This window comes from Bacillus cereus group sp. BfR-BA-01356 (assembly GCF_022663635.1).
Lineage (GTDB): Bacteria > Bacillota > Bacilli > Bacillales > Bacillaceae_G > Bacillus_A > Bacillus_A cereus.
On the sequence record NZ_JAKUFX010000044.1, the window covers coordinates 1 to 40588 of the forward strand.

The following is a 40588-nucleotide window of genomic DNA, read 5'->3' on the forward strand; positions in this document are numbered from 1 at the left end:
TTTACATAAAATACTGGTCTAGTTTCGTGATGTCTTTTTTAAGCAATTTGTCCTTTGATAACTTCAAAAGATATTATTTTTCAGTTGACATACTACCGCAGGTCTTTTCAAAATACAATTTTATAACTTTTAGTATACATAACATTATACATGTTCCCTGCTAAATAAGCTGAATTTTCACTCTCAATTGAGTATAAAAGAGTGGTTATTTTCAAATAAATTTGGGCATGTTGTTTCTATAGCATATATGGAAAGGACACAATGTAGATGGAGGCAATACAATCAATTGAGGAAAAAGGTGTAGCAACAGCTATATTTCAATTTATATTCCCGTTTTCTTTTAAAACTGGATATGAACAAAATATGTTCCCTTTCTTACAAAAAAACGATTTTCGTCCTTTTCGGCTCGATCATCTCGATGATGAAAATACATATTATGGGGAGTTTAAAGTTTCACATCAAAATATGGAAGCATACTATCTTTCATTTACCAATAAAATTCTCTTTCCTCACTCAGAGCATCAAAAGGGCTTGCAACGTTATTCAAAGGACCTTAACTTAACTGGACATTTAACAACAAACCTTATTTCAATCCCATTCAAGATACACTCTATTGATGTAACACTTTGTCCTTATGAACTTGGCTTCTTAACAATTCGAACAGAAGTAAACACTGCTCTAAACATGACTTTATCTGAAGCAATCGAATTCGCTGCTCGCTTCCGTGTACTTGAAACTAAAAATGATACAAATGAGACTATTTGTATTGAATGTAACGGAAAAAAGTATTCCCAAGTGGAAAAATTCATTTTTGGTTATTTATTTCATGGTGTAACTGATTTCTTTGAAAAGAAGAGATTAAGAAGTTCATACTTTCAAACCTTCCCTTTCTTCGAAGACCAAAGAATGTACGTCCAAACTTTATTGTCACTAAAAGAAGGTATGGAACTTAATGAAGTGGATGTTTATCGTACTTCTAGTCTTTCCGGATTAACAAGTGATGGTAAGCCATATGTGAGTGCAAATAACCTTCCTTACATTCATGACTATTTAAAAAAACACGCTTACCAGAGATGGGCTCCAAATCGTTATTTCATAATGGAAGAACATATTTTTACATGTGTAACAAGTGAAGGAGAACGCGAAATCGCTAAACTTGCTAGTCAAATGTACGGGGAATTTTATTACGCTTTATTATTAAACCTATTCCATAAAATTGTTTTATTAAAAATGGCGAACGCCTATGCTGAGCTAAATATTGAACAAGATACTAATGAAATAGAGAAATTAATTTATTCGATCAATTCGTTCACTGCTAATTATTTTTCTTTAGAATTAGTATCCCAATCACAGAGTGAAGATATTTTCTTCCGCTTAAGAAAACTTTTTAATATTGAGGTTCTATACTCGAACGCGAAACAAAATCTTGATAGTTTGTTTAAATATCAAGAAAATGTCGCTTCTAAAAAAGATAGCCTTTTATTATTAATTTTAACGCTCTACTCTGTAGTGGGCCAAATGTTAGGGTTTACTATGATTGACCTTTTAAGAAACACCGATTCAAACAAAATATCGTCACCTCTTGAATTTTTCGCTCTATTAATTGCGATTAGCGGCATTGTCATTTCACTTATTTTAGGAGCCCAAAGTTTATACCAATGGGGTCTACAACATAAACGAAGAAAAGCTTGGGTAAAACAAACTGTACTTTCTGCCGTTAAAGAGAAAGAAGATAAAAATTAAAGAAGATTATTTTCAAATTCTTGGCCCGCTGCAGTAAGTGAATTTTTATCAGCGATTTTCCCATTATATCGGCGCAACTCGAAATATATCAGCGATTTTTTTAATATATCGACTTACCGACAAATAACAGGACCGGATAATAAAAAAAGGGTGCTCCAAAATTAAACTTGGAGTACCCCTTTTATTATACGAATTCAGTTTACTTCCCTGCTTCGATTTGCTCTAATGCAGCAGCTACTTGCTCTTCCGTTAATTCATGTTGTATTACGTAGCGGTTACGTGGACTTACACGACATTCATGAGAACATGCACGTAAATATTTCGCTTCGTTTTCTTCAGAACATAAAATTTTCTTATTACATTCTGGATTTGAACAGTTTACATAGCGCTCACAAGGTTCACCTGTAAAGTGGTCTTTACCAACGATAACATGTTCTTTTTGGTTTACTGGTACAGCAATACGCTCATCGAACACGTAACATTGTCCATCCCAAAGCTCACCTTGTACCTCTGGGTCTTTTCCGTACGTTACAATTCCGCCGTGAAGCTGACTTACATCTTCATAGCCTTCACGAACTAACCAACCAGAAAACTTCTCACAACGAATTCCGCCTGTACAATAAGTTAAAATCTTTTTACCTTCAAGTACTTCTTTATTTTCACGAATCCAATCTGGTAATTCACGGAATGATTCGATATCAGGTTTAATCGCACCTTTGAAGTGACCTAAATCAAACTCATAATCATTTCGTGCATCAATGATAACTGTATCTTCTTGTTTCATTGCTTCATAAAAATCTTTTGGTTCTAAATACTTGCCAGTTATTTCGTGTGGGTTAATGTCATCTTCTAGACGAAGTGTAACTAACTCTGGACGAGGACGCACGTGCATTTTCTTGAATGCATGACCATCAGCTTCATCTATTTTAAATACAATACCGTCAAAACGTGGATCATTGTTCATTGCTTCCATGTATTTCTCTGTTTGTTCTACAGTTCCTGAACAAGTTCCGTTAATACCTTCTTTCGCTACAAGAATTCTTCCTTTTAATTCAAGTGAATTACAAAATTCTAAATGCTCTGCCGCGAATTCTTCTGGGTTTTCAATTGTTGTGTACATGTAATATAGTAATACTCTGTATGGTTTTGTAGTTGCCAATGTATTTCTACCACCTATCTAATTTTTAAAATCATGTATAAGTTAACGTTCATATCAAAACATATATAATAAGAAAATGAATCCCATTTTCTTTTCTTTATACTATTTTCTATCAGTTAACAAAAATAAAAAACAAGATTACACATCAAAACACTATGGTTATGTTGTAATCCCAATATATTATATATCATACAAATGCAATTCCATCAATTAATATGCTGGATTATCGGCTTTATGTTCACATAAATTTCAAAATTGACCCTTTAATTTATTATGTTTCCCCACGTCATCACACCATAAACTCCCAATTTATTTTACGTTATCACACCATCCATTGCATAAAGGCATATAATTTGCATTAAGGAAACTTTCGTGTTCAAATGAAATTATCATATAACATATTGAAATGTATTGAAATAATGAGTAAGAATAAATACAATAATTTCATCAAGTTAACATTTTAAAGGGGAAAACTACTATGAATAAAGATATAACAAAAGATGAACATCTCCCTTCTGAAAGTACAACTGTACAATCAGCTCATTTAGCTTTAAGTGGAGAAACAAAAGGCTGGAAAAGACTGTTACCATTTTTAGGGCCCGCTTTTATCGCGTCCGTTGCTTATATTGATCCTGGCAACTTTGCTACAAATATCGCAGCTGGTTCACAATATGGATATTTACTATTATGGGTTATACTCGCTTCTAACTTAATGGCTGTATTAATCCAAACTTTATCGGCTAAATTAGGAATTGCTACAGGAAACAATTTACCCGAAATAGCTCGTGAAAACTTTCCAAAGCCTGTGTCTATCGGCTTATGGATACAAGGTGAACTAGTTATTATGGCTACAGATTTAGCGGAATTTATTGGAGCTGCATTGGGGCTTTACTTACTATTTGGAATCCCCATGCTACCTGCCGCTTTAATTACAGCAGCCGGATCATTTATTATCCTTGAATTTCAACGTAGAGGATTTCGTCCACTAGAAGCTATTATTACAGGAATGATTTTCATTGTAGTAATTGCTTTTGGGATTCAAGTTTTTTATGCAAAACCAGAATTAAGTCCCCTTCTTTCAGGACTATTTATTCCAAAATTCCAAGGTGTAGACAGTATATTACTTGCAGCAGGGATTTTAGGTGCGACAGTTATGCCGCATGCAATATACTTGCATTCTGCATTAACACAACGCCGTGTGGTCGGAACAACTGACGAACAAAAGAAAAAGATTTTTCGTTTCGAATTTATCGATATTATTATTGCAATGGTTATTGCTGGAGCAATTAATGCAAGTACGTTAATTGTAGCAGCTGCACTATTTTTTAAAAATGGCTTGCACGTTGAAGATTTAGATGTTGCTTACACTCAATTTACCAATTTAGTAGGTCCTGTATCGGCTGCATTATTTGGGATTGGACTTTTATCAGCAGGACTATCTAGCTCTTCTGTCGGTACAATGTCGGGTGATATTATTATGCAAGGTTTCATTCGCATGCATATTCCGTTATATTTACGCCGATTTATTACAATGATTCCACCACTAGTAATTATCGCTTTAGGTGTAAATCCAACATACGCTCTAGTCATGAGCCAAGTCGTCTTATCATTCGGTATTGCATTTGCATTAGTGCCACTTATTATGTTTACAAGTAATAAAAAGATTATGGGTGCACTCGTTAACCACCGCATAACAACATTTATCGCATGGATAATTGCTGCTCTCGTTATCGTTTTAAATATCTTCTTACTGTATCAAACATTTGTAGGGTAATGAAAAAGGGTATTCCAATTTTAATTTGGAATACCCTTTTTGGATGAAATGATTTTCTTCTAGTTACCACTTATGTATGCCCCTCTTTCCGGCATCATCACACCATTTTCAGTTCGAAAGTAAAGTGGCAATCCTTCCGCAAAAAACATACTTACTTTGGACGGATCTTGCCTTTGATGATGAATATGTAAATGCGGCTCACTTGAACTTCCTGAGTTACCAACTTGCGCAAGAATATCCCCTTCATTTACACGTTGCCCTTCTTTTACTTTAATTGAGCCTTTCTTTAAATGACCAAGGAACAAAAATGTGCCCGTTTCATCTAGTCGTAAATAAATATGATTACCAGCCATTGACTGAAAATTATCCGATCCCGGAACTAAATCTTGTTCATTATTATTAATTGATACAACCGTCCCAGAAGCTGGCGCCATTACTTTTGCTCCATATATTCCGTAATCCTCTAACTTACTACTTTTCACTTCAGCAGGTGGAATGAGAATATCATATGCCCACCTTTCATTTGGTTTTATAACGTGATAGTTCGTTTCTAACCGATCACCACCCCAACCGATTAATGCTCGTTCCTTCAAAGGAAAACGAACTACTACTTTAGGACTCATAGATTGTATATCTGCTGGGTAAGCAATTCTACCTATATTAGCAAACCAACCGAAAGGCCAAGCTCCAATTATAGAAAACAGAATGATTAAAAATAGCGTTCTATCTATCCGCTTTCTAAAAATGCCTTTCCAAAAAAATATTATTATTGATCCTATTAAGAGAAAAACGGAAATTACACTAAAAGCCTGTATACTCCACCAAACAAAGACTGATGTAACACCATTAGCTACATAAACTAAGATCCAACTTATAATTAAAAAAGAAACTATAATTACTAATAAAAATTTCTTCCACATGTCGCATCCCTACTCTCATATCCTTTTTCTCAATGATACAAAGTAAAAATTACGACATATAAAAGAAATACTTACGACTTTCTTACTTTTTTATACTGCGGTAATTTCACAGTAAAAACTGTTTCTTTATCATTACTACGTACAGTGATATCCCCTTGATGGAGCTCGGCTATACTTTTTGAAATTGCAAGTCCTATTCCTTTACCGCCCGTATGAGAACTACGTGATTTTTCACTACGATAAAACTTCTCAAAAATGTAAGGAAGGTCCTCTTTCGGAATGCATTGTCCAAAATTTTTAATTTCTACTTCAACATTCATTGTTTTATTGAAAATTTCAATTGCAATTCCCTTTCCATCTCTCCCGTACATAATACTATTACCTATTACATTTTCAAATAGTCTCACTATAAGTGTCACATCAACTTCTACATGTAGCACTTCATCACTTTTAATATAAAAGCTCATATTGGCATCATCTAATTGTGGTACAAAGTCAATCATGATTTGTTCAATTAATGCTTTCATATCTACTTCATCTTTATGTAATTCAATCTCTCTATAATTTATTTGACAGTATTCTAATAAATCATCTACTTGATTTTTTAATTCATAACTTTTTCGCTTTAATATACTTACATACTGTTCACATTCTTCTCCATTCGAATGAAGTTTATTTCCTAACAGGTCCGCATAACCGATTAAAGATGTTACTGGCGTTCGTAAGTCATGAGAAATATTACTAATCATTTCATTTTTCATTTCCTGTGATTTTTTTTCATTCTCGATAGACTCTTTTAAACTTTTCGCCATTCTATTAACATTTGCCGCTAGTTCACCAATCTCGTCATTTTTCAAAATAGGTATATGTATTTCAAAATTACCGTCACTTATTTCCTTCACGTTCTTGTTAATTTGAGACAACCTTTTCATCAGTGTTTTTGTCATTAATGCAAAGTATGTTGTAGTAAAAATCAAAAAAACTATAAAATATAAAAATGAATATTTTTCCTCTAAAACATTAACCTGACTATATATATTTCCAACCAAAATTTGAAACACTATTATACTTACAGTCGCTAACAAGATGCTACATATGAATGCGATAAAAAACTTAGCTCTAATGCCTTGTAATGATTTAATCTTCAATTTTATATCCGACTCCCCAAACATTTTGTATAAACTTCGGTTCTTTTGGATTCTCTTCAATTTTATTTCTCAATCTTGCAATATGAACCATTACTGTATTATTACTTTCATAGGCTCTTTCGTTCCAAACGCTCTCATATATTTCTTCAATTGTGAACACACGATTCCTTGCAGCTGCCATTAAGTGTAAAATATCATATTCAGTTTTCGTAAGATTGATTCTCTCTCCATATAACATTACTGTTCTCGACACTTCATCTATTTCTAAACCTCTAATATTTATTTTCTTTTCCATTACTTGGGGAGCATTTTGATTGAAATATGTATACCTTCTTAATTGAGCTTTCACTCTTGCTATAAATTCAATTGTACTGAACGGCTTCACAATATAATCATCTGCCCCAGTACTAAATCCAATTACCTTATCTACATCCGATGATTTCGCGCTTAAAAACATAATTGGTAAACTATGTTTCTCTCTAATCCTTCTACAAAGTTCTATACCATCCATTTGAGGCATCATAATATCCAAAATAGCAAGTTGAATACTGTTATTATTTATTATTTCTAAAGCCTCTTCTCCGTTATGAGCACTAAAAACTTTAAAACCTTCTTGTTTTAAATTCACATTAATAAATTGAATAATATCTTTATCGTCATCTACAATTAATATCGAATTTTTTTCCATTTCCAAACCTCTTTTTTGAAATATATTCCACATCTAAGTTTATCATAAATCAAATCTACCCTTACACCTTGAATAATCTTTATTTTCAGATTAAATTATATAATAACAAATACATTCTATTTTCATGTGAAAAGGAGCGAAAATATGTTTCCTTTATTAAAAACTGAAAGACTTATTTTAAGAGAACTTACCGAAGAAGATGCACCGCGTATACTACAATGCTTTTCTAATACTAATGTACTGCGCTATTATGGCCAAAAACCGTTACAAGATGTTGATCAAGTGAAACAAATCATTCATAACTTTAAGTTGAGTTACAATGCAAGAAGCGGTATAAAATGGGGAATCGAATTAAAAGACAAGAAAGAACTCATCGGTACCATTGGTTTTCACGATTGGTCTTCTGAGCATAAACGAGCCAATATAAGTTATGCCTTTTTGCCTGAACACTGGGGAAAAGGATATGCGACTGAAGCTGTTTCTGAGGTTATATCATACGGTTTCCATACGATTCATTTAAAGCGGATTGGAGCAATTGTATTTCTTGAAAATGAAGCTTCCAATAAAGTACTATTAAAATTAGGTTTTGAAAAAGAAGGCGTTCTAAAAAATTATATGTATCAAGATGATATCCCATATGATACGAATTTTTACGCTTTATTAAAATCAGTTTAATAGAATTTATGTGTAAAAAACCTTACTTTTAAAAAGTAAGGTTTTTTGTATTTATTCATTAGCAATATAAGCATTCTTATAAGTATAAATACCACCAAATTGATGCTTTTCAATTCCTTTTACATAATCCTTTTGTACATATGCTGAGCCAATATGATAAAGCGGCGCCACCGCAGCATCTTCTAATAATACCTGCTCGGCTTCTCGCAACGCTTCCCATCGTTTTTCCGTATCTAGTACAAAATCCGTTTTCGCTTTCTTTATTAATTCATCGTAACGAACATTAGAATAATTCATTTTATTATTCGGATTCCCTGTCGTAAATAACTCTAAATAACTAATTGGGTCTTTATAGTCAGGTCCCCAATTTGCCATAGTTATATCGTAATCACCTATTTGTTCTAACTGTAATTTTTGCTTAAATGGCTGTTGTTTAATTTGTATCGCGAGTCCTTGCAAATTCTTCTCTAAATCACCTTTTATATATTCTGCCATACGTATTGCGTTATCTTGTTCGAACGTTAAGAACCCTAGGTTTACTTGTTCTACCCCAAGCTCTTTTTTCGCTTCTTCCCAAAGTTTTTTCGCATTTTGCAAATCATATGAGGAAATATCTCCATTTTCTTTTCTAAAATCTTTACCAGTCACTTCATTTACATGACCAACTGGTACAAGTCCACTTGCAGGTTTTGCTCCGTTATTAATAAAGTGAGCAACGAAATCATCTTTATTTAACGCTAATGAAATAGATTGACGCACCTTTTTATTTGCTAACGCGTTATTTTTTTCATTAAAACGAAGCATAGCAATTCCAGGATCACTCGACATATGTAATTCCTTATTCCCTTTATACTTGTCTACAACTTGCGAATTAATAGGTACTCGATCCAAATCTCCGGCTTCATATAAATTTACAGCTGTCATTGTATCCTTTAGGATATGAAAGTTTATTTCATCTAATTTCACTTTCTTTCGATCCCAATATGTAGTATTTTTCTTTAATTGAAACTCTTGTTCATGCTTCCATTTTTCTAATACAAATGGACCGTTATATATGAGATTACTAGGTTCCAATGCATAATTGTTTCCTTGTTCTTTCAAAAATGATTCATGCTGTGGTAAGTATATAGGTAGTGCTAACAACTGTAAAAAATACGGAACTGGCTGTTCGAGTTCAACTTCTAACGTATAATTATTTATCGCTTTAACCCCAAGTGCATCAAGAGGCATTGTTCCCTTATTGATCTCTTTCGCATTTTTTACATAAAAGAGCATGGACGCATATTGAGAGGCTGTTTCAGGGTTAATTGCACGTTTCCAAGCAAATATAAAATCATTTGCTGTTACATTATCCCCATTTGACCATTTTGCATCTTTACGCAAGTCAAATGTATATTTCTTACCATCTTCACTTCTTTTAAACGATTTTGCTATGGCTGGAGTAGGCTGATCTTGATCGTTTAATACATATAACCCTTCAAATATATTCTGCATAATGTGTGCTGATGTACCATCTGTTGTTTTCACAGTGTCCAGAGAAGGAATTTCTTCTGATACTGTTACATTTAACACTTGTTTTTTAACCTCTATGTCACTTTTATCCGCTTTATTATTACAAGCTGTTAATAATAAAGATGTAACAAGTGTCATTACCATTAAATGGCTCTTTTTTCGCTTCATGAGTTGTTCTCCTTAAATATAAAATATTATAAAGCGTAATATATTATAGCAGAAATACTAACAGAAAGATGCGACATTCTTTTGAATATTTATTCGTTCAAGAAAAAAGCTATCCTTTTAAAAGGATAGCTTTTTCAACTGCCACATAATTATCTATCTTTGCAGACCTCGTTTATAACGACTTGCTTCAAATATAATACGCTCTTCATCTAACGTTTTACATTCGCCATTCCAAACGACACGTTTTCCATTAATAATTACATCGCTTATATCTTTTCCACTAGCAGCATATACAAGGTGTGATAACACTTCATCCGCTGGTTGTAAATGCGGCTTATTAGACGGGTCAATCGTAATAAAATCAGCACACTTACCAGCTTCTAGTGACCCTGTTTGTTTCATCCCGATTACTTCAGCAGCCCCTTTAGTCGCAAGTGTAAGAGCTGTTTCAACTGGTAATGCTGTTGCATCTTGGTGAATACCTTTTTGTAATAAAGTCGCTATGCGCATTTCTTCAAACATGTCTAAATTATTGTTAGATGCAACACTATCTGTTGCAATTCCTACTTTTATTCCTGCTTCTAGCATCGCTTTTACATTCGCTATACCAGAACCTAGTTTTAAATTACTATTTGGGTTATGTGCTACTCGAACATCATGTTCTGCCAAAAATGCACGCTCATCATCATTTAATACTACACCGTGTGCAATAACTGTTGGGCGTTTAAACAATCCGCAGCTCGCTGCATATTCTACTGGACGTTTTCCGTACTGTGCTTCAATATCACGTACTTCACGCTCTGTTTCAGAAAGGTGGATATGAACCATTGTTTGATTCTCTACTGCAATCCGTGCGCACTCTTCTAACAATTCTGTACTACATGTATATGGACTATGTGGTGCAACCATCGTAGTTAACATGCCACTTTCGTTATAGTAACGCTTCACATATTTCTCAGCTTCTTCAATCGCTTTCTTTTCATCGTCTTTCGTTCCGAAGCTAAATAAAGTCCTTGAAACAGCAGCTCGCATCCCGCTCCTTGATACCGTTTCCATAATTGCGTCTTGATCTACTCCAATTGGATTAAACATGTCAGAGAATGATGTTGTACCACTTTTCACCATCTCAAGTAATCCTAATTCCGTACTAGCGACCGCAATTTGGGGAGTAAATTGACTTTCCAGTGGCCAAATTCTCGTCTCAAGCCACGGCTGTAATAACATATCATCGCCAATACCTCTTAGGAGACTCATTACAACGTGTGTATGTGTATTTACAAGCCCTGGTAAAACCCACTTTCCTTTCATGTCAATTACTTCATCTACTTCAAAATCATTAGCGAATTCTCCGCTCTTTACATCTATAATTTGATCATTTTCTACAATGATATATCCATTTTCTATCACTTCGTTTTGTTCATTCATCGTTACAATTGTAGCGTTTTCAAAAGTATTTCCCCTTTCAACTCTATGAAGTTCCCTTTAATAAGTTACCACCATTATAGTAACTTATTAAAGATTAAGAGTCAAAAGATAATTTTAATTCTTTCGTTATTTTTCCCTTCAAAATGCTATATTGTTTTTCATTTGTATCTGCAAATGCTTCTTCCCGATTTGACTTTTCATCCATATAATTCAATTTCCCATTGAATTGAGTCTCTGTAAAATCAAATCTCTGCCCATCTATAAAGTTATAAAAGTGCCATACCTCTCTTACTTTTGTCTTTTTAATTTCTCCTCCATATATGTCTTGAACGACAAGAGCTGTAACACCACATTGTCCCTTTGCTGGGTTTTCAATTATCCACTTTGAACTTGTTTCAATCGACCACGATTTTATTAGTGCTTCATATATTCTTTTTTCCTTTACATCATCCATTCTAATCTTCCCCTACTATTAATAGTTTTACACATCATATTTCAAAAGAGGCAGTACACGACCCTTAAAGACAGTTGATGGTGTCTCTCCTATTAACTGTGCTCCCATTTTCAAGTAATATCCTTTTGCATTCGGATCACTATCAATCGTAAAACTTTTTAATCCTAGTTCATTGGCTTTTTCTATTACATACTCCCAAAGTATTTTCCCGTAACCTTTTCCTTTGTAATCAGGATGAATGTACAAGAAATCGAGAGCTTTATCATTACGTAAAAATGAGAAAAAACCAATCTTCGCATTATCGTTTTCTAAAACATATACAAAATTATTTTTTATGTATTCTTCTGTAATTGTTAAATCTTCCTTACAAGCAAGTATGAATTCTTCACTATAATCCCACGTTGCTTTTGATTGTAGTGCGAGTTCACTTAATTCATTTGCTTCACTTAATAACGCTTCTCTTATCTTCATGATTCTTTTTCCTCACCTTCGATATGTAAACTACTAAATTGATTCGGAAAGCACTTCAAAAAACCTTTTATTTTCATAAATTAGAGATTATTTTTATAAATCTTTATTATAACCAGTACAATTTTCAACAATTTTTTTAAAGAAAAAGAACGCCATCCCTAAAAGTTGGCGTTCTCTTTTTCTAAAATTTAATCTTCAAACTCACTCATTCATTTTACTATTTTGTACGATACAAACCTATACAGTTTCTACTACCGCTTCAAGCATTGTTCCATTTTTAGCATAATTCGTATGCCAAGAAAAAGCTTTTTCTAAAATATGAGGAGTTTGTCCACCTCTTGTTTTTGCTTCTTCGTAATAAGCACGTAGTTGATCACGATACATTGGATGTGCGCAATTCTCAATAATAAGTTCCACTCTTTCTCTTGGCGCAAGTCCCCTTAAGTCGGCATACCCCTGTTCAGTGACGATAACATCTACATCATGTTCAGTATGGTCTACATGAGAAACGAAAGGAACAATACTTGAAATGTTACCACCTTTCGCAATCGATTTAGTAACAAAGATAGCTAAGCGTGCATTTCTTGCAAAATCACCAGACCCACCAATACCATTCATCATTTTTGTACCTAAAACGTGAGTAGAGTTAACATTTCCGTATATATCTAATTCTAATGCAGTATTAATTGAGATTAATCCAAGGCGACGAATGATTTCAGGATGATTGGAAATCTCTTGCGGACGCATCATTAATTTGTCACGATATTTTTCAAAGTTAGAAAATACTTGTTGCATTTTCTCTTCAGAAAGCGTGATAGAACAACAAGAAGCAAAATTGACTTTTCCAGCATCCATAAGTTCAAAAACTGCATCTTGTAAAACCTCGGAATATACTTCTAAATCTTCAAATTCTGAATCTAACATTCCATGCAATACGGCGTTAGCCACTGAACCAATTCCTGATTGTAACGGCGCTAAACGATTTGTTAATCGGCCTACTTTAACTTCTTCTCGAAGGAATTCTATTAAATGCTGTGCCATAATAACAGTTTCTTCATCCGGAGGAACAATTGTCGATGGCGAATCCAATTGATTCGTAAACACAATTCCCTTTACTTTTTCAGGATCAATTGGAATACCGATTGTTCCAATTCGGTCATCTGTTTTCACAAGCGGAATTGGAAGCCTCTCCCCTTGTTTACCTGGTTCATATAGATCATGTAGCCCCTCTAATTGCGCGGATTGAGCCATATTCATTTCAATAATAATAGACTTAGCATTTAAGGAAAACGCTAAGGAATTTCCAATTGAAGTGGTTGGAATAATCATTCCGTCCTCTGTAATCGCAACCGCTTCCAAAATAGCGAAATCTATATCCAGAACGTCAGCGCGGAGTAACTCTGCTGTATGAGACAAGTGTTGATCCACAAATAAAAAGTCTCCGTTATTAATTCCTTTTCGCATAGTCGCGTCAGCTTGGAAAGGTAATCTTTTCCCTAAAATTCCTGCCTCAGCAAATAATTTGTCTACATCCGAGCCTAAAGAAGCCCCAGTATAAACATTTACTTTAAAAGATTCATCATTCTTAACTCGGTTTACAAGCGCAAATGGGACTGCTTTTACATCACCTGCACGTGTAAACCCACTTAAGCCTAAAGTCATTCCACTTTGAATCCAGGAGGCTGCTTCTTCAGGTGTAACTACCCGATCTTTTAGACGTTGATCTCTGATTCTATCTAAATTATTCTCCATATGTAATCCCTCTCTCATTGAATATTCATAATTATTTTACACATTAACACTATCAAAATAGGGATTTTAGTATACAATGCCGAAAATTCAGACAGAACAGCAAATCTAGGTTCTAAAGCAGAAAAATTTAGAATCCTAGAAGCTTACGGAAATAACTAGCGTATGATTGACTAACTGGTACTCTCTCACCATTATCCATCGAAAGTACAAAAGTAGAATGGGTATCAGGATAAATCGCTTTAATATGATTAACATTTACAATAAACGAACGGTGACATCTAATAAATGAATCTTTCGGAAGCAAGTATTCGAATTCTTGCAGAGAGTATTTATGTGTTCCTGATAACTCTTCTGAATTCACGTACGTCTTTTTATCTTTAGCCTCTAAATACATAACCTTTGAAAAAGGAACCGGAATCCAGCCGTCTGTTGTTTTTAAAGTAACGACTGACTTTCCATCCGTTAAAGCTGGATAAATTGCCGTTACGCACCCTTCAAGCTTTCCATTGTTTGAAAATGGTACAGCCATTCCATGATAAGGAATACCAAAAACATCCCGATTCATAAACTCAGATGTTTTTTGATTCATCACCATCGCTTTATGAGCAATCGTTCCTTCCTTTATAGGATCCCCGACACTAATCTTTAAATCAATTCGTTTACTTGGCCGATAGTAAATATATTCTTTCGTATTCGAAACAGCAATGGAAATTTCATCTGAAAATAATTCCCCAACAACATCTAGTAATAAACCTAATGTTCTATCTTCCATTCTATTAACACCTCATTCACTATTATACTACTATTATGAACGAGCATCTGTTGCTTTATAAAAAGTTTGATTTTAGGTTACTTTTAAAATTAGTTTTATTCACTATTACTTCGTTACTACAAAAAACCTCACTTCAGAAAAGTGAGGTTTCCTCTCATACAATATTTCTTTATTTTTTGAACGACTATAGAATAAGATTTATTTTTTATTAAGTAAAGTGAATTTAAGAATTTATTGCCCCTATTTCTGTATAATAAATAATCCCAAATTACAAACAGTTTGGGATTATCTTTCTCATTTATTATGCGCATCTAACCACGAAATTAAATCTTTAAATACTTCATCCTTATTTACTTCATGAAACATTTCATGTCTACCATTTTCATATAAACGTAGTGTCACGTCTTTCACACCACATTTTTTATAGTTTTCATATACTTCTTTTACACCTTTCCCCATATCGCCAACAGGATCACGATCACCAGAGAATATATGTATTGGAAGATTCTTTGGCGTCTTCTTGTATTCTTCTAGTTTATTTACTTCTAATACTCCAGAAAATAATTCTCGGTAAAAACTCGTCGTACAAATGAAACCACATAACGGATCCGCAATATATTTATCAACTTGATTATTATCTGAAGATAACCAATCAAATTTTGTACGATTTGGCTTAAAGTTCGAATTGAAGTTTCCAAAAGATAAAAAGTTTAACATTGGACTTTTCGTTTTTGCCCCGCGCAATTTCATTTCGATTGTTGCTACTTTATGACCAATAGCTCCTAAAAGCCCTGGATTTCCACCTGTTCCTGAAATCAGAAATCCATCGTATAGTTCACCCCTAAGTTGTACAGCACGTCTTGATAAAAAAGAACCCATACTATGTCCAAGTAAAAACAAAGGACTTGACTGCTCTTCTTTTATCCTTTCTGAAACAAAGATAACATCCGATACAACTTGATTCCACCCTATATTTGGTTCAAAATGACCATAATCTTCTTCTTTTTTTACTGTTTTCCCATGTCCTTTATGATCATGCGCATAAACACCATACCCTGCTTCCAATAAAGCATCTACAAATTCTGTATACACCCCTGCATGCTCTGTCATGCCATGTGCAATTTGAATAATTCCTCTCGGATCTCCTTCTGGTAACCATTTACGCAAATAAATTTCCGATCCATCCAATGCCGTAACGAAACTTTCCTGTACATTCATTTCGTCAGCCCCCAACTCTATTATGTATAGCTTTAAGAAAATGAATATCCATTCACTTTTCTTATTTTATATTATATGTAATTGCTTTCATTATGACAAATGATGTATTTTTCAGACTTGCTTTTAAACTAATCTCTTGACGAATTCAAAATAAAATTATATAGTTACTTACATAAAGTAATTATATAATTTTTAGGAGGTTTCTACTATTATGATGCCATCATTATTTTTAGCACACGGTTCGCCTATGCTCGCTATTCAAGATACAGACTATACACGATTTTTAAAAATACTTGGAGAAACATATAAACCGAAAGCAATTGTTATTTTCACTGCTCACTGGGAAAGTGAAGTATTAACGATTTCCTCATCAGATAACGAGTATGAAACAATTTATGATTTTGGAGGTTTTCCCCCTGAGTTATACGAAATCAAATATCGTGCGAAAGGCTCTTCTCATATTGCATCTATTTTAGAAACAAAATTTAAGAACAAAGGTATTTCAGTCCATCATAATATGACGAGAGGTTTAGATCATGGTTCATGGACACTCCTGCACCGCATGTATCCAGAAGCAAATATTCCTGTCGTGCAAATATCAGTCAATCCATTCCTTTCTGCAAAAGAACAATTTGAAATTGGAGAAGCACTTAAAGGACTCGGACAAGAAGATATTTTAGTAATCGGGAGTGGCGTTACCGTTCATAATTTACGAGCACTGAAATGGAATCAAACTACACCTGAAAAATGGGCAATTGAATTTGATGATTGGATTATTAAACATATGCAGAATAACGATAAAGATGCATTGTTTAATTGGGAGAAAAATGCTCCTCATGCACAATTAGCAGTACCAAGAGCAGAACATTTTGTTCCTTTATTTATCGCTATGGGAAGTAGTGAAAATAGCGGTGAAGTCATTCACCGTAGTTACGAGCTTGGTACATTAAGTTATCTTTGTCTTCGATTTTAAAGAAAAGGATGAAACACATGTTGCTTCATCCTTTTTCTTTTTCATTCACTTAGTTAACTAACTTCCAAACGTTGTTTCTCTGATACTTCTTCGTTCTTATTATGAAAATAAACCCAAATACACGCAATAAATAATAGTGATGATGTAGAGAGGAAAACATATTGGAAGCCTGCATGCGCTGCAATTTGTCCCCCGAGCACTGGCCCAATCATATTTCCTAAAAACTGAAACGACTGATTATATCCAAATATTCGTCCCGTAACATGGGTTGGTGTATGTTGTTTTAGTAGAGTTTGTACGGAAGGCAATAATCCTGCTTGTGCGATACCTAATAAAAATCGAAGAATTAATAGTTGCCAAGCTGAGGTTACAAATGCTTGCGGGATAAAAATAATTCCAGCTGCAAACAACGCTACAACTAACGTTTTTTGAGGACCGATATGATCTGATAATCTTCCTAGTCTTGGTGCTGCCAAAATAACTGCTAATCCTGTCGCTGACATAACTGCACCCGCAATTGTTTCAATATGTGCAGTATGAGGACCTACTAAATTTTTCACGTACAATGTAACAATTGGTTGAACTGACATATTAGCAAGTTGAATAATAAATGTTGTTACAAATAAACTAATAATTAAATGCTTCGCTGGGACCATCGTCCATACTTTTTTCGGCTGTGTTTTTTTTGCTTGAGCAGAGTGATTTTCTTCATGCAAGAAGAAAAAAACGATGAGAAAGGAAAGGAATAAAAAAGCTCCTGTAACAAGAAAGACATGACGCATTCCAATTAACTCAGACAAATAACCTCCAAGTAACGGGCCAAGTAACGAACCGCTCACACCACCAGTTGAAATTGTGGAAATCGCCCAACCTGAATGTTCTTTCGGAGTTTCTGCTGCAATAAATGTCATCGCTGTTGAAAGGAAACCAGATACTGCTCCCATTAAAAATCTTAGTGCGACTAGTTGATACACATCCGTTACAAACCCCATAAGCGTCATAATAATCGCCATACCGAGGCTAGCACGAATAAGCATCAATTTCCGTCCATGTATATCACCAAGCTTTCCCCATATTGGCGATACGATCGCACCCATTAAAAATGTTACACCAAATGCAAGTCCCGACCACTGTGCAATGCTTGAAGTGCCAGTTACTCCTAATTCCTCAATATAAAAAGATAAGAAAGGAATTACTAAACTCATACCGGCTGCAGTGGTAAAACAACCTAGCCAACAAATCATTAAATTCCGTTTCCAGCTGGCCATTTTCACACCTTCTTTCTTTAGATACCCATTCTACACCCTTTCTTGTAAAAAGTTTAGTAATTTGCTTTATATGCAAGATTTACTACAAAACCCGCTATTTTCTAGTAAAAACCACTACATCTCTACATCATTTTCATAATAAAACCAACTCCTCTATATGAAGTTGGTTACTTATTATCTATCGGTATTAAACGAGCATTACAATTTCTCTCGTAAAACTCAATGGGACCTGCTTGTCCAATAATCGCATATTCATATCCATCTTGCTTCATATTATATAAACAATGATGCAATAATTCTTTTCCTACACCTTTCACACGATTTTGTTTCGCTATGCCCATTGGACCAAACAAGCCTTTCTTTCCTCTCACTACATCGTAACAGGCGAAACCAACTATTACTTCCTCCTGCTGTGCAATATAGATAGGTAACTTTTCGTTATATGTCCGAAATCCATAATCAATCGACTGTAACCACCGTTCACCAAATTCATCCACTACAAATCGTGATAACTTATCAAAATCAGAAGGACTAACTCTTCTTACATGACAAAATAATGTATTATAAATAGCTTTAAAACGATTTAAATCAACCGCTAAGTCTCTCGGTGCAGCTGTAATACGTAATATATCTTTTTGCATTTGTGTATGTATAAATCCACCAATATTTGTATCTACACGAAATAATGCATACATAACATGTCCTTCATTTACTACTACTTGCTGAAAGCGTTCCATACGTTTCTTCGCTATTTGTAAAATTTCTATCGCCTTATAAGATAGTTTATATTGCCCTATTTTTTTATACTCTTGATTATGTAAATCGAATTGTTTTCGTAACGAAAGTTTTTCTAAAAAATCTGGACCGACTTTGTGAAACAAATACATAAATAACTCAGCGCAAACTCCTGTACCTTCTTTACACATACCTATAAACAGATGGACTGGGTGAATTATGTTATACTCACTCTCTTTTGCTGCAATCTCCAATATTTTATGCACACGTTTTGTAAATTGAAATTCCTCCATATGTGTTTCCATCCTCTACTAATTTACTAACAAACCGTAACCATAAATAATTGAAACAATTACACCCACTACCAATATACCTGGAAGTAAATTTGCCACCTTGATTTTAATAATACTAAGCAAGTTCAATCCAATAGCAGATATCATAATGCCGCCCGTAGCCGTCATCTCCACTATAAATTGGTTCATTAATTCTTTCGAGACAAAACTATTAATTTGTGTTGCAAAAACTGCAATACCACCTTCATATAAAACAACTGGAATCGCCGAAAATACTACGCCAATTCCTAGAGTTGTCGTTAATATAATAGAAATAAATCCATCGATAATCGCCTTTGTAAATAAAATATCATGATTTCCGCGAATCCCACTGTCAAGTGCACCAAGTATCCCCATCGCGCCAATTGCAAAAATTAAAGTAGCTGTTACAAAACCTTCTGATATGCTACCTTTCCCTTTCGATCCAACTTTATTTTCTAGCCAATCCCCTAAATGTTTTAACTTTTCTTCTAATTGTAACCATTCTCCAATTACCGTACCAATCACTAAACTCAGTATGACAACAAGAAAGTTTTCACTTTTTAATGCCATTTGAAGCCCAAGCACAGTAACCGCTAAACCGATTGCGTGCATTATCGTCCCTTTCATACTTTCTGGAATCCTACTAAATAATTTACCAAGTAAAGTACCAAATATAATACAAATCCCATTTACAACTGCTCCTAATATAACCATTTCTCATTCTTCACCCTTCGAATTCTTTATTTCTATATTTTGGTTTATACATTGATTTACAGGTTATCTATATGTTAACTTAATATTGAGAATATTAACAAATGTTTTCCACTACATAACCCGCTATTTTTTGTAACTTTAATTACCTTTAATAGATTCAGTGTTAATTTAATTGCGGGATAATATTAAAAGGGAAGGTATATATGAAAACTTTACTAAAACGATTTTTGTTAATAGCCTTTTTCATTACACCGATTGTTTTATTAATCAATTACTCTTTTATTTCAAAAGCAAAAGACAAACCCGATTTGCAAAACAAATCTAGTAAAACCGCTTCAAAAAGCGAAAAGAAAATAGAAGACCAAGAAATCACACTCACCTTCTCTGGTGATACAATGTTTGATTGGCAATTACGTCCTATAATCGAAAAGAATGGGGCTGATTACCCATTCCAACATGTAAAAGAAGAAATAAAAAAAGCTGATATTTCTTTTGTGAATTTAGAGTCGGCATTTACAACGAAAGAAAAGAAAGCACCTGGGCAACTGTTTTGGATTAAAAGTGATCCATCTACACTACAAGCTATTAAAAACACTGGATATGACATCGTAAATATTGGGAATAACCACACACTTGATTATGGGCAAGATGGATTATTAGATACGATTTCTCACGTAGAAAAATTAAAGTTCCCTTACATTGGAGCTGGAAAAAATGCGAAAGATGCATATACAGCACGAGAAATGACCGTAAAAGGGAAAAAATTTAAATTTCTTTCCTTCGTTCGATTTATGCCTGATTCTAATTGGGTAGCTGGTGAGAATAAACCTGGCGTTGCGAATGGCTATGATTTAAATCTTGTAACAAAAACAATTAAAGAACAAAAGAAAGATGCAGACTATTTAATCGTCTATATGCATTGGGGCGTTGAAAAATCAAATCGTCCGGTAGAATACCAAAAGCAATATGTACCTAAAATGGTTGAAGCAGGAGCTAACGCAATTGTCGGAAGCCATCCACATTGGCTACAAGGATTTGAGTATTATAATAAAGTTCCTATCGCTTACTCATTAGGTAACTTTTTATTCCCAAGTTATGTGAATGGAAAAAGCGCCGAAACTGGCGTATTAACTTTAACTTTTAAAGGAAAGGATGTCCAAATGTCATTCAATCCTTATATCATTCGCAACAACCAAGTTTCCCCTGTAAATGAGGAAGAAAAGAAAAAAGCTCTTCAATATTTACAAACAATTTCAACTGATGTAGAAATTGATGATATAGGGAAAATAAAAAACAAACGAAACTAGACAGTCCAAGATCTATTTCTCTGTAATATACTTTACAGAATAGGTGATAAACATGCTGAAAAACTTATTAGAAAATGTAAGTTTGTTAGAGAATATTTATAAAATGTCTATAGCAGTTCTACTTTTATGTTCTAGTTTAACTATAAAAAAGATAGAACAAGCACTATATTTCCTCGCTTGTATCTATCTTTTTTATTTAGATGCTAACTCTTCCCTTCTATTAAATAAGCAAATCAAACAAAACAGGGTTTTTATTAAGCTCCATAAATTGAATATTATTTTCTTTAAAGCGAGTAATTAATTGCTCATAATCTCCTTTATGTTTTAATTCTACTCCGACTAATGCTGGACCATTTTCTTTATTATGTTTCTTAATATACTCAAAGCGCGTAATGTCATCTTCTGGTCCTAATCCTTTATCAAGAAATTCTCTTAGCGCACCTGAACGTTGCGGAAATTCAATGATAAAGTAATGTTTCAGTCCTTCATAAATGAGCGAACGCTCTTTCATTTCTTGCATTCTATCAATATCATTATTTCCACCACTTAGCGTACATACAACTGTTTTACCTTTTATTTCATCCCTGTATAAATCAAGTGCTGCAATAGAGAGTGCACCAGCCGGTTCAGCTACAATCGCATTTTTCTTATACAGTTCTAAAATCGTCGTACAAACTTTTCCCTCTGGTACTAAAACAATATCATCAATTACATCTTTACAAGTTTCAAAAGTTAACTTTCCTACCTTTTTAACCGCTGCCCCATCAACAAAACTATCTATTTTCTCTAATGCGACATTATCATTTTGAAGAAAAGCCTCTTTCATAGATGCAGCTCCCATCGGTTCTACACCAATAACCTTTGTAGTAGGACTAACACCTTTTACATATGTACCAACACCTGATGCTAATCCACCACCACCGATTGCTGTAAAGATATAATCAACCGGTTTCTCCATATCATGCATAATTTCAACTGCCACTGTCCCTTGACCAGCAACGACATACGGATCATCAAACGGATGAACAAATGTCATTCTATTTTCTTCACAATAACACTGTGCTTCTTGGAAAGAGCTATCGAATGTATCACCAACTAATACAATCTCTGCGAAATCACCACCGAAAAATTGTACTTGTGATACTTTTTGTTTCGGTGTTGTTGTGGGCATAAATATTTTCGACGGAATCTTCAATAAATTACATGTATAAGCAACTCCTTGCGCATGATTACCAGCACTTGCACAAACAACACCGTTTTGTAACTTTTCTTTCGGTAAACTTTGAATCAAATTGTATGCACCACGAATTTTGAAAGAGCGAATTAATTGTAAGTCTTCTCGTTTTACATAAACGTCACAATCATATTTCTCAGATAAAACTGTATCACGTTGTAACGGTGTTTTAATAACGATATCTTTCATGCAATTATGAGCCATTAAGATATCTTCAATTTTCACTCTCTCCTTTACCTTTTGCACCATTATATATCATCCTTATCTCTTTTAAATTGGCTCAATCAAAATTTGGGATTTTCAGAACAGCCCCTGTATTCGCCGATGTTACCATTTGTGCATAACGTCCAAGCCAGCCAGTTTTCACTTTCGGTTCTGGTCGTTTCCATTCTTTTTTACGCTTTTCTAATTCCTCATCACTCACTCTTACTTCTAACAAACGTTCTTCAACATCAATACATACAATATCCCCTTGTTCAAGAAGTGCAATCATCCCGCCCGCTGCTGCTTCTGGTGAAATATGTCCTACTGAAATTCCACGTGAAGCTCCAGAGAAACGTCCATCCGTTAATAATGCAACCTCAGCACCTAATCCCATTCCAGCAATTGCTGATGTTGGTGCTAACATTTCTGGCATACCAGGGCCACCTCTTGGTCCTTCATAACGAATGACAACTACATCTCCTTTTTTCACTTTCCCAAGCATAATGCCAGCAAGTGCCTCATCTTGTGAATTAAAAATAACGCAAGGTCCTTCAAAACGCTTTACTTCTGTTGCACCGCTTTTAATAACCGCTCCATCTTTCGCAAGGTTGCCTTTTAATATACGCAATCCTCCTTCCTCACTATGAGGGTTTTCAAGAGAGTGAATAACTTCCTTATCTTTAATCTCTGCCTCAGCAATATTTTCTCTTAATGTTTGCCCCGTAGCAGTTATTCGATCAAGATGAAGTACTCCTTCTTTCCGGCTCATCTCTTTCAAAATTGCACTAATCCCGCCCGCACGATCAATATCTTCCATATGCCAATTGGAAGCAGGGCTTACTTTACATAAATGTGGTACACGTCTTGAAACGGCATCAATACGGTTCATATCGTAATCTAATCCAGCCTCTTGCGCGAGCGCCAATGTATGCAACACTGTATTTGTTGAACCGCCCATCGCCATATCAAGCGCAAACGCATCATCAATTGCTTCTTCCGTTACAATGTCTCTTGGTTTAATATCTCTTTCAATTAAAATTTTCAATTTCTCTGCTGCTTGTTTAATTAACTCTTCACGTCTTGGATAAATTGCTAAAATACTCCCGTTACCAGGAAGAGCTAAACCTAACACTTCACATAAACAATTCATAGAGTTCGCGGTAAACATACCCGAACAAGATCCACAAGATGGACAGCCATGATCTTCAATATCTTTTAATTCTTCTTCTGAAATTTTCCCAGATTGATAAGCTCCTACTCCTTCAAAAACGGAACTCAGATCAACAACTTCTCCTTTAGATGTTTTTCCTGCTGCCATCGGGCCGCCTGAAACAAACACAGTCGGAATATTAATACGTAGTGCAGCCATCATCATACCTGGTGTAATTTTGTCACAGTTTGGGATACAAATCATGCCGTCAAACCAGTGTGCATTTACAACCGTTTCTACTGAATCTGCAATTATTTCACGACTCGGAAGAGAATAACGCATACCAATATGCCCCATCGCAATACCATCGTCAACTCCAATTGTATTGAATTCGAATGGTACCATACCTGCCGCACGAACTGCCTCTTTTACAAGTTTCCCAAACTCGTTCAAGTGTTTATGCCCTGGAATAATTTCAATAAAAGAATTACAAATCGCTATAAAAGGTTTATCAAAATCTTCATCTTTCAAACCAGTTGCTTTTAATAAACTACGGTGCGGCGCTTTATCAAAACCTTTTTTAATCATGTCACTTCTCATCTTGTCAAATCCCCTCTTACATATTTTTCATTTATACTCTCTTACTCTATTTCTTTACTAATTCTTTCGGTGCATGAATCCAACTCATCATTTCACGAAGCTCTGCTCCCACTTTTTCTAATTGATGATTTTGCTCTGCTTTTTTCATTGCGTTATACGTCGGACGCCCTGCTTGATTTTCTAAAATCCATTTCTTCGCAAATTCACCTTGCTGAATTTCTGTCAAAACACGCTTCATTTCCTTCTTCGTTTCATCTGTAACAATTCTCGATCCTGTTACATAATCTCCAAACTCTGCCGTATCTGAAATACAATGGCGCATAGTCGTTAATCCACCTTCGTACATTAAGTCAACAATTAGCTTTAATTCATGCAAACATTCAAAGTATGCAATTTCAGGGCGATATCCACCTTCCGTTAACGTTTCGAACCCGGCCTTCACAAGTGCAGTTACCCCGCCGCAAAGTACAGCTTGCTCACCGAATAAATCCGTTTCGGTTTCTTCTTGGAATGTCGTTTCAATTACACCCGCCCGTGTACAACCTACACCTTTTGCATACGCTAATGCTACATGTAGCGCTGTTCCCGTCGCATCTTGATGCACTGCGACTAATGCCGGAACACCATTTCCTTCTTGATATACACGGCGAACGAGATGACCTGGACTTTTTGGCGCAACCATTGCTACATCTACGTAACTTGGCGGATTAATTTGGCCGAAGTGAATGTTAAATCCATGTGAGAAAAGTAACATTTGTCCTTCACGGAGATTCTCTTCTACTTCTGATTTATATACATGTGCTTGCTGTTCATCTGGCAATAACATTTGTACAACTTGTGCGGTTCGAACCGCTTCTGAAACAGACATTACTTCAAACCCATCCGCTTTCGCTACTTCATACGACTTACCAGGACGAACACCAACTACTACTTCTACACCAGAATCACGTAAATTTTGTGCTTGCGCATGCCCTTGTGATCCATAACCAATTACTGCAACAGTTTTCCCTTGTAATAACTCTACATTTGCATCTTTTTCATAATATGTTTTCATATTCCATACACTCCTTATAATTTATTTACTTGCAGAACATCAATTAATTTTTTCAACTGACTAACAAGTAATGTCGCTTCATTTTCAGTACAAACTGCTGTGAGTTTCATTTCAGAAACACCACTAGTATCTCTTTCGTTTAAATGTAAAGAAGAAATATAATAACCACGCCGAGCAAAAATCCCACTTATACGTAATAAGACACTTGGCTCGTTATGAATAACGAGTGAAAAAGTATGACTCATTCTTCCCACCTCTTCATAATCATTTCGTTATTTCCTTTGTTTGGCGGAACCATCGGAAATACGTTTTCACCTTCTTCTACACAAAAATCAACTACGACAGGACCTTCGTGAGCAAATGCTTCTAACATCACTTGTTTCGCCTCGGTTGAATTTGTTGCTCTTAATCCCTTTACTCCATAAGCTTCTGCTACTTTCACAAAATCTGGTGATCCAATTTTTGACTCTGATAAACGATTTTCATAAAACATTTCTTGCCATTGCCTTACCATCCCTAAAAATTTGTTATTTATGATAAATACTTTTACAGGGATATTATTTTCAGCAATTGTTTGTAGTTCTTGAATGTTCATTTGAAAAGAAGCGTCACCTGCAATACAAATGACAAGTTCTTCTTTTTTAGCTAGCTGAGCACCAATTGCTGCTGGAAAACCAAACCCCATCGTTCCTAATCCTCCAGAGGTAAGGAACGTCCGAGGTTTTCTTGCTTTATAGAAGTGAGCAGCCCACATTTGATGCTGACCTACTTCTGTTGTGACAATCGCTTCACCATTCGTTAATTCACTTACTAAGTTGATCACGTGCTGTGGTTTTAACTCAGATTCTTTTTGCTTATAAGAAAGTGGATATTCTTCTTTCCATGTCTTTACTTTCTGAAGCCATTCGTCTGTTTGTGTATAAATAGACATATGTAACAGCATGTGTAACGCTTTTTTTACATCACCAACAATCGGATGTTCTACAGTTACATTTTTATGAAACTCAGAAGAATCAATATCAATATGTACTTTTTTCGAGTTTGGAGAAAAAAGTTCTAATTTTCCTGTTACACGATCATCGAAGCGAACACCTAATGCAAGTAGTAAATCACATTCTGTTACCGCCATATTAGCAGCGTATGTCCCATGCATACCAAGCATCCCTAGAAACAATGGATCATCCGGTGGATATGCACCAAGTCCCATTAAAGTTGAAACGACTGGAATACGGTTCTCCCTTGCGAATTCGAAGAGTTCATCGGATCCACCTGAATGAATGACACCTCCTCCAATATAAAGAAGTGGACGCTTAGATTTTGAAATTGCTTTAGCCACCTCTCTAAGTTTCATGCTGTCTGGTACAAGTTCTGGTTTGTACCCCGGAATATCAACTTCTTCATTAAAGAAACTGGTGACTTTTGCATTTTGAACATCTTTTGGAATATCAATTAATACTGGTCCCGGGCGCCCGCTTTTGGCGATGTAAAAAGCTTCTTGCACAATTCGTGATACATGATTCACATCACGAACCTGGTAATTATGCTTCGTAACAGGTACTGTAATTCCGACAACATCCGCTTCTTGAAATCCATCTTTACCAATTAAAGGCGTTGCAACTTGCCCGGTAATGACAACTAAAGGAATCGAATCCATATAAGCGTCTGCTAAACCCGTAACTAAATTTGTCGCCCCTGGGCCAGAGGTAGCAAAGACTACCCCGACCTTTCCAGAAGCTCTCGCATATCCTTCAGCCGCATGAATAGCAGCTTGTTCATGACGAGTTAAAACATGTTTCAAACCACTTTCGTATAAAGCATCGTATATTGGCAAGATTGCTCCGCCCGGATAGCCGAAAACGGTCGTTACACCTAATCTCTTTAAACATTGAATCACATGCCCAGCGCCTGTCATTTCTTCATACTGTAATTTCTCATACGCTGTATACTGCTGCTTCATTTCCATTAACTCCTCTCCTTATTTACGCTAAGCTTTCCGTCAGCCCGGGAACACGTACTCCTCTTTCTCTCGTTAATTTTTTAAATTCTTCGGTCAATTGTTTCGTTACACTTCCTGGTTTCCCATCTCCAATTTCTCTGGAATCAACTTTTACAACTGGAATTAACTCCGCTGCTGTTCCTGTTAAAAATACTTCATCCGCTACATATACATCATGGCGAGTGAACGGTCTTTCCTCACACGGAATACTCAGTCGCTCACATAGCTCGATAACACTATTTCTCGTAATACCTTCTAATGCTCCTAAATAGGATGGCGGGGTTAATACTTTTCCATCTTTCACAACGAAAACATTATCACCAGAACCTTCACAAACATATCCTTGTTGATTTAACATAAGAGCCTCTAACACTCCTGCTTGTGCTGCTTCAATTTTTACAAGTACGTTATTTAAATAATTCATTGACTTAATACGTGGATCTAACGCATCTGGCGTATTACGTCTTGATGCAACAGATACAACGCTTAGCCCATTATCATAAAATTCTTGTGGGAATAATTTTAATTGTTCTGCAATGATAATTACGCTCGGCTTCACACAACTTCTCGGATCGAGCCCTAAGTCACCTTTTCCTCTTGAGACAATTAAGCGAATGTAAGCATCAGTATATTCGTTTTTTTGGAGTGTATGTAAAACTGCTTCTTCCATTTCTTCTACCGTCATTGGAATTGTTAGTAAAATAGATTTCGCTGATTCATACAATCGTTTCACATGTTCTTTTAAACAAAATACATTTCCTCCGTAACTACGAATCCCTTCAAATACACCGTCTCCGTATAAAAAACCGTGATCATATACTGAAACAACTGCCTTTTCTTTTTCTACAAATTCCCCATTCATGTAAATGTACTGGTTTCCCATCTCACATCGCTCCTCTTTTTTTCTCTATTTTTTGCAATCTATTTCTACATCGATTGCTGAGATGAGTATTTTTAACAGAATATTCAGTATATAAACCTTAAAAATATACTCGTCTCAACAATCGATTACTTACATACTTGTAGCAATCCATTGCTGAGACGAGGGAATCGTGGTACCACTCAGCTTCCTTATACTTCTCACGAAATATAAGCTCTGCAAGTCCAATTAGACTTTTGTTTTTCTATCGGGAACAACCCCGCTACTTTTTACTAGTTTTCAAAAGTAGTGCTCCAAGGTGATTTTCAATGAGTGAATTGTTACCACCCTCACAGCCTCGGGGCAGCTCTCTGAAACAATCTTTATCATTTACTCTCCTCTTCTACGCATTCTCTTCTTCTATTTTTAAAAATAAAAACTCTCGCCTCAGCAATCAACTACTACAATTTAGTAGCTTTGATTGCTGAGGCGAGAGTTTCGCGTTACCACTCAGCTTCCTTATACTTCTCACGAAATATAAGCTTTGTAGGTCCAATCAGACCTCCGTCCTTTTACCGGAGACGATGCCGCCGCCCTCTACTCAGTTTCCCTTTCGCAAGCGATGCTCCGAGGTGATCTTCAATGATTCGATTGTTACTACCCTCACAGCCTTGGAGTAGCTCTCTGAAACGATCATAATCATCTACTTTCCTCTTCTTTGCATATACAACATATAAAGTTAGAAAATTCTTAATTAACTTTTATTTGTTACACGTATTATAGGACGTTGTTCTTTTCATTGTCAATATGTTTTTTCAAAAAAATCAAAATTGGAATGCATTACTTACATACACTCATATATTACTTAAGTATGTTTGCATTACTACATAAAGAAAAGCTTATAAAGTTTATGAGGAGATGAGGAAACTATGTTAAAAGGGAAAGTAGCGTTAGTTACAGGAGCAAGCCGAGGAATTGGACGAGCGATCGCTAAACGTTTAGCAAATGACGGTGCATTGGTTGCTGTTCATTACGGTAGTCGAAAAGATGACGCTGAAGAAACTGTTCATGAAATTCGATCAGATGGTGGCCAAGCTTTTTCTATCGGCGCAAATCTAGAATCCTTACACGGTGTAGAAAACCTTTATAACGCTTTAGATACTGAATTACAAAAGCGCACTGGTGAAACACAATTTGATATTTTAATAAACAATGCTGGCATTGGTCCTGGTGCTTTTATTGAAGAAACGACTGAACAGTTTTTTGATAGAATGGTTTCAGTAAATGCAAAAGCTCCATTCTTTATCATTCAACTAGCACTACCACGTTTACGTGACAATAGCCGAATTATTAATATTTCATCCGCTGCCACCCGCATTTCTTTACCTGATTTTGTTGCATATAGTATGACGAAAGGCGCTATTAATACAATGACTTTTACGCTAGCAAAACAGCTTGGAGCACGAGGAATAACGGTGAATGCAATACTTCCAGGATTTATTAAAACAGATATGAATGCAGAACTCTTGAGCGACCCAATGATGAAGCAGTACGCTACTACTATTTCCGCTTTCAATCGCTTAGGTGAAGTAGAGGACATTGCCGATACTGCTGCATTTCTTGCTTCTCCAGACAGCCGCTGGGTTACTGGACAATTAATTGATGTGAGCGGAGGATCTTGTTTATAAAAAACATATATTTTCAAATCTTTTTTATTGCGCAATAAAACAATTTATATAATACTATATAAAACATATACATTTAGGAGGATTACAGCAATGTCTGAAAAAACATACGAACTCGCAACCTTCGCAGGCGGTTGCTTTTGGTGCATGGTAAAACCATTTGATGAACTTCCTGGTATTCATAAAGTACTTTCTGGCTATGCAGGAGGTCATGTAGAAAATCCAACATATGAACAAGTAAAAGCTGGAACATCTGGACATTTAGAAGTTGTTCAAATTACATTCGATCCTTCTATTTTTCCTTATCAGAAATTACTAGACTTATATTGGCCACAAATCGATCCAACTGACGATGGCGGACAATTTTTTGACCGTGGTCCATCTTATCGTACCGCTATTTTTTACCATAACGAAACACAAAAAGGGCTTGCTGAAAAATCAAAACAAGCTCTTGCAGAAAGCGGTATGTTTAAAGATCCAATCGTGACTGAAATTCGTCCTGCTGCACCTTTTTACGAAGCAGAGGAATACCACCAACATTTCTATAAAAAGAATCCAGAGAAATATGCTACTGAGCAAAAAGAATCTGGGCGTGAAGACTTTATAAAAGAAAATTGGCAAAAAAAATAATAAAAACGCATCGTGCTTTTTTAGTACGTTGCGTTTTTATTTTTGATAAAAGTACCATACAATTAACAGAACAATTGCTGTTAGTGACCAAAGTATTATCTCGTTTTTCACTCTATTCTTTTTCTTAGTCATTTCATTCCCTCCTAATAACTATTAAACATATTCAATTTTTTCTTTGTTTAATTGTCCATCTTATATACGTGAATACATCCTTACAAATTCTAATAGCAAGACCACCAATAATTCCGATTGCAATGGAAATTACTAGCATCTGTCCAAAACTAAAAGAATTTGTGTACATTATGTAGAGAACGATACATATAAGTAAAACATCCGGTAAAGAAAGTAAAAACCTTTTAAGCATTCCTTTATCTCCTCTATACTTTTTAATTTATATCTTCTACTGTAATTTTGAAATAAAATTTGTTCAAAAATTCCATTTACACCCTCATTTTATGAAAAATAATAAGAATCCCTTTTCAAAAGAGATTCTTATTCAGCAGATTTAAGTTTAATTATTTTCTACATATCCTATTCCATAATTACTCCTAAAATAGAATAATATTACTAATGATTTATTGTAAATTGACTATTTGCCAGGTAACCGAATGTCGCGCCAGCTAACTACATCGCATTGGCCAAATTCATTATTACCTACCGCGATCACCGTGCCGTCTGATTTTAGTCCGACTGTATGTGCACAACCAGCCGCTATCGCTACAATATCTCTCCAATCACTTACGTTACATTGACCATACTCATTCCAACCCACTGCCACCACGGTACCGTTTGATTTAAGTCCGATTGTATGATTCGTACCAGCCGCTATTGCTACAATATCTCGCCAGCCACTTACATCACACTGGTTATGTTTATCATTCCCCACTGCTGTCACCGTACCGTCTCGTTTAAGACCAACAGTATGAAGATACCCAGCCTTGACCGCTACAATACCTCGCCAGCTACTTACATTGCATTGACCATATCGATTATTCCCCACAGTCGTCAATGTGCCGTCCAATTTAAGACCGACTGTATGCCAGTCACCCGCTGTGACTGCCACAATACCTTGCCAACTGCTTACATTGCATTCTCCTTCTTTATTTCGGCCCACCGCTACTACCGTGCCATCCGATTTCAGGCCAATAGTACGACGCCACCCTGCCGCAACCGCTACAATATTATGCCAATCGTTTACATCACATTGTTCATGCTTATTCCAACCCACTGCTACCGCAGTACTGTCACATGTAAGACCGATTGTATGAGCATTACCCGTGTTCGTTGCCATATGAACATTGCCCACTGCGACTGCTTCAATATCTCGCCAGCCACTTACATTACATTCCCCTTCTTTATTCCGGCCCACCGCTACTACCGTGCCATCCGATTTCAGGCCAACTGTATGACAACGCCCCGCCGCTATCATATCTTTGGGCCATCGCTTCACTTTTTCTTTCGATAAAAGGTAATCCATGTTTTACCTCCTTGCATATAAGCAACTGTATCATAATAGATATTTTTATCAAATTTCATTATAAATCTACATTTACAAAGAAAGCTTATTGTACTTCTTCAAAAAATAAAAACCTCCAGTTTAAATACTAGAGGTTTTCTCGTTATTTCTTCAAGCGTTCAATAAAATCGTTCAATTTATCTAGCGATTTCATATTCTGATTGCAAGCTACACCATCTTTGCAAATGTAGTTTCCCTTTTTAACGAAAGTTCCTGGTACATCGCCTTTAATTTCAACTAAAAACATTCCTACTTCTTCATGTCCATGACATAACGAACAAATGCTTTTTTTATTTAAACTTTGGAACGTTCCTTGCAGACCAACAAATTTATTTTTATCATTTTTCGCTATAATAAATTTCCTGCTTGACCCCTTATCAATCCAGCTTAAATAAGATATTTCTTTCATATCCATTTCTTCCATATCAGGAAGTTTTAACTTTTTCGCTTTAGGAAATAATTTTTTTAATGTTTGTGCTGTAACTTCTTGAAACGGAATTACATACGGATTTATTTTCATTAAAAATGATTCTGCATCTTCTCTATTTTGAACTGTTAATACCGTATCAATTAACTCTTTCTGTTCATCCGTTAAATTCTCAAATACATGTATTATCTTTTCAATCGCAAGCGATTTTAACGCTTGAATTACACCTCTATCATTTGCCGTTGCATGCCCGTTTGCTAAAATATAAGCTTGTGATTTTATAAAATTATATTGATCACTTCTAATAAACGCTTCCATCTTTATCACTCCATACAAATTGTTGATCTAGTTTTATTGTATACAATGATTACGTTTTTTGATATGTAAAAGATAACTTAGAAACAAACATTACATATATCACTTATTCTCTACCGCTGCATTTCCTGACAAAAGAAGCCATCATCTGTTTTCCATTCCGCATATAATACGTCTTCAAATTTAGTAATTCCTTTTTGCTTTATTTGTTTATAAAGCCATCCTTCATCAAATCCCGCTTCCCTCAAATTATCCTTAACTACTTTTCCATCACTAATTAATGAAATTGGTAAGTATACAGGCTTATGTTTTAAACTTAAATCATTTATAGTAGGAGATTCGTATTTACTTTTTTTCAGAACGCTTATGTTTCCGTTCGGTTCCAATATCATATATTCAACTTCTCGGATTGAAAATATATCTTTTTGTTGCCTAAGCATTTGTTGTAATTGGTTTATATCCAGATGATTTACGCTTAATTGTTCACGATCAATCTTTCCATTACGAATAATAATTGAAGGATATCCTTCAAAAAACCTTCTTGTTCCTCTTACTTTTTGTGTTATCACTTCTATAGTATAAATTAAAATTACCCAAACAAATACTGAATATAAAATAGACCATACTTTAATTTTAGGATCATATATTGAATTTCCAACGAGCTCACCTAGGACGATTGCAGAAATAAAATCAAATGGCGTTAGCTGAGATATTTGTGTTTTCCCTAATATTTTTGTAGCAATTAATAGAACAAAAAAACCAACTAAAAGCTCTATCGTTATTTGTCCAATATGATTCATATATGTTCACCTTTCTACTTTTCAAATGCTCTGTATACCATTTAATAAAAAAACGGCACATTTTTTCTATTATCATGCCCATTCACACCTCATATATCCAATACATATAAAACAAAAAGAGTCTGATTCAAAGTAATATATGAATCAGACTCTTTTCCTCTTATTTAGAATACACAATCTTTTTAATCGTTTCCCCAGAAAGAAAATATTCTTCTGCAAGTTGATGAATAGCAATCCCACTTTTAAAAGCTTCTTTAATTGCTTTATTTCTTTCATCTAGTTGTTTTCTTCCGCCAGATCGTGTACCCCATTTATAATGTTTCGTTTCTTGTTTCGGAATGTAAATTGTTTCACCTTGTATATACTTTTGAATTTCAGTAATTAAACTCTCCGGTAAAACAGCATTAGCTTTTACGTATTTCATTTCTGCTCGCCCCTTATTTTTTATGGTTCATTTCAATAAGGTGCAAAGCCAAATATAAAAAATGATACGAGCTCATATAGGCGATTGTATATTACTTGTCTACCTCACGCAAAGTATCGCCATTTCCATACTTGGCTTTGCATGAGACGTTGCAGTGTCTGGCAATTGAATTATAATCGCCATATAAACACCTCCTAATATACCTTTTGTATTTTATTATATGATAAATTCCTTCTCCTTGCATCCACACCCTTCTTAAAGCACGAAATTACTTAGTTTGATATAATACTTTTTAATTGAATCAAAAATCATTGTGAGGTTACATTATGAAGAAAAAAATTATCATTACAATCGTTACACTATTCTTTATTATCACGGCATTATTCGGAACATACAAATTGATGAACGCAAGAAGCTTTCAATTATTTGGATATTTAACACAACGTGTAGAAACAAATGAAAAAGTGATCGCTTTAACTTTTGATGATGGCCCTACTAACAATGTAAAACAAATATTACCGCTACTAGATAAATACAACGCTAAAGCTACTTTCTTTTTAATTGGAAATGAATTAGAGAAAAATCTATCGTTAGGTGAAGCTATCGCGCAATCTGGGCACCAACTTGGAAACCATACATATTCTCATAATAGAATGGTTTTCAAAACACCTTCTTTTATTAAAGGTGAAATAGAAAAAACGAATTCATTAATCCGCCAAACAGGATTTACAGGCGAAATTGATTTTAGGCCCCCTAACGGTAAGAAGTTAATAGGGCTGCCATATTATTTAAATAAAAACAATATCGAAACAATCACATGGGATCTTGAGCCCGATACTTTTTATAAATCTGCGGCTGATAAAATTAAATACGTTAATAAAAATGTAAAACCAGGTTCTATCATTTTACTGCACTCTATGTATGATGAGTCTAATGAAAATTTACAAACGATTGAAGGTATTTTAGATTCTTTATCTAAGAAGGGCTATCAGTTCGTAACAGTAAATGAATTGCAAAAAAGAGCAAAATAAAAAGGTAGCGTATCTTTGTATGATACGCTACCTTTCTTTTTATATAATGCCAAGTACATTTAAGAATACGATAATAATCGCAATTGGTGCGATATAACGAAGTAAGAATAACCATAATACGAATAGTTTATAACCTTTATTTTTACTTACACCTAGCTCTTTCATTAATACATCTTTCTTCATTTTTAAAGGAACAAAGATAGAAACTAATAATACACCAAGTGGCATTAATACGTTACTTACTGCATAGTCCGCTAAATCAAAGACTGTCTTCCCGAAAATCTTCAGATCACTTAATATACCGAATGATAATGCTGATGGTACCCCAACAACGAAGATTAATAACCCTACGATTAAGGCCATTTTTTCACGTTTCCCTTTACCTTTTGATGTTAACGATGCAACACTAATTTCTAACATCGAAATTGCTGATGTAATCGTAGCGAAGAAGAATAGTAATAAGAAAACAATGAAGAATAATTTTCCGAACGCCATTTTACTGAAAATAGCTGGCAACACGATAAATAATAGTCCCGGCCCTTGAGATGGTTCCATTCCAAATGCGAACACAACTGGGAAAATTGCAAGTCCTGCAAGTAATGTAATAACAAGAGTTAAGGCTACGATAGAAAATGCTGAACGTGGTAAGCTTTCTTCTTTCGGTAAGTATGAGCTATACGTTACCATAACGGCTACCCCGACAGATAATGAGAAGAACGATTGCCCCATTGCGTATAATATAACTTCTGATGTTACATGTGAGAAATCAGGTTGTAAGAAGAAACGAACGCCTTCTCCAGCACCATCTAATGTAAGTGCACGAACGATTAATACAAAGAATAAAACGAATAATGCTGGCATGAAATATTTATTTACTTTTTCAACACCATTTTGTACACCTTTACTTACGATGAAAATAGTAATAAGGATGAATAATAGCTGTGATCCAACTGCTAAATATGGATTGGAAATGATTTCACCAAACGTAGCTTCGTATGCTCCATTTCCTTCCCATAGTCTACCTGTAATTGCATTCCATAAATATAATAAAATCCAGCCTCCTACAACACTGTAGAAAGAAAGTAATATGAAACATGTTACAATTCCTAATTTACCTAACCAAGGCCATAACGTTTTAGGAGCAATCTCTCTATATGCATCGACAGCCTCTTTTTGTGTACTTCTTCCAATAACAAATTCAGCTAATAATAGCGGTAAACCAATTAATAATGTGAAACCGATGAAAATTAGGAAGAACGCTCCGCCTCCTCCAATGCCGGCCATATATGGGAATTTCCAAATCGCCCCAAGACCAATTGCCGAACCTGCTGCAGCTAATACGAAACCTAATTTCGATGTCCATTGCTGTGAATTCATTTGTTAATCTCCTCTCTATCTCTTTTTCTTTGTTACAATTCGGTATTTATATTGTTCTATCAATACTCTTTTCTAATACGTTCACTTCCTCCCTAATAATAAAAAAACGCCCCTACGTAAATACGTAGGGACGACAAAATTATCGCGGTACCACCCTAGTTGTGAAGAACACTAAGAAACCACCTAAATAAAAACGCCCCTACGCAAAAACGTAGGGACGATAAAATATCGCGGTACCACCCTAGTTATGAAGCCACACCAAAGTTAGGACCTAAATAAAAAACGTCCCTACGTAAATACGTAGGGACGATAAATATCGCGGTACCACCCTAGTTGCGAAAAAATCTTCACCACTTTATTTGATAACGGTATAAACTACCGTCTTTCATTTCCTCAAAATATGAGATTTATGAAAGATGCTCCAGGACGAACTTCATGAATAATCTATATACTGATTCACACCAACCATCAGCTCTCTGAAATAGGGAGATATTCACTACTATACCCTTTCATTGCCCAAATATTATTTTCCGAATTGATTACTATCATTTTTATCACACATTAAAAATAGTGTCAACTTATATTTCGAATTTTTATGTATTACAATCTATTTGAAAATTCGAAATATAAGTTTTAGTTTAGAAAACAAGTAGCTTAGTACATAACGAATTCTAACAGGCAATAGAAAAAGAATTACGTATTATTGATACTTATTCAATAATACAAATCATCTAGAAACATAACCTGTCTCTCTGTATTCATTTTTTAAGAGTTTGATGGATACCAAGAAAATTTCGCATCACTATCCAGTGGTCTATTTTTCGTTTCTTCTTTAATTACACGAAACCATTCATTTAGAATTTGAGTTTTGGGCAATTGAGCAGCAAGGCTATCTTCCCAAATTATATGTGAGAACCAGGCTTTCGTTTCCCATTCAAACTGCAATTGTGCGAACGAAATTATAGGGTGATCAGCTCCACGAAATTGCTCATTTACTGCATTTGAAACTTCTGGAGCTTGCGGTAACAACTCGTTCTGAATTCTATTTCTTATCGTCTCATTTTCTAGCTGATCCCAGAAATACAATTGCCCATTTATTTGATAAAAAATATCAAATGAAGCCTCACCTTTCTTCAAATTCAATAACACGAAGGCACGTTCCACATCATTGTCAGCCGCTTTTACAGCATTAACAATTATATTTTGTGCCATTGATACCCAGTAACTAGTCGCTTCCTCTACCGGTGATTCAACATACAATTCTTCACTTAATTCATGAAGAGTAGCTTCTTGCTCATTTACTTTTTCAACTTTTTTAAAAAACCTATTAAAAAACCCCATAACTTCCCCCTTATTACTATTTTCTATTTCACAAAATAAAAAATAGATTTTTCTTGCTCATCCACATTTACTCCTGGCGCGTATGTATGAACTTGTTGCAACACTTCTTCTATTAGCAACTCTAACTCCTGCACACTTTTTTCTGGATTCCCTATTAATGTGTCCGCCATACGTTCATATAATTTTTCAGGTTTAATAGTCATTCGTTCCACATTATTAGGCATCCATTTAAACGCTGGATGATGTACGTACATTTTATTCAAACCAAATAAAACACCGAATATGTTCCTTTGTACTTCGCAAATAACGTCATAAAGCATAAGCCAATCTTTCCGTTTTAAAAGCGCCTTTCGATTGTGCCAACGATTACTTAACCATAGATTTTCTGAAATCATCCGTTTTGCTAGTTCATCTGGATATGCCGCTACTTTTTCTTTTAATTCATTCACTTTCCCTTCTCCATACAAACTAACACCATCATGAATGGATGATACAATACATTGTTTTTCATAACTTATATCATATTGATCCACCACATCCGAAATCACTTTCTCTACTGTCTCTGTTAAAAAGTTACTAATCTCTAATTTAATTCCCTCTTTCGTTAAATACGTTTCCGACCATTCTTCTTCCTCATACGGATGATACGATAATATTTTCCCAGCAATATGATAAATAGGGGCCCTACGATCCTCATCTTCCGGCGGTGTTGACCATAAAATATGTAATTCTATATCTGAATGTTCATCTTCAAGCCTTCTAGCTACTGAACCCGCTAAAATAATAGCTTCTACTTTCGGATTTTTCCTATAAATCTCTGACATCTCTATCGCTTTCTCTTTTAATCCCATTTCATTTCCCCCTAAAATTGCAGTAATCCCCTATATTTCATTTATCTATTTCGATATTACAGCTTGCATTACCTTTTCAAATTCCTACTTAATCATATTTCTATCCAATAGCGCTGAATAACTTCACCAGTACGAGAAGAAACTACTTCATTTTCTAACACACCTCCAACCTTTTGAATCGTTTTAGCAGAACCGATATTGGATTTATCGCAAGTTATTAATACTTTCTGCAATCCTAATTTTTGCGCTTCAGCTAATGCAAGTTGTAGTTGTTTCGTAGCGTAACCGTGGCGACGTTTATTCGGATGGACACTATATCCAATATGACCACTTTCCCGTAATAATTCTGGATTTAATCTATGTCTAATATTCACAAAACCTATAAGTTCCCCTTTTTCAAAACTTAAAAACTGACTAGATGGCACTCGATTAGCTAGTAAGTTTTCTCCTAGTTCTTGTTTACTCACTTTTTCAAACCATTCATCAAGAGAATCAAAGTTTTGTAAAGAACTACTTCCATGTGGTTGTTCCCCTGAGTGTAAAAACGCTCGTCTATACGCCGTAATATGCTCACTATATTCATGGATTGGTTTTAATAGTTTCATTGTTCTTCTCCCCCTCTTCATTCCATAAAACAAACACCTTAATAGCAGCTATTCACTATTAAGGTGTTTCTATCCTTTTTATTCAAATAACCCCATGCTCAAATAACGTTCACCTGTATCAGGCGCAATACATAAAACTTTTTTACCAACGCCTAGGCGTTTCGCTATCATGATTGCAGCGTAAACAGATGCTCCAGAAGATGGCCCAACTAATAATCCTTCTTGTCTAGCTAAGTTTCTCATTGTCGTTAAAGCCTCTTCATCTGCAATTTGAATAATTTCGTTATACACTTCTGTATTTAAGTTTTTCGGAATAAATCCTGGGCTTGTTCCTACTAGTTTATGAGGACCTGGTACACCACCGGATAAAACGGGAGATCCTTTCGGTTCCACTACTGCAATATATAAGTTTGGCAATTTCTCTTTTAACGTTTCACCAGTCCCTGTAATCGTTCCGCCTGTTCCTGCCGTTGCAACAAAAGCATCAAGCTCTCCATCCATTTGTTCGTAAATTTCAAGTGCAGTCGTATAACGGTGAATATTCGGATTAGCTGGATTTTCAAATTGTTGCGGGATAAAACTATTCGGTATTTGTTTTTGCAGTTCTAACGCCTTCGCAATTGCTCCTGGCATTCTTTGTTCTGCTGGTGTTAAAACTACTTCTGCTCCGTATGCTTTCAATAAATTAATACGCTCTTTTGACATATTATCTGGCATAATTAAAATCGCTTTATACCCTTTAGCTGCTGCATTCATCGCTAAACCAATCCCTGTATTCCCGCTTGTCGGTTCAATAATTGTATCTCCTGGTTTGATGAGACCATTCTCTTCTGCAACGTGAAGTAAATTATAAGCAGCACGGTCTTTCACACTGCGCGATGGATTAAACATTTCTAGTTTCACATACACATCTGCTGCGTCTTCCGGAATAAATTTAGATAATCGGACGACAGGTGTATCTCCTATTAATTCCGTAACGTTTTCACACAATTTCATAGCGCATCCCCTATTCTATCGTTTTCTTATCACTTGGCAGTAACCATGAAGTGAGTCCAATTAATGGTAGACAACTACATAATAGCATAATAAATTGCAGGCTATATACATCTGCTAATTTCCCAAGAACTACAGCACCTAATGCTCCAAGTCCAAATGCAAGACCTACGATTAATCCTGACACCATTCCCACTCGTATATTAATATTTAAGCCCTATCTCAGGCTTAGTTTTACTCTCTAATAAGAGTCCAGTAATAAAGAAAATACTTGGACGTCTCAAGATATTTCTAGATAATGGTCTT

Annotated in this window: 39 protein-coding genes, 1 pseudogene and 2 other annotated features; of the genes and pseudogenes, 9 read left to right on the forward strand and 31 right to left on the reverse strand. The window is 35.1% G+C overall.

All coding sequences use genetic code 11. The annotated features are described in order from the left end of the window. Positions 1 to 267: 267 nt before the first annotated feature. The gene (locus MR168_RS16145; RefSeq protein ID WP_086411631.1) at positions 268 to 1743 is read left to right on the forward strand and encodes a hypothetical protein; all 1476 of its coding nucleotides are present in this window, start codon (positions 268 to 270) and stop codon (positions 1741 to 1743) included. A 199-nt stretch (positions 1744 to 1942) separates the two neighbouring features. Here the strand turns inward: MR168_RS16145 and trhO are convergent, their stop codons facing one another. Further along, entirely contained in the window at positions 1943 to 2902 is a 960-nt protein-coding gene (gene trhO / locus MR168_RS16150) for an oxygen-dependent tRNA uridine(34) hydroxylase TrhO (protein WP_000246231.1), read from the reverse strand. A 478-nt stretch (positions 2903 to 3380) separates the two neighbouring features. Here trhO and MR168_RS16155 point away from each other — a divergent pair, with 478 nt between their 5' ends. Beyond that, positions 3381 to 4676: an Nramp family divalent metal transporter gene (locus tag MR168_RS16155; RefSeq protein ID WP_242291423.1), complete on the forward strand. Its 1296-nt coding sequence runs from the start codon at positions 3381 to 3383 to the stop codon at positions 4674 to 4676. A gap of 59 nt (positions 4677 to 4735) precedes the next feature. On the opposite strand, the gene MR168_RS16160 is transcribed toward MR168_RS16155, so the two are convergent. From MR168_RS16160 to MR168_RS16170, 3 genes are all read right to left on the reverse strand, one after another. Continuing rightward, the gene (locus MR168_RS16160; protein WP_000265538.1) at positions 4736 to 5596 is read right to left on the reverse strand and encodes a M23 family metallopeptidase; all 861 of its coding nucleotides are present in this window, start codon (positions 5594 to 5596) and stop codon (positions 4736 to 4738) included. A gap of 71 nt (positions 5597 to 5667) precedes the next feature. After that, positions 5668 to 6768 (reverse strand): sensor histidine kinase, encoded by a 1101-nt coding sequence (locus tag MR168_RS16165; RefSeq protein WP_164876547.1) that lies wholly within the window; start codon positions 6766 to 6768, stop codon positions 5668 to 5670. Beyond that, the gene (locus MR168_RS16170; RefSeq protein ID WP_000414517.1) at positions 6734 to 7432 is read right to left on the reverse strand and encodes a response regulator transcription factor; all 699 of its coding nucleotides are present in this window, start codon (positions 7430 to 7432) and stop codon (positions 6734 to 6736) included. The genes MR168_RS16165 and MR168_RS16170 overlap by 35 nt, the downstream gene beginning before the upstream one ends. Before the next feature lie 144 nt (positions 7433 to 7576). Here MR168_RS16170 and MR168_RS16175 point away from each other — a divergent pair, with 144 nt between their 5' ends. Next, complete coding sequence (locus tag MR168_RS16175) at positions 7577 to 8107, forward strand: GNAT family N-acetyltransferase (protein WP_000484225.1); 531 nt, start codon at positions 7577 to 7579, stop codon at positions 8105 to 8107. A gap of 51 nt (positions 8108 to 8158) precedes the next feature. On the opposite strand, the gene MR168_RS16180 is transcribed toward MR168_RS16175, so the two are convergent. The 7 genes from MR168_RS16180 to MR168_RS16210 form a co-directional block, all read right to left on the reverse strand. Then, positions 8159 to 9787, reverse strand: a complete 1629-nt coding sequence (locus tag MR168_RS16180; protein WP_140159348.1) for a peptide ABC transporter substrate-binding protein — start codon at positions 9785 to 9787, stop codon at positions 8159 to 8161. A 153-nt stretch (positions 9788 to 9940) separates the two neighbouring features. Next, a complete protein-coding gene (locus tag MR168_RS16185) occupies positions 9941 to 11212 on the reverse strand; it encodes a bifunctional S-methyl-5'-thioadenosine deaminase/S-adenosylhomocysteine deaminase (RefSeq protein ID WP_086411629.1) in 1272 nt (423 codons plus the stop codon). Positions 11213 to 11306: 94 nt separating this feature from the next. Further along, positions 11307 to 11666 carry a YunG family protein gene (locus MR168_RS16190; protein ID WP_000342902.1) on the reverse strand — a complete coding sequence of 120 codons (360 nt, stop codon included), beginning with the start codon at positions 11664 to 11666 and terminating at the stop codon, positions 11307 to 11309. 27 nt (positions 11667 to 11693) lie between these two features. Then, on the reverse strand, positions 11694 to 12137 hold the full coding sequence (locus MR168_RS16195) for a GNAT family N-acetyltransferase (protein ID WP_000701909.1): 444 nt from the start codon (positions 12135 to 12137) through the stop codon (positions 11694 to 11696). Between the two features lie 237 nt (positions 12138 to 12374). Beyond that, positions 12375 to 13889, reverse strand: coding sequence for an acetyl-CoA hydrolase/transferase family protein (locus tag MR168_RS16200; RefSeq protein WP_086411628.1), 1515 nt, complete (start codon positions 13887 to 13889; stop codon positions 12375 to 12377). A 127-nt stretch (positions 13890 to 14016) separates the two neighbouring features. Further along, positions 14017 to 14661: a LytTR family DNA-binding domain-containing protein gene (locus tag MR168_RS16205; RefSeq protein WP_000390211.1), complete on the reverse strand. Its 645-nt coding sequence runs from the start codon at positions 14659 to 14661 to the stop codon at positions 14017 to 14019. Between the two features lie 294 nt (positions 14662 to 14955). After that, on the reverse strand, positions 14956 to 15879 hold the full coding sequence (locus tag MR168_RS16210) for an alpha/beta hydrolase (RefSeq protein WP_001102583.1): 924 nt from the start codon (positions 15877 to 15879) through the stop codon (positions 14956 to 14958). Between the two features lie 211 nt (positions 15880 to 16090). Here MR168_RS16210 and MR168_RS16215 point away from each other — a divergent pair, with 211 nt between their 5' ends. Then, positions 16091 to 16852, forward strand: coding sequence for a DODA-type extradiol aromatic ring-opening family dioxygenase (locus MR168_RS16215; RefSeq protein ID WP_006918225.1), 762 nt, complete (start codon positions 16091 to 16093; stop codon positions 16850 to 16852). Positions 16853 to 16905: 53 nt separating this feature from the next. Here MR168_RS16215 and MR168_RS16220 read toward each other — a convergent pair whose 3' ends face one another. The 3 genes from MR168_RS16220 to MR168_RS16230 form a co-directional block, all read right to left on the reverse strand. Then, a complete protein-coding gene (locus MR168_RS16220) occupies positions 16906 to 18120 on the reverse strand; it encodes a multidrug efflux MFS transporter (RefSeq protein WP_000179302.1) in 1215 nt (404 codons plus the stop codon). 167 nt (positions 18121 to 18287) lie between these two features. Beyond that, positions 18288 to 19148, reverse strand: coding sequence for a GNAT family N-acetyltransferase (locus tag MR168_RS16225; RefSeq protein WP_103597463.1), 861 nt, complete (start codon positions 19146 to 19148; stop codon positions 18288 to 18290). An 18-nt stretch (positions 19149 to 19166) separates the two neighbouring features. Then, positions 19167 to 19883, reverse strand: coding sequence for a DUF554 domain-containing protein (locus tag MR168_RS16230; RefSeq protein WP_000236032.1), 717 nt, complete (start codon positions 19881 to 19883; stop codon positions 19167 to 19169). A 203-nt stretch (positions 19884 to 20086) separates the two neighbouring features. Here MR168_RS16230 and MR168_RS16235 point away from each other — a divergent pair, with 203 nt between their 5' ends. Together MR168_RS16235 and MR168_RS33680 are read left to right on the forward strand one after the other, a co-directional pair. After that, on the forward strand, positions 20087 to 21190 hold the full coding sequence (locus MR168_RS16235) for a CapA family protein (RefSeq protein WP_086411627.1): 1104 nt from the start codon (positions 20087 to 20089) through the stop codon (positions 21188 to 21190). A gap of 52 nt (positions 21191 to 21242) precedes the next feature. Further along, positions 21243 to 21491, forward strand: a complete 249-nt coding sequence (locus tag MR168_RS33680) for a hypothetical protein (RefSeq protein WP_103597460.1) — start codon at positions 21243 to 21245, stop codon at positions 21489 to 21491. Here MR168_RS33680 and ilvA read toward each other — a convergent pair. From ilvA to ilvE, 6 genes are read right to left on the reverse strand one after another with little or no spacing between them, the layout of a single operon-like run. Continuing rightward, positions 21411 to 22673: a threonine ammonia-lyase IlvA gene (ilvA, locus tag MR168_RS16240; RefSeq protein ID WP_046392610.1), complete on the reverse strand. Its 1263-nt coding sequence runs from the start codon at positions 22671 to 22673 to the stop codon at positions 21411 to 21413. The two genes, MR168_RS33680 and ilvA, sit on opposite strands and share 81 nt — an antisense overlap. 31 nt (positions 22674 to 22704) lie before the next feature. Beyond that, the gene (gene ilvD, locus MR168_RS16245; RefSeq protein WP_086411626.1) at positions 22705 to 24378 is read right to left on the reverse strand and encodes a dihydroxy-acid dehydratase; all 1674 of its coding nucleotides are present in this window, start codon (positions 24376 to 24378) and stop codon (positions 22705 to 22707) included. Between the two features lie 46 nt (positions 24379 to 24424). Next, positions 24425 to 25432, reverse strand: a complete 1008-nt coding sequence (ilvC, locus tag MR168_RS16250) for a ketol-acid reductoisomerase (protein ID WP_016122283.1) — start codon at positions 25430 to 25432, stop codon at positions 24425 to 24427. 14 nt (positions 25433 to 25446) lie between these two features. Next, positions 25447 to 25677: an ACT domain-containing protein gene (locus MR168_RS16255; protein WP_000019916.1), complete on the reverse strand. Its 231-nt coding sequence runs from the start codon at positions 25675 to 25677 to the stop codon at positions 25447 to 25449. Beyond that, a complete protein-coding gene (gene ilvB / locus MR168_RS16260) occupies positions 25674 to 27389 on the reverse strand; it encodes an acetolactate synthase large subunit (protein ID WP_242291424.1) in 1716 nt (571 codons plus the stop codon). Before ilvB ends, MR168_RS16255 begins: the two co-directional genes overlap by 4 nt. A gap of 22 nt (positions 27390 to 27411) precedes the next feature. Further along, positions 27412 to 28311 carry a branched-chain-amino-acid transaminase gene (gene ilvE, locus MR168_RS16265; RefSeq protein WP_000528161.1) on the reverse strand — a complete coding sequence of 300 codons (900 nt, stop codon included), beginning with the start codon at positions 28309 to 28311 and terminating at the stop codon, positions 27412 to 27414. 151 nt (positions 28312 to 28462) lie between these two features. Then, positions 28463 to 28702 (reverse strand) — a binding site (T-box leader). Positions 28703 to 29216: 514 nt separating this feature from the next. On the opposite strand from ilvE, the gene MR168_RS16270 reads away from it, so the two are divergent. Both MR168_RS16270 and msrA read left to right on the forward strand, forming a co-directional pair. Then, entirely contained in the window at positions 29217 to 29975 is a 759-nt protein-coding gene (locus MR168_RS16270; RefSeq protein WP_000911822.1) for an SDR family oxidoreductase, read from the forward strand. Between the two features lie 90 nt (positions 29976 to 30065). After that, the gene (gene msrA / locus MR168_RS16275; RefSeq protein WP_001291883.1) at positions 30066 to 30602 is read left to right on the forward strand and encodes a peptide-methionine (S)-S-oxide reductase MsrA; all 537 of its coding nucleotides are present in this window, start codon (positions 30066 to 30068) and stop codon (positions 30600 to 30602) included. A gap of 163 nt (positions 30603 to 30765) precedes the next feature. Here msrA and MR168_RS16280 read toward each other — a convergent pair whose 3' ends face one another. The 5 genes from MR168_RS16280 to MR168_RS16300 form a co-directional block, all read right to left on the reverse strand. Continuing rightward, a complete protein-coding gene (locus MR168_RS16280; protein WP_000919314.1) occupies positions 30766 to 30966 on the reverse strand; it encodes a hypothetical protein in 201 nt (66 codons plus the stop codon). Between the two features lie 225 nt (positions 30967 to 31191). Then, on the reverse strand, positions 31192 to 32079 hold the full coding sequence (locus MR168_RS16285; RefSeq protein WP_000385092.1) for an RCC1 domain-containing protein: 888 nt from the start codon (positions 32077 to 32079) through the stop codon (positions 31192 to 31194). A 142-nt stretch (positions 32080 to 32221) separates the two neighbouring features. Continuing rightward, complete coding sequence (locus MR168_RS16290; RefSeq protein ID WP_000387074.1) at positions 32222 to 32863, reverse strand: FusB/FusC family EF-G-binding protein; 642 nt, start codon at positions 32861 to 32863, stop codon at positions 32222 to 32224. A 110-nt stretch (positions 32864 to 32973) separates the two neighbouring features. Continuing rightward, on the reverse strand, positions 32974 to 33660 hold the full coding sequence (locus tag MR168_RS16295) for a DUF421 domain-containing protein (RefSeq protein WP_001015543.1): 687 nt from the start codon (positions 33658 to 33660) through the stop codon (positions 32974 to 32976). Positions 33661 to 33820: 160 nt separating this feature from the next. Continuing rightward, a complete protein-coding gene (locus tag MR168_RS16300; RefSeq protein WP_000878325.1) occupies positions 33821 to 34084 on the reverse strand; it encodes a CD3324 family protein in 264 nt (87 codons plus the stop codon). Between the two features lie 326 nt (positions 34085 to 34410). Between MR168_RS16300 and MR168_RS16305 the strand changes: the two genes are divergently transcribed. Beyond that, positions 34411 to 35115 (forward strand): polysaccharide deacetylase family protein, encoded by a 705-nt coding sequence (locus tag MR168_RS16305; protein ID WP_061113561.1) that lies wholly within the window; start codon positions 34411 to 34413, stop codon positions 35113 to 35115. 39 nt (positions 35116 to 35154) lie between these two features. Here the strand turns inward: MR168_RS16305 and MR168_RS16310 are convergent, their stop codons facing one another. The 6 genes and pseudogenes from MR168_RS16310 to MR168_RS16335 all read right to left on the reverse strand — a co-directional run. Further along, positions 35155 to 36492 (reverse strand): sodium-dependent transporter, encoded by a 1338-nt coding sequence (locus MR168_RS16310; protein WP_001088187.1) that lies wholly within the window; start codon positions 36490 to 36492, stop codon positions 35155 to 35157. A 299-nt stretch (positions 36493 to 36791) separates the two neighbouring features. Further along, positions 36792 to 37014: a binding site (T-box leader), on the reverse strand. A 243-nt stretch (positions 37015 to 37257) separates the two neighbouring features. Next, positions 37258 to 37833, reverse strand: a complete 576-nt coding sequence (locus MR168_RS16315; RefSeq protein ID WP_000505545.1) for a hypothetical protein — start codon at positions 37831 to 37833, stop codon at positions 37258 to 37260. A 23-nt stretch (positions 37834 to 37856) separates the two neighbouring features. Then, positions 37857 to 38684 (reverse strand): DUF4037 domain-containing protein, encoded by an 828-nt coding sequence (locus tag MR168_RS16320; protein ID WP_086388606.1) that lies wholly within the window; start codon positions 38682 to 38684, stop codon positions 37857 to 37859. Between the two features lie 92 nt (positions 38685 to 38776). Continuing rightward, complete coding sequence (locus MR168_RS16325; protein ID WP_061113559.1) at positions 38777 to 39289, reverse strand: GNAT family N-acetyltransferase; 513 nt, start codon at positions 39287 to 39289, stop codon at positions 38777 to 38779. A gap of 78 nt (positions 39290 to 39367) precedes the next feature. After that, complete coding sequence (gene cysK / locus MR168_RS16330; protein ID WP_000762273.1) at positions 39368 to 40285, reverse strand: cysteine synthase A; 918 nt, start codon at positions 40283 to 40285, stop codon at positions 39368 to 39370. A 10-nt stretch (positions 40286 to 40295) separates the two neighbouring features. Next, a pseudogene (locus MR168_RS16335) lies at positions 40296 to 40481 on the reverse strand (MFS transporter); the annotation flags it as partial. Between the last annotated feature and the right edge of the window lie 107 nt (positions 40482 to 40588).

Bases quoted from the DNA above. Each gene is read 5' to 3' on its own strand.
- MR168_RS16145 (WP_086411631.1), top strand. From the start codon at position 268: ATGGAGGCAATACAATCAATTGAGGAAAAAGGTGTAGCAACAGCTATA.
- MR168_RS16155 (WP_242291423.1), top strand. From the start codon at position 3,381: ATGAATAAAGATATAACAAAAGATGAACATCTCCCTTCTGAAAGTACA.
- MR168_RS16160 (WP_000265538.1), bottom strand. From the start codon at position 5,596: ATGTGGAAGAAATTTTTATTAGTAATTATAGTTTCTTTTTTAATTATA.
- MR168_RS16165 (WP_164876547.1), bottom strand. From the start codon at position 6,768: ATGTTTGGGGAGTCGGATATAAAATTGAAGATTAAATCATTACAAGGC.
- MR168_RS16170 (WP_000414517.1), bottom strand. From the start codon at position 7,432: ATGGAAAAAAATTCGATATTAATTGTAGATGACGATAAAGATATTATT.
- MR168_RS16175 (WP_000484225.1), top strand. From the start codon at position 7,577: ATGTTTCCTTTATTAAAAACTGAAAGACTTATTTTAAGAGAACTTACC.
- MR168_RS16180 (WP_140159348.1), bottom strand. From the start codon at position 9,787: ATGAAGCGAAAAAAGAGCCATTTAATGGTAATGACACTTGTTACATCT.
- MR168_RS16185 (WP_086411629.1), bottom strand. From the start codon at position 11,212: ATGAATGAACAAAACGAAGTGATAGAAAATGGATATATCATTGTAGAA.
- MR168_RS16190 (WP_000342902.1), bottom strand. From the start codon at position 11,666: ATGGATGATGTAAAGGAAAAAAGAATATATGAAGCACTAATAAAATCG.
- MR168_RS16195 (WP_000701909.1), bottom strand. From the start codon at position 12,137: ATGAAGATAAGAGAAGCGTTATTAAGTGAAGCAAATGAATTAAGTGAA.
- MR168_RS16200 (WP_086411628.1), bottom strand. From the start codon at position 13,889: ATGGAGAATAATTTAGATAGAATCAGAGATCAACGTCTAAAAGATCGG.
- MR168_RS16205 (WP_000390211.1), bottom strand. From the start codon at position 14,661: ATGGAAGATAGAACATTAGGTTTATTACTAGATGTTGTTGGGGAATTA.
- MR168_RS16210 (WP_001102583.1), bottom strand. From the start codon at position 15,879: ATGAATGTACAGGAAAGTTTCGTTACGGCATTGGATGGATCGGAAATT.
- MR168_RS16215 (WP_006918225.1), top strand. From the start codon at position 16,091: ATGATGCCATCATTATTTTTAGCACACGGTTCGCCTATGCTCGCTATT.
- MR168_RS16220 (WP_000179302.1), bottom strand. From the start codon at position 18,120: ATGGCCAGCTGGAAACGGAATTTAATGATTTGTTGGCTAGGTTGTTTT.
- MR168_RS16225 (WP_103597463.1), bottom strand. From the start codon at position 19,148: ATGGAGGAATTTCAATTTACAAAACGTGTGCATAAAATATTGGAGATT.
- MR168_RS16230 (WP_000236032.1), bottom strand. From the start codon at position 19,883: ATGGTTATATTAGGAGCAGTTGTAAATGGGATTTGTATTATATTTGGT.
- MR168_RS16235 (WP_086411627.1), top strand. From the start codon at position 20,087: ATGAAAACTTTACTAAAACGATTTTTGTTAATAGCCTTTTTCATTACA.
- MR168_RS33680 (WP_103597460.1), top strand. From the start codon at position 21,243: ATGCTGAAAAACTTATTAGAAAATGTAAGTTTGTTAGAGAATATTTAT.
- ilvA (WP_046392610.1), bottom strand. From the start codon at position 22,673: ATGGTGCAAAAGGTAAAGGAGAGAGTGAAAATTGAAGATATCTTAATG.
- ilvD (WP_086411626.1), bottom strand. From the start codon at position 24,378: ATGAGAAGTGACATGATTAAAAAAGGTTTTGATAAAGCGCCGCACCGT.
- ilvC (WP_016122283.1), bottom strand. From the start codon at position 25,432: ATGAAAACATATTATGAAAAAGATGCAAATGTAGAGTTATTACAAGGG.
- MR168_RS16255 (WP_000019916.1), bottom strand. From the start codon at position 25,677: ATGAGTCATACTTTTTCACTCGTTATTCATAACGAGCCAAGTGTCTTA.
- ilvB (WP_242291424.1), bottom strand. From the start codon at position 27,389: ATGAAGCAGCAGTATACAGCGTATGAGAAATTACAGTATGAAGAAATG.
- ilvE (WP_000528161.1), bottom strand. From the start codon at position 28,311: ATGGGAAACCAGTACATTTACATGAATGGGGAATTTGTAGAAAAAGAA.
- MR168_RS16270 (WP_000911822.1), top strand. From the start codon at position 29,217: ATGTTAAAAGGGAAAGTAGCGTTAGTTACAGGAGCAAGCCGAGGAATT.
- msrA (WP_001291883.1), top strand. From the start codon at position 30,066: ATGTCTGAAAAAACATACGAACTCGCAACCTTCGCAGGCGGTTGCTTT.
- MR168_RS16280 (WP_000919314.1), bottom strand. From the start codon at position 30,966: ATGCTTAAAAGGTTTTTACTTTCTTTACCGGATGTTTTACTTATATGT.
- MR168_RS16285 (WP_000385092.1), bottom strand. From the start codon at position 32,079: ATGGATTACCTTTTATCGAAAGAAAAAGTGAAGCGATGGCCCAAAGAT.
- MR168_RS16290 (WP_000387074.1), bottom strand. From the start codon at position 32,863: ATGGAAGCGTTTATTAGAAGTGATCAATATAATTTTATAAAATCACAA.
- MR168_RS16295 (WP_001015543.1), bottom strand. From the start codon at position 33,660: ATGAATCATATTGGACAAATAACGATAGAGCTTTTAGTTGGTTTTTTT.
- MR168_RS16300 (WP_000878325.1), bottom strand. From the start codon at position 34,084: ATGAAATACGTAAAAGCTAATGCTGTTTTACCGGAGAGTTTAATTACT.
- MR168_RS16305 (WP_061113561.1), top strand. From the start codon at position 34,411: ATGAAGAAAAAAATTATCATTACAATCGTTACACTATTCTTTATTATC.
- MR168_RS16310 (WP_001088187.1), bottom strand. From the start codon at position 36,492: ATGAATTCACAGCAATGGACATCGAAATTAGGTTTCGTATTAGCTGCA.
- MR168_RS16315 (WP_000505545.1), bottom strand. From the start codon at position 37,833: ATGGGGTTTTTTAATAGGTTTTTTAAAAAAGTTGAAAAAGTAAATGAG.
- MR168_RS16320 (WP_086388606.1), bottom strand. From the start codon at position 38,684: ATGGGATTAAAAGAGAAAGCGATAGAGATGTCAGAGATTTATAGGAAA.
- MR168_RS16325 (WP_061113559.1), bottom strand. From the start codon at position 39,289: ATGAAACTATTAAAACCAATCCATGAATATAGTGAGCATATTACGGCG.
- cysK (WP_000762273.1), bottom strand. From the start codon at position 40,285: ATGAAATTGTGTGAAAACGTTACGGAATTAATAGGAGATACACCTGTC.